A 57671-nucleotide genomic window follows, 5' to 3' on the forward strand; every position below is an offset into this window, starting at 1 on the left:
CATGATCATAATCGCCACGAGAGTCTTCATTAAACAATGTATTTAGCGCTACCGAAATGTTCTCGTGATCTAATATTCTATCTACGATCACCGTATAGCCATCCTTTGGCATCCCCTGATATTTATGATTAAAATAGTTATCATCATAATTAAAGCGCACAGGTAAACGCTTAAGTATTGAAGCCGGTAGCTCCGACGGCGACATTCCCCACTGTTTGATGGTGTAACCTTTAAAAAAGGCTTCATATAATTCTTTGCCAACAAAACGCAACGCCTGCTCTTCAAATGTTGCAGGTTCTTCAATTGTTTTGTCACTTTTCTCATCAATCAATTTACGCGCTTCCTCGGGAGAACAAGTGGTGTGGAAGAATTGATTAATTGTGTGCAAATTGATTGGCAGGGAAAAAACTTGTCCATTGACCGTTGTCTTAACACGGTTCACATAAGGCATCATTTCCGTGTATTGATTAATATACTCCCAGACCTCAGCATTGTCAGTGTGGAAAATATGTGGGCCATATGTATGAACCATAACACCGGTTTCATTATCCCGCTCACTATAGCAATTACCAGCGACATGTGGCCGGCTATCAATGATGGTTACCTTATGGCCTGACTCAGCCAATAAGCGACCAATAACCGCGCCCGAAAATCCTGCGCCGACAATAAGTACATTCTTCTGCATTATTTTTTCCATCAAGCCATCGAGGCTACATATTCATCAACAATTGAGCTTGCTTCACCAATAGCTTTCAACCGGTGATTTTCTACCCACACAACTTTATCGCAAATCTGCATAACATCTTTCATGCTGTGGCTAACAAACAGAATAGTTACCCCACGTTTTCGGAATTCATTAATTGTTTCAATACACTTACGCTGAAATGCAATATCTCCTACCGCGAGAACTTCATCGATGATCAATACATCGGGATCAACCTGGCTTATAACAGAAAAACCCAGTTTTGCCAGCATACCACTTGAATAGACGCGGATAGGCTCATCAATAAACTCACCTAACTCTGAGAACTCGATAATTTTCTCGAGCCGCTTGTTAACTTCTGCTCTTCGCAATCCTAACAACGTGGCATTTAATTTGATGTTTTCACGTCCAGTAAGTTCAGGATGAAAACCGCCCCCTAACTCAAGCATTGAAGCCACTCGGCCAACAACTTTCACCTCGCCCTTGCTTGGCTTTAACACGCCAGCAACGAGACCAAGGGTCGTACTTTTACCTGCCCCATTCCGGCCAATCAATGCAACAGACTCACCTTTGCTAACTGTGAATGAGACATTTTCTATCGCCAGATACTTTCGCCCTTTTAGTAAATTTAAGGCCCGACGCGGATGAAAAAACAAATCTTTAATGCCAGAGCCAATATGATGATATAGGGGATATTCTTTAGTAACATTGCAAAACTCAATAGCGACTGTCATCACAAAATCTCTGCAAATCGGTATTTCAATTTATTAAAGACCCATACCCCTACCAGCAAAACGACAATACCAGACGAGTATAGATAAGTGATATGCATGTAATCCAGATTGCCATTCATAAGCAGGTCCCGCCAGGCCATAATCATGCTTGCCAGTGGATTATAATCAATAATCCAGGTAAATTGCTGCGGGATCATGTCAGAATTATAGAGTATCGGAGTACAATAAAACATTAACATTATCCCCAAAGCAACAAAGCGCTCAAGATCCCGGAAAAACAAATTTAGTGTAGAGAAAATAAGTGCAAATCCAAATGTAAGTACAATTTGTCCGATCGCCAGCACCGGGATCCCCCAGACCCAACTGAGGGATGGCGACATTCCGTAAATATAAAGAAAAGCGGCGATTACAGGAATTGTACATAAGAAATGCAAACCCTCCATCATCACATTACTTAATGGGATAACCGAGCGCGGGAACACCGTTTTCTTAATAATCTGTGCATTGGATATAAAAGAGTACAATGAGTTTGTTGCTGAACTTGCAAACCATTGCCATGGGAACAGGCCAGTGATAAGAAAAACTGTATAATTGGGGATTTGAACCCTCATTACCATTTTAAAAATAAAATAGTAAATCATCGCAAATAACAAAGGGTTTGCAATAGACCATAAATAACCAAAAATGCTACTTTTATAACGCACTTTTAAATCTTTATTAGTAATTACAACAAGTAGATCAAATAAATATCCTAAATTAAACTTCATTATTTGCACTCATTATTTTGAAATTGACCAAGCAATCATAGTTTCACCTACCACCTCTAAGAATAATTGCATATCTCGCTAGCCATTTGCAGTTCAATATCCAGTTATACTATATACCTCACTTTAGGTATGTTACGGAGTAAACTATTTGGCTACAAAGCATTGGAGTTCTCATCATGAACTGCTATAGCCATCTAGTCGACCAACTGGAGACACGCTACCGCCATTGGCTATCGCAACCAAAACGCGCAGAACTAGCTTAGCATTTGATAAAACATCATAAACTTCATAGCGTTGCATACAAAATGCTGTAACAGAAGTTCATTGCATCCCTGTCTCAAGGAGAGCTTTTGACCCGCTTCGAAACCGGATACTCTCTATGTTTTAGAATCCACATTCCATCAGGTTTGTCTCATTTCAAGCCACAGAACGATCAGTTATGGTGAGAAGCTTCACTTATGTTGGTCCATGGGAATGATGCGTCACCGTCAGTTGCATACCGACCTATTATGGTAATAGAATCAGAAAGTTGCAATGTAAGCTTCTTAAGCAAATACCATATGAATAAAACAGCAGCATAGTATACTCCCGGCCTATGAGAATAAAAGAGGAAAAGCAGTATTTACAGGCCCAGGAGATGCTTATCACCGGTTTGTTCACCGCTATTTAAACATCCGACGACAGCTAAATCCCCCAAATCACGATGATAATAGTTTTCACTCTCATATAAAGCGTGGGTGGGTCACCTGACCAAAGTTTTCACTTTACACGTTTTCTTCCCAGCCATTTCCTGAGCAACCAGTAAACATGGTGATCCATACACCCACCCTGTGTAAAATAAGCAGCTATAAATAGTGGGGCATAACGTTCCTGGAGGATAAAATGAAATTTTTAGTTACTGGAGCCGCGGGCTTCATTGGTTTCCATGTTTGTCAACGCCTTCTTGAAGCTGGTCATACCGTTGTCGGTATCGACAATATAAATGACTACTATGATGTTAACCTTAAGCAAGCGCGTCTGGACCTTCTGGACTCACCTTTGTTCAGCTTTGTCAAGCTGGATGTTGCCGACCGGGAAGGTATGGCGAAACTTTTTTCTACTGAAAAGTTTGATCGCGTTGTTCACCTTGCCGCACAAGCGGGAGTTCGCTATTCACTAGAAAATCCCCATGCCTATGCGGATGCAAACCTGATGGGGTTTCTTAATATTCTGGAAGGTTGTCGCCATACTAAGGTTAAGCATTTGGTCTATGCCTCATCCAGTTCGGTTTATGGATTAAACCGTAAGATGCCGTTCTCAACCGATGATTCAGTGGATCACCCGGTATCACTTTACGCAGCGACTAAAAAAGCCAATGAACTGATGGCACATACTTATGCGCACCTGTATGGCATTCCAACAACCGGACTACGCTTCTTTACCGTCTATGGCCCCTGGGGACGTCCGGATATGGCATTATTTAAATTTACGAAAGCCATGCTCGAAGGTCAAAGCATCGACGTTTACAACTACGGAAAAATGAAACGAGACTTCACCTATATTGATGACATCGTTGAAGCCATCGTGCGTATTCAGGATGTCATTCCACAGCCGGACCCAAACTGGACGGTTGAAGCCGGTTCGCCAGCAGCCAGTTCCGCGCCGTATCGGGTATATAATATTGGCAATAGCTCACCCGTTGAACTAATGGACTACATCACTGCCCTTGAAGAAGCTATGGGGATGGAAGCGAAGAAAAACATGATGCCGATGCAGCCTGGCGATGTACTGGAGACAAGCGCTGAAACGCAGCCGCTGTATGACCTTGTTGGTTTCAGACCGCAAACTACGGTCAAACAAGGCGTGAAGAACTTTGTGGAGTGGTATAAAGAATACTATACCGGTTGTTAGTTTTGCTAACTTGGTCGCACCGCAATCGACAGATTGTGGTGCAACAGTACAATCTCGCAATAAGAGCGACTTTATTCTTCTACGAGCCATACCGATAGTCTTTTACATGCTTCTGTCAGGATACAAAGCATAAATATTATCTAATCAGCTCCAACAATAGCATTTAATTTTTTTTATTAAACTGCACAATAAATTTTGTGGGAATTTCCCTAAAAAAAAGATATGTTTATTTCTACATGCCCCCTTCATTAAGGGACGTCAAAGTGACTAAACTAATTTCATCACATTAAATTTGGTAGCTGTTATGGAAAATTTATTTTTCTTAGTTTTAACTGCCATAATACTCGCGATCGCTATATTGTCCTTGTTCTCATATATAAGAGACAGAAAAAAATTAAAATCAATGTTTACAAAAAAGAAATAATTTAAAATAAATTATATTTTCGTAGGACATATATGACAAAGGAGCCAGGACGTGCGAAGGTACTATAATGGCAGGCATTTCATAAAAAAACACCTGCCATCATTGAATTTTAATCACTACCAAATAGATCTCGTGTGTATACTTTATCCTTCACATCCGTCAACTCTTCAGCCATACGGTTAGAGATAATCACATCTGATTCTTTTTTAAACTCCTCTAAATCACGAATAACACGAGAGTTAAAAAACTCATCTTCCTTCATCACTGGCTCGTAAATGATTACAGGTATCCCCTTTGCCTTTATTCTTTTCATTATCCCTTGAATAGATGATGCCCGAAAATTATCTGAACCGCTTTTCATAATCAAACGATATACACCAACTACTTTTGGTTTCTTAGCCAATATGGAGTCAGCGATAAAATCTTTTCGGGTTCGATTTGCATCAACGATCGCAGAAATAATATTATTTGGCACTGATGCATAATTTGCTAACAACTGTTTCGTATCTTTCGGTAAACAATAGCCTCCATAGCCAAAAGATGGATTATTGTAATGATTACCAATACGAGGATCCAGACATACTCCTTCGATAATTTGTTTACTGTTTAATCCCTGACTTTCAGCGTAGCTGTCCAACTCATTAAAATAGGCGACACGTAGTGCTAAATAAGTATTAGCAAAGAGCTTTATAGCTTCGGCTTCGGTTGAATCAGTAAAAAGAAGCGGAATATCTTTTTTAATTGCCCCTTCTTTTAACAGCTCCGCGAAACGCTCAGCTCTTGCTGAACGCTCACCAATAACAATACGTGAAGGATACAAATTATCGTACAACGCTCGTCCCTCGCGGAGAAACTCCGGCGAAAAGATAACATTATCAATATCAAGACGTTCTTTTATATCACGAGTAAAACCAACTGGGACTGTTGATTTTATGATCATGACAGCATTCGGATTGATCTCTGTAACATCCTTGATTACCGCCTCGACAGAAGAAGTATTGAAGTAATTTGTCTTAGGATCATAATCAGTCGGCGTGGCGATTATAACGTAGTCTGCGTTACGGTAAGCGTCATACTTGTCTGTCGTAGCACGAAAATTAAGTTTTTTTTCCGTTAAATATTGTTGGATCTCATTATCTGCTATGGGTGATATTTTTTGGTTGAGCATATCTACTTTGGTCTGAATGATATCCAGCGCGACCACTTCATGATTCTGGGCAATCAGAACACCATTCGATAAACCAACATAGCCTGTACCAGAAATAGTAATTTTCATTGAGCAACACTTCTACAGTTAACGGGATGATGGCACATCGCCACAATAAATTAAATACTGCTGGCGTTTTACCCTTTGCGAATTGTGAAGTCAAGTCGCTGGCTGGTCGTAGTAAGTCCCCTTCGTATGGCGTAGTGCTAGAAACACAGTGTCATACCGGATTCAGGAGAGGTAAAGTCAAATTCTTTTACACTCTTTTCATAACACGCTCCCCCAAATCAAGAACGATGAAAGTACTCCGCAACTTGCATGATATCTTTTTCACTCAGGGTACCTGAGTCACCCAGCAACGAAATCCAGGCCTTAATATAAGTGTATTTGGCCTCGGCTAAATCTCGCTGTGCAGCGTAAAGTTGTTGCTCCGCGTTGAGGACATCAACGTTCACCCTCTGCCCTGCGAGCACACTTTGCCGTGTAGCCTCTACCTGCGTAGTTGCAGACTTTACGGCCAGTTCATAAGCCCTGAGCTTTGCCTGGCTGCTAATACATTGATTAAATTGTTTGCGAAGATCGTTCATGATTGAACCGACCTGAGCATCCAGTTCATACTTAGCCTGGCCATAACGTGCCGCGGCCTGTCTTGTTGAAGCTGCCACTCCACCACCAGAATAAATTGGCATTGATACCTGAACCCCAACGCTGTCGGTTCGATATTTCTGATTTACCGTATTGTCGCTACTGGAATCATTTTCCGAATGCGATGCATATAATTGAACTTGTGGCATAAAACCAGCCCGGTTGCGTTCAACATCATAACGTGCGGCATCCACGCCATGACGTGATGAAGCCAGTTGTGGATTGCGTTCCATGGCTAATTTTTGCCAATCATCAAAAGCTGTATAACGTAGCGGTGAGACATGGAATTTGCCCTGTCGTAACGTCTGCAATGCATCTAGCTGGTCGAGGGGAATTCCGATGATAACTTCTAGTTCCCTTTGAGCTGAATCTAAGACGTCCCTGGCCTCGATGACTTGAGCTTCAGCCAGGCTATACCTTGCTTGAGTTTCAGCAACATCCGTTACCGTACCTTCACCCGCAGCCATCAGGCGATCATTCAATGCAAGTTGTTCTTTATAGGCCGCCTTCTGGGCCTCAGCTAATGCAATTTGATCTTTTGCGTATGCAACACTGACATAAGCAGAAATTACCCGAACTGCAAGATCGAGGTATTTACTGCGATATTTTTCATCCGCCATTAAACTTTGTGCGACCCCGGTTTTATATTTTGCATAAGCCTCATAATCAAATAGAGGTTGCGTTAAGGTCACGGAACCAGCATAACTGCGGTATTGCTGTCGTTTGGTCACATCGCTTACATTACCAAAAATGTCACTCGTCTGATATTTTTGCGTCTGCCAGTTACGTGGCGCATTTTGATAATTAAGAGAAACTTTAGGCAACAGGCCTGCACGCCCAATATTTTTTGCTTCATCCCCGGCTTCCTTTTCTTTAATTGCGGCCTGAAACGTTGGATCCTTTTCCAGCGCGAGCGAATAGGCGTCCAAAATGCCTAATGCATACACTGGTGCAGATAAGACCCAAGCTATTGAACTAACGGCCAGACTAACTATCTTCCTTTTCATGAAACTCACGATTATTCCTCGGTCAATGAAGTACGCGCGCGATCCAAAATAGGTTTAAACAGATAACTCAATAACGAACGTGAACCCGTTTTAACGAACACCTCAACCGGCATCCCGGGTTTGATTTCCTCGCCCTGTAGCATTTTGGCGCCTTCCGGTGTAACCGTCACCTGCATCTGATAGTAGGCTTCTCCATTTGCTTTATCAATTAAACGGTCCGCCGAGACGAGCGTCACAGTACCGGGGATCTTTGGTGTTCTGTTTTGGTTAAAGGCGGTAAACATGAGGTCAACGGGTAGCCCGGTATAGACTTTATCGATAAGTTGTACTTTTAATTGAGCATCTACAACCAGTGCAGCTTCACTAGGTACGACATCCATAAGATGATCGCCAGCGCCGACCACGCCTCCCTGGGTAAAAATATTTAATCCAACAACAGTACCATCCACCGGAGAGATAATTTCTGTATTCCCCAGATCAAAGTTGGCCATATCAAGTTTGTTTTTGTAATCATTAACATCCATTTGCGTTTGCGCTAACTGAGTCCTCACTTCACGCTGATAATCCGCGTAACGTTGGTCTATGCGCTGCTGTGACTCTAGCAATTGTTTTTGCAACTGCCCGATTCTTCCTATAGTTTCATCAATACTGCTACTGATCTCTGCAAACTGACGTTGAGCTTCAAGATAGCGATTTCGTGGCAAATATCCTTCAGCAGAAAGCTGTTTCATACTTGTCATCTGTTCACGAATGCTGTTTAGCTGAATTTGTTTGTTCGCCCGGGAATCCTGTAAGCCCTTCAGCTGGAAACGTATACCATCAATTGACTGTCTGAAACCATCAACCTCACTACGTAATGCCTGTCTGCGAGAAATAAAAAGCTGTTGCTGCAATGCTAATATTTCCGCAGCGCGCGGTTTGTCTTTGACAGCATTGAAAACGTCAGAGAATTTAATGGAATCCAGGTTATCTCTTTCTGCCAACAAACGCCCTTCTGTTGCCAGAGTTGTATAATATTGGATCTTCAGAGAATCCACCTGCGCCTGCGCCTGAACCTGGCTCATTTGAACCAGTACTTGTCCGGCCTTGACCTTATCCCCTTCTTTAACCGCAATATTGCTGATAATACCGCTACCAGGAGATTGAATAGTTTTACGATTTCCGGAAACAGTTACTGACCCCGGAGACGCAACGCCTTTATCAAGAGGAGCAAAAGCCGCCCATAAAAGAAAACCGCAAAGACCAATACTAATCACAAACCATCCGAAACGCGTATATTTTCTCTCATCGGTAGAGTCTGACTGAAAATCATTATTAAGTGGCTGGTTAATTTGAGAAGACATATTCACCCCTTCAACAACAGATAGCGACAGCTATTGACTGGCACGACTTAATTTAGTTTATTTGTGTTTTAGGGATATCCCTATTGCCTTCATGCAATTCATTATTAACTGCATGTATTGCTTGCTGCTGCGCTGCTTGGGTTCTCTGAGCATTATTCAATGCCTGGAGAACTTGCTGGGTGGTACCAAATGCATTCACCTTACCATTGACCAATAGTAACAACTTACTGGTCATCGATAGCAAGTTGGTTCGATGCGTAATCAATATCACCGTTTTTTGGCGCTCTCTAAGTAAAGCAATCGCTTTATTGAGTGCCAATTCGCCGGCATCATCCAGATTAGAGTTAGGTTCATCAAGGACAATCAGAGACGGGTCGCCATATAGTGCCCTTGCCAGGCCAATACGCTGTTTTTGTCCTCCAGAAAGCCCGCTACCACCGTTACCAATCACGGAGTCATAGCCATGAGGGAAACGCAATATAAGTTCGTGTACCCCAGCAAGTTTCGCCGCAGCAATAACTTTCTCAGCATCGACGTCATTAAATCGAGCAATGTTTTCCGCGATGGTACCGGCAAACAATTCAATATCTTGCGGAAGGTAGCCTATGTAAGGACCAAGTTCATCTTTATTCCACTGATAGATATCAGCGCCATCCAGACGCACAATTCCTTCGCTTACAGGCCAGATTCCAACTAACAATCGTGCCAGCGTCGATTTTCCCGATGCGCTGGGCCCAATGATGCCCAGCACATCGCCAACCTGTAAGTTGAATGACACACCATGTAATACCGCTTCGCCTTGCGCGCCAGGCGGTATCGCAGAAACATTTTCCACACTCAGCGCCCCTTGAGGTTTCGGCAGAGACATACCTGTACCCCGAAGAGGATTGCGATCCAATAATTTCACTAATCGCTGATAAGATAGTTTAGCGGAACTCCAGCTTTTCCAGACGTTAATGACTTGTTCGATAGGCGCAAGCGTCCTGCCCATCAGAATAGAACCCGCGATCATCATCCCCGGAGTAATATGCCCATCAATAGCTAACCAGCCACCAAGTCCAAGAACCAGGGATTGCAAAGAAAGACGTACAAATTTAGTAATAGAACTGATTCGGGAAGCGCGTTCGCTCGCAATTCGCTGACTTTTCAGGAATCGCTGATGCAAGCTAAACCACCGACCTTTGATATTCGGTAACATGCCCAATGCTTCAATAACTTCCGCATTGCGCAGATTAGTGCTGGCAAGACTGCCGGATTGCAGCGCGAACTTACTCGCTTCAGCCAGTGGTTCTTTAGAAACCATTTCATTCACAATGGCCAAAGCTATCAGTATTAGAGAACCAATTAATGCGAACAACCCCAACCACGGATTGAACAGAAAAATAACCAGCAGATATATCGGGAACCAAGGAGCATCAAAAAAAGCAAAAAGCGCGCTGCCAGTCAAAAACTGACGCATGTTGGTAAGATCATTGAGCATCTGCCCTGCATCAGCAGATTTGTTTTTGAGATTATCCTCGTATGCCGCAGTATAAACACGCGTATTTAAGCGCATATCAAGCTGCGCACCAATGCGTATCACTACCATGCTACGAATATACTCTAACAATGCCATCATACCGAACATGGCCAGCATGATGAGAGTTAGCATCAGCAGAGTGATTTCATTACCAGAGGGCAGCACCCGGTCGTAAACCTGGAGCATATAAATCGAAGGTACCAACATTAAAATATTTATGAATGCGGTAAAAACACCAACGGTCCAGAATATTTTACTGCGTGTGCGTATAACATCCGCAATTTCATTGCGCGGTAAATAGTGCTCCACTGCTTTTTCCCTTAATTTTGTGTACCTTCAGCCACACCTCTACGACAGTAGAGCAATCAGATCCCAACAACTCAGGCTGGAGATATTTATAATATATAGATAGGAAAGCACTAAAATATCAAGCTACTAAAAAAATATTTTTCGTAAACCATGGAAAATACAATGTTAATTAAAATACGATAGAGATCACAATAGAAAGGGGAAAGTTCCCCCTTTCTATTTATAAAACATCTATCACATCACACTACTTAAGCATAGTGTAAAGTATCAACCAACTGCTGATGGGTTTGCCCGTTGAGATACACTACCGTATCGTTCGCATCCAGAGTATGGTCGTTGTTGTTATCAATGATCAAATAGTTACTGGCTTCATGGGAGTTATCAGTCCAGACCACCGACGCCACCCCAACTTTCGAGGTGAGATCACCAGTACCACCAATACCAAGGATTTGCCCTAACAGGCCGACAACGCCGCCAACCACACCACCAACCAGTGTACCCAACAACGCGTCAACAACATCCGTCGTACGTACACCATAATCAGCTACCTGGGTATGCGTAGCGTCATTATTAATAGTAAGGCCTGAAGTAGTGTCAAAAATGCTATCTTTACCGCTATTAAAATCCGAAATGGTGACACCCGAATTGATGGTACTCGCTTTCAGTTGATAGAGATTCGCCCCATTACCTCCTGAAACAACCGTGTTACCCAGGACCTTGAAGGTATCCGCAGCGCCAGTTCCCTGCACCGTTAAGTTGTGACCGCCATCCAATCCCAAAAGCGTAATAAGGGTTGTTGTCACAGCTGAGCCAGGAAGAATAGTCAGGAGTTGATAAAGAATCCCTTTACCTGTCCCCCCCACATTGGCATCCAGATTCAACCCTGCAGAATTTGCCGAGGCATTAATAGTCTCCAGGTTTCCGTAACCGGTGCCGACCGTTAGATTAAGCAAATGGTCTCCGGTAACATTGATTGTCTGTACTTGACTACTGGTTCCCGCCAGCGAAATGGAGTTAGCAAAATTGCCTGTACCACCAGAACCAATATTCAATGTTGTCAATGCGGTACCGAGTACTGAATTACTGCTGTTAAGAGCTAGCGACCCCGCATTAATATCGCTATTACTGGTTGCTGTGAAGTTAACATTGAAATGGTCAGTAGCATTTTGCAAGAACGTGATATCCACGCTGCTGGTAGATGTCGCATCCCCCGTTACTTCTAGCTGTGCAGAAGTACCACCCGCAGCATTGATGACATGGACCTGATCAGCATAACCTGAGAGGACAAAACCCTGTGAACCTATAGTTGAAGTTGCTGTTGGTTGAACTACGGTATTGATTATTCCTGTAACACTAGATTCAGAACTTGCTTTCCCAGTCAGGATACCAAAATCAAACGTATGGTTTGCTGCAGTTGAACCATTGTCCACGCTTGCTTTTCCAATATAACCAGCTAAGTCAAGCTTTTCAAAATTAGAAAATTGGTTTGTATTCGTGGTGACAGTAAAAGTTTTGTTGACCCCCCCCAAGCCACTAGACGTTACCGCAACATTTTTTGTTATGAGGTTAGCAGATATCGTGTCTACTCCAGCACCACCATCAGCTCTAATAGAAGTACTTACGGTATTAGCTCCAGTAGTTGCATTCCCAGTCCATTTCAGAGAATCATTACCATTGCCAAGATTGAATTGTCCATTTGCAACAGCAACATTAGTAGCAAGTGTTACTACATCAGCTCCTGAACTCGCGTTCAAAATTACACTACCGTTATTAACGGTAACATTAACACCAGGATTAACGCCATTATCAGATAAATTAATCGTAGACGCGCTATTACCGTTAATAACCAGATTTGCAAGATGGTCAGCAAACTTCAAATTTACTGTATCGGCTGAGTTGGCGTTTAGTTGTATATTGGTTAGTACTGCAGTCTCAGCATTGCTGATTTGATGGCTATTATCTGTATTAACTGTTCCAGTTGCGTTACCACCACCTGCAGTTGTCGTCAGTATTGCTCCGGTTTTGTATATCAGTCCCGTACCAATTTGATATTCAAATGCATGTTGAGCACTCACTGTTACAGCATCAGTTGCGGTAGAACTGCGGAGGTCATTGAGAATGGCCTTGGTGATCGCAACCTTGTCCGAGCCTAAAGCACTATAAGTAGCAAGTTGTTGTGCTGTAGGATCAACACTGTAAACCCCCTTGTATATATGCTTAATAAAAGCATCACCCGTTAACTGGGCTCCCTTGGAATTGAATTCAGCAGAACTAAGCATACCGCCCAACGCATTATCAAATGTTTTTCCTGAACTAGTAAGCGTCGAGGTCCACCCTCGTAACCCACTCATGTCAACAGAACGGCCAGCTATGGCCAAATAGGCTGAGACAACTTGCTCTTGTTGGGCTAAAGACTGACTCCATACATCCCAAGCCGCGGTCCCATAACCTTTATACATCATACCATCAAGAGTTTGATCCAGACTATGCTGCGAAGCAAGAGTTGAGCTATCAAACTCATTATAATTTAATAAGTTACTAATAGCCGTATAAATTGCCGTATTTAAATCAGTCGACTGGAGATATCCTTGCAGAACAGAATCAGCGGGAGGTGTTCCATAAAGTGTTGTATAGACGCCTTTCAGAATATCTAAACTACTTTTTCCTGCATAAAGAGCTTGTCCAGCACTGGAGGCTATCAAGTTACCAACATATTGCTGTTCGGTTAGAGTACCGTAGATGAACCCCTTAGATGCTGCATCAAATGCAGTATCACTAGTATAAGAATGATTACCCAGAACAACATATTGAATTGCTGCGACTATTTTTTGATTCAATAAGTATTGATAAGCCATTTTATAATCCTCAAGATTTCTGTGGCAATTGCTGCATGTTGCTGACACGCCGAACCGATAACAGAAAAAACATGTCTTAGCATTATAAGCAAAGTCTAAAAAATCATTTTTGTCAAAGCCACCAGAGAAATTATAATCATAATATATAACAATAAGTTACAACCCCACCCAAAGGTCGTTAAAACATTAATACGACTAAAAAACCCTCACGTTAATAATAAGCTTGTTCTTTTAAAAATTAATATGAGACACTGACTCGCAGTTTTTTAATTACCTTTTGTAAGTATCCCGCATAATTGATCTCCTCTTGTGATTGTTCTCCTCCCTGAAAACAGTGCCAGGCTAAACTGAAGTTTCCGGTCTTTCTTCCATCTTCCAAAGAAGCACATCGCCATGGAAAGGACCACTATGACGAAGAACAAATTTCGTTTGCGCTGAAACAGGCCGAAACCAGCACCCACGTCGGGGAAGTCTGCCGAAGGATGGGCATTTCTGAAGCCACTTTTTATAATTGGAAGAAGAGATTCGCCGGTCTGGGCGTAACGGAACTGCGGCGTCTGCGGCAGCTGGAGGATGAAAATCAGCGACTGAAGAAACTGGTGGCTGACCAGAGTCTGGACAAGAGATGCTGCAGGAGGTACTGAAACAAAAGTTCTGAGGCCGGCTCAGAAGCGTCACGAGGTGCGTTTTCTGCGGGAGGCTTACCATACCGGTGTCCGACAGGCGCTGACTGTAGTCGATAATTTTAGTCGGGAGTGTCTGGCGATCCATGCCGGAAAGTCGCTGAAAGGTGCGGATGTGGTCGGTGTGATGGAAGGGTTGCGGGTACTGGGCAAGCGCCTATCGGTACGTATTCAGACAAATAAAGGCAGCGAGTTTATTTCGGAAAGTCTGGATAAATGGGCGTATGAGCACGGTGTCACAATGGACTTCTCCCGCCCCGGAAAACCATCGGATAACCCGTTTATTAAATCATTTAACGGCAGGCTGCGGGATGAATGCCTGAACATGCACTGGTTCCCTCGCTGGAAGATGCGCAGGACAAACTCGACAACTGGTGTAGGGAATATAATCATGAGAGAACGCATTCATCATTAAATGACATGACTCCGGCTGAATTCATCCGAAGACGAAGATCTCTGATTTAGTGTAAGTATCCCGCATAATCATGCCATTCATAATTAGAGATCATCCGGCATAATCAATCTGCCTACGAACGAGATCGCTATGCGTAAAGCCCGCTTTACTGAGCATCAGATCATCGCTGTGATTAAGTCGGTTGAAGGCGCACGAAGCGTTAAAGATATCTACCGGGAGGCCGGTATATATGAAGCCACCAAACTACAACTGGAAGTCCAAATATGGCAGTATGGAATATTGGATATAAAAAAATCAAGGATCATGAGGATGAGAACCGCCGTCTCAAACAGATGTTTGCCGACCTGAGCCTGGAGAACCGGGCGCTGAAAGACGTTATCGAAAAAAAGCTTTAAAACCAGCCTGTAAGCGTGAGCTGGTCATTCATCTGATAATGACATTTGGACTCAGAATCCGTAAGGCCTGCCGGAGTCTGAACCTGAGCAGAACGGTTTAAAATTACCGTCCGGATATCTCGCGTGACGAACCCGTTATTGTCGCGTTGCAGGCAGTGGCCGAGCGATACTCACGATACGGTTTTCCGATACTTTTTCAGGTTCTGAGGCGGCAGGGACATCCGTGGAATCACAAAAGGATCCATCGTATTTAATGTCTGTTGAAACTGAATTTTCGCCGTAAGAGCAAACAGCGATTGCCAGTGCGTAATCCCTCGCCACTGGCCACGCTGGAAGCACTGAACCACAGCTGGTCTATCGACTTTATATATGATGCCCTGGTTTGTGGCCGCCGTTTTCGCACGTTCAATGTCGTTGATGACTTTAACCGTGAGGCGTTGTCGATTGAAATCGCTCTGAATCTGCCAGCTCTGCGCGTGGTCCGTGTACTCGACAGGATCGCGGCAAATTGCGGCTATCCTGTCATGCTACGCATGGATAATAGTCCGGGATTTATCTCACTGGCACTGCCTGAATGGGCAGAGAAACATGCAGTAAAACTGGAGGTTATCTAGCCGGGTAAGCCGACACAGAACGCTTTATTGATCACTTTAACCGAACATTCCGTACAGAAATACTCGATTTTTATCTATTCAGAACGCTGAATGAAGTGCGGGAAATCACTGAAAGATGGGTGTAAGAATATAACTGTGAACGCCAATAGGATTCACTAAACAATATGACACCGGAGGAATACCGACAGCACCATTATTTGGCTGGAATCTCAAAAAATGCATGAAACTAAAACGAGTCTATATATGCTTATAATTAAGTGTTTTTATTTTGAATGGAAAAGGGGGGGGTAATATTTGATTTTTACAGCTAATAAAAATGAAGATAATAATTCACAAATCAAATTTCCCATGCGAGTATATCGACAATTCAATAAAATAACCACAAGGTACAAATACTTTTAAACTGGCTATGTCGAAGCAAACAGTAGCTAAGTGATTAAGCAAACTATAATATATAAAGAAATTACTCAACCTGAATGTGATTTATTGATAATATTTTCAGAACATGATAAGGAATTGATGGCAGATATTGGATGTTGCTAAAGACCTGCCATCTGATACCAAATTATCAGTCGTTACCAAATAAATCCCTGGTATATACTTTGCTTTTTACGTTCATTAATTCCTCAGCCATACGATTCGAAATTATGACATCAGCTTTATTTTTGAACTCTTCTAAGTCTCGAACAACACGTGAGTTAAAGAATTCATCTTCTTTCATTACTGGTTCATAGATTATAACTGGTATCCCCTTAGCCTTAATCCGCTTCATTATTCCCTGAATCGAAGAAGCGCGGAAGTTATCTGAACCACTTTTCATTATCAAACGATAAACACCAACTACCTTCGGCTTACGAGCAAGGATTGAATCAGCAATAAAATCCTTGCGCGTACGATTTGCATCTACAATCGCAGAGATAATATTGTTTGGTACCGACTCATAATTCGCCAGAAGTTGTTTGGTATCTTTTGGCAAACAATATCCGCCGTAGCCAAACGAAGGATTATTATAATGGTCTCCAATTCTTGGATCCAAACAAACCCCTTCTATAATCTGTTTACTGTTTAACCCTTGGCACTCAGCATAGCTATCAAGTTCGTTAAAGTAAGCAACACGGAGTGCAAGGTATGTGTTGGCAAATAACTTAATTGCCTCTGCTTCTGTGGAATCAGTGAAGAGTATTGGAATATTATTTTTGAGAGCTCCTTCTTGCAATAGGCGAGAAAATCGCTCAGCTCGCTCAGAACTTTCGCCAATTACAATACGTGACGGGTACAAGTTATCATATAAAGCACGACCTTCACGCAAGAACTCAGGGGAAAATATAACATTATCTATTCCCATTCGTTCCTTAATTTCGCGAGTAAACCCAACTGGGATAGTAGATTTAATAATCATTACCGCATTTGGATTGATCTCAGTCACATCACGAATAACAGCCTCAACTGTAGATGTATTAAAATAATTCGTCTTCGGATCGTAATCGGTTGGTGTTGCAATAATAACATAGTCCGCATCACGATATGCATCGTGCTTATCGGTAGTCGCTCGAAAATTAAGTGGTTTATCTGATAGATATTCTTGAATTTCTTTATCAACAATTGGCGAAATCTTTTTATTAAGCATATCCACTTTGGATTGAATAATATCTAATGCAACAACTTCATGATTCTGAGCAATTAGTACGCCATTTGATAAACCAACATAACCTGTACCAGATATAGTAATTTTCATTCGATTGCACTTCAATTAGTTAATGAGATTACGGAATGTAAGCCGTATTATTAATCAACGCATTTAGTGTTCCCCTCCAGCATCCACGCATGCCAAGAAATCACTATAAGTAATTAAGTGATGCGAAAATTCTATTAAAACAAAGGCGTAGCGAGGAGCGGAATTTTAAAGCCCAGCAGTTGGCCTGCTGGGCTTAGAGTGAGAACTTTCCGAGATTAATCTAACCACTCGGTATGGAAGATACCCTCTTTATCAGTACGCTTATAAGTATGCGCCCCGAAGTAGTCTCGCTGTGCCTGAATCAGGTTTGCAGGCAAAACAGCAGAGCGATAGCTATCATAATAAGCAATAGCAGCGGAGAAAGTCGGGACTGGAATACCATTCTGTACAGCATAGGCCACAACATCGCGCAAGGCTTGTTGATACTCGTCAGCAATTTTTTTGAAATATGGTGCTAGCAGCAGGTTCGCAATATCCGCATTTTGTGCATAAGCATCGGTTATTTTTTGTAAGAATTGAGCACGAATGATACATCCCGCACGGAAGATCTTGGCAATTTCACCATAGTGAAGATTCCAATTATACTCATTAGATGCAGCACGCAACTGCGAAAACCCTTGGGCATATGATACAATTTTACCTAAGTAAAGAGCACGACGAACCTTCTCAATAAACTCAAGTTTGTCGCCTGCTGGTTGTGGTTGCGGACCACTAAGAACTTTCGATGCAGCTACACGCTGCTCTTTAATGGACGAGATATACCGAGCAAATACAGATTCTGTAATAAGAGACAGCGGTTCGCCAAGGTCGAGAGAACTCTGGCTCGTCCATTTTCCAGTACCTTTATTCGCAGCCTCATCCAGAATAACATCCACAAGATATTTACCATCCGCATCTTTTTTGGTAAAAATATCTTTAGTTATATCAATTAAATAGCTACTCAACTCGCCTTCATTCCATTTGGTGAAGGTTTCTGCAAGCTCATCATTAGAAAGTGCAAGACCGCCTTTCAGCAAAGCGTACGCTTCAGCTATCAGCTGCATATCACCATACTCAATGCCATTATGAACCATCTTAACATAGTGGCCTGCGCCATCTGCGCCAATATATGCAACGCACGGTTCGCCATCCTCTGCACGAGCAGCAATCTGCTCAAGAATTGGTGCAACTAACTCATAGGCTTCTTTCTGACCGCCAGGCATAATCGACGGCCCTTTTAATGCTCCTTCTTCGCCACCAGAAACACCAGTACCAATAAAATTAAACCCTTCGGCAGAAAGTTCACGGTTACGGCGGATGGTATCCTGGTAGAATGTGTTACCACCATCAATAATGATATCACCCTTATCAAGATATGGCTTCAAAGAGTCGATTGCGCTGTCAGTGCCAGAGCCTGCTTTCACCATCAATAGAATACGGCGAGGTGTTTCAAGAGATTCGACAAACTCTTTAACTGTATAATATGGAACCAATTTCTTGCCGGGATTCTCAGCGATAACCTCTTCGGTCTTTTCACGGGAGCGGTTGAATACGGAGACGGTATAACCACGGCTTTCGATGTTTAGTGCAAGATTGCGTCCCATCACTGCCATACCGACAACCCCAATCTGTTGCTTGGACATTACATACTCCTGTCTGATGTGATCACTGCGATACGTTCGCAGATAGAATTTAACGATTCTAACTCAAAGCGCGCAAGGAACATAGGTCATAAAAAGCAATGAGCACATTACATTAAATATACCTAAACTCAAAAAAACAGGTACAGAAGAGCAAAATATCTACAACCGACCATAGACATATTATCTCAATGATTTAATACTCTCTCTATCTGATGAAATTGAATTCAAGGCAGATTATTTTTTCAATACAAACCATAAGCCCAAGCATATAGAGTAGAGAATATACCACGCCTTCTAAATTGGCAGTAATCATGGTAATAATACACCCGATGTAACTAGAACAATACACCCCCATGAATACAGCATACTTAAATTGTTATTTAACGTTCGATGAGCAACCGTTTCAAATATTCCCCATATTCAGTCTTCTTCAGACACTCAGCTTGGGCAGCAACACCTTCAGCTGATAGCCATTTATTACGCCAAGCTATCTCTTCCAAGCACGCGACTTTCAGTCCTTGACGTTTTTCAATTGTATGGATAAATTGGGAGGCTTCTATCATACTATCGTGCGTTCCAGTATCTAACCACGCAAAACCTCGGCCTAACAATTCAACTTGTAGTTCCCCTCGTTTCAAATACATCTGATTTAAGGTAGTAATCTCCAATTCTCCGCGATCGGACGGCCGAACTTCTTTTGCCATGTCTACAACATTGTTATCGTAAAAATACAATCCTGTGACTGCCCAATCAGATTTAGGTTTCAAAGGTTTCTCTTCAAGAGATATCGCCTTAAAGTTTTTATCAAACTCCACCACTCCAAATCGCTCTGGATCAAGTACTTTATAGCCAAAAACTGTCGCCCCGGAAGTTTTGACAGCCAGCTCTTCTAGTTTTTTACTAAAACTCTGACCAAAAAATATGTTATCACCTAATATTAATGCACAAGTATCATTCCCAATAAACTTCTCACCAATAATAAATGCCTGGGCCAAACCATCTGGAGATGGTTGCACAGCATACGAGAAATTAACACCAAATTTTGAACCATCACCAAGTAAACGTTGAAAAGCAGGTAGGTCTTCTGGCGTAGAAATAATAAGAATATCACGTATTCCAGATAGCATCAGTACCGAAACAGGATAATAAATCATTGGTTTATCATAAATTGGTAATAGCTGTTTGGAAACACCTTGCGTAATTGGATAAAGACGCGTGCCAGAACCACCGGCTAGAACAATACCTTTCATTTTTTCACCTTATTATTTATTCAGACCAAGACGCTCACCTGCGTAAGAACCATCAAGCACACGTTGCCACCAGGTCTGATTGTTCAAATACCAATGCACCGTTTTTTCGATGCCGCTTTCAAATGTTTCTTGAGGTATCCATCCCAGCTCTCGCTGAATTTTTGAGGCATCAATAGCATAGCGTAAGTCATGACCTGGGCGGTCCGCAACAAAAGTAATTAACTCCGCGAAACTACTTATATTATTAGGCTTCTTCTCTAGAATACTGTCAAGAATAGAACAAATAGCTAGAACGACATCAATGTTCCTACGTTCATTATGCCCACCAATATTATAGGTTTCTCCACTCTTTCCTTTTGTCGCGACTGTATATAATGCTCGGGCGTGATCTTCAACATACAGCCAGTCGCGAATTTGCTCGCCATTACCATAAACAGGTAGAGGTTTACCAGCCAAAGCATTCAGGATCGTCAACGGAATTAGCTTTTCGGGAAAGTGATATGGCCCATAATTGTTGGAGCAATTAGTTATTACGACAGGCAAACCATAAGTTCTGTTCCAGGCACGCACTAAATGATCGCTACCAGCCTTAGAGGCAGAATATGGACTACTTGGCGCATACGATGTGTCCTCTGTAAAGAGGGCATCTGTACCATCAAGGTCACCATAAACTTCATCTGTAGATATATGATGAAACCGGAATATATTTTTCTTAGTAGTATCCAAGGAAGACCAGTAATTACGTGCAGCTTCTAATAAAATGAAAGTACCGACCAAGTTGGTTTGAATAAAAGCTGCCGGTCCATCAATAGAGCGGTCTACATGACTCTCAGCGGCAAGATGCATCACTATATCTGGCTGGAATTCACTGAATTGCGTTGCAACGGCTATTGCATCAGTAATATCTGTGCAAGAAAAAGAGTAGCGCTCATTATCAACGACAGAAGATAAGGATTCTAGGTTCCCTGCATAAGTCAGACTGTCTAAGACCCGCACCTCGTCCTGAGTATTATCAATGATATTACGTACAACAGCAGACCCAATAAAACCGGCGCCACCAGTAACAAGAATTTTCATATTTACTTACCTAGATTATCTATATCAAATGTAAACAAAAATAGAGCATAACATCGTAGACACTATAAAATCGAATACGTATCTATAAATCTTATAAAGATATTGTACTTCATGTTTGATGGTCAAATAAGTTGTTCATTATAACGCCTTCCTTTTCATCAAATTCACCAACAAGTCTCTCTTTTTAAAGAAAAATAGCATCAATACTACTACCCAGTAATATTTTAAATACATGCTGTAATTTCGCCCCCAGAGAGCCTCTACCATAGAACCAAAAACACACAGAAAGGTAAAAAAATATAAGTCTAAGCGCGGCATTTTTTTCCAGCTGAGTATTGAAAATTCAGTTCGAAAAACAAGAAAAAACCAAAAAGTTAAGCAAGTACTGACTGCCGCACCAGCGGCTCCAAACTTGGGAACCATTACATAGTTTAATACAAGGTTAATACCCAATGCTAACACTGATGCCAGCATAGAATAAGACGTTTTTTTACTAATACCAATTCCAACTACCGTAGTTTCCGATAGTGTATATAGCAAAGGATATCCCAAGCATGCTAACAGAATAAACTTAACATCAGCATAAGTAGTAGGTATGAAAAAATCTACAAGCCAAGAAAATAATCCTGCGATACAAAATACAGTTACAACAACCAATAATATATATTGCGATGCTTTATTAACTAGTTTAATACTTTCTTCATCGTCATTAGATATTTTATACACCATTGGTGCCCAAAGCGTGGAGAAAATATTCTGTATTATACTTGCAGCATTAGCAAAACTTATAGCTACAGAAAATATAGCCAACTGTTCGAATGTTGACAAACTGCGTAAAAAAACGCGATCCATGGCAGTTACGCCCCAAAAGGCTATCCCCCCCCATATTAATGGAAAACCGAAAAAAAACATATCCTTCAATTTTTGATAGTCAATCTTTGAAGATATTGCTGCTATCCAGTCTTTTTTTGTAATTAATAAAATCACAAGTAAAGTAGATAAAAAGCCGAAAAGGTTAGCCCATAACAATTGGGGAAAATCATGTTTCTCCCAAAAAAAATAAAAAAACAGAAAACAACCAATAACGACAAGCTTTGGAATCAGCTGACTTAATGAAAAATAACCACCACGTCCTTCCATTCTAAGAACAAGTGATAAAAACCTCAAACTAAAGCTGATAATAATAATAAAAATTGATAAAAAACCAATCTCGGCAGAATCAACCCCAAATAGCAATGAGGATAAATAGCCTGGCTTTATAAAGAATACTGCAGCTGTAAGCAGTATTAATAACAACCCTGGAATCACTGATATCTTGAGTAACTTGGCTTTATCTTCACTTTCATGATACTGGCGAACGTACGCCTGATCTAACCCCAAACAATAAATTAAAACAGAGAAAGATATAGCTACATTCAACATTCCAAAACGGCCAATATCTTCAGGAGAATATAACCAAGTCATCAACGGCAAAGTAACGAACCCTAAAAAAGCTGCCCCTACTGGCCCAATTGCGAATGATAAAACAACTTTAAGTTTCAATCCCTCCCCCTTACTTACTCATCAGAGTGTATATGAGTTTTTTTGTTTTTTCCAATAACGCTGAATTTGACCACAAATTCTCAATTATAGCCCTATTATTCAAAACCTCTAATGGCAATAAGGGAGAAAATAAAAGCTTAGGATTACGCTCAAGTTCTTGAACAGAGAAAACTGTTATCCCGTTCCTTTTAAGATAAATAAAAGTTGGATTCTCCTCGCGAATAAAGACTTTCGCCCCCATATAAAGCATGCTTATAATATTTCCAACCCCCTGCTGTCTAACATGATTCATAATAACAAAACCACATGAACTAATTTTTTCCATGTAATCATCAATCGGCATGAATTTGACCAGAACATCAGCATCTGAACCAAGCAATTCATGGGCGATCCGACTAATTTTTTCTCCATATAGTTTATCGCCATAATTAAGTGGAATGATAAATTTCCTACCCTGTAAGTTTATATGCTTTAGCGTACGAAAAATCTCCAGGTGGTTATTCGTATTAGTTGCACTGTTCCCTACTAATACATTATTTCCAATAACACCGACATCGTCGAAGCTAGATACATAGTAAGACAAATCTTTTTCAGCAGGGCTATAATTCCAGTCGACTTGTTCTGGAAAAGATTTCCACGCGCGACTATTTCTTATAGCCTGATATTCATCTTGTAATACAGGCGAGAAATACTGTATTTTTTCAATAACCCGAGACTGCCTCCATCTCGGGTAGAGAATTGTATCCTTGAGGAATTGTGTAAACTTTCTTTTTTGGGACTCCTCTTTATAAAAAGAATAGGTATCTTGAAGCAACCATTTCTCATCGCCACCAATTAAATCATAATAATCATAACCCCATCCCAACCATACAATGGGGATATTTTTATCTAATTTCTCGATTGTTCTATACCAAATTTTGGCCAATGCATGAACAACGACTATATCAAAGTGACCAATATCTGAAAAATTGACTCCTAAAAGTGACTCTTTGGCTCCGACACAGATATCAACTGGTCTTTTAATATGTACAATAGGTTTCCCTTTATTGTATACACAAAGTGAATTCTGTTCAGGGAAGGCTATTTCGAAAATATTAACCGCTCGGTCTATAAACTTCTCATCTGTACAAAGATGTAATATATTTATCTTTTCCATCATTAAATTTTTGCGTTTTTTAGCATCTCTTCAAGATGCAATAAATCTTTTTTTCGCTCTTTTAGAGGACGTGCCGGTGTCCCTCCATATATGTGAAAAGCCTGGCAATTAGTGTTAACTAAACTTAGTGCTCCTATAGCAACACCGTCCTCAATGTTTACGCCAGGTAGCACGACACTACCGCAACCGATTATGACATGTTTCCCTATGAAAACATCTGCATGCAATACACGAGTATACTCTTCACTAACTGTTGGATTAGTCATAAACTCGCCACTATAATCATCATTGCTGCTATAAATCGCAACTCTAGATGATACATTAGCAAAATCAGAAATGGTAACCTTCCCTGCACCAATAATTGAACTATTAATCGCTAAATGAATATTGTTTCCAATAAGAATGCCGCCTTCTCCTGCTGATAGAACGCAAAAGTCGTCGATCCTCACATTATTACCTATTGAAATTTTCTTGCAATTATATAAAGATGCTTTTTTAGAAATTTTAACATTATTGCCAATTTCACAAAACCCTAAACCTTCTAATTCAGCATTGGTGTAGTATGCCATTATGCCCCCCATACCAGTGAAATTACTCGTTCTTGATCTTCTTTTGTCAACGTAGGATATATTGGCAGACAAAGAACCTTACGTGCTATTTCATTGGCAACAGGAAGATTTTCCTTAGATGCTGACTTCATTCCTTTATACATTGAAAAATCGCTAATCAAAGGATAGAAATAACGGCGGGAATACACGTTATTTTCCTTCAAAAAATCATAGAGTTCCTCTCTATTCATGCGGAAATCATCCTCTACTAAAATAGGGAAGTATGCATAGTTAGCATTCACTTGTCCTGATTGAGGTACTACAGTAATTCCTTTTAATTCAGAGAAAGCCTCGCGATATCTTTCATCAATTTCTTTTCGACGTAAGATGGTATCATCAACATATTTAAGTTGTAGCAAACCAAATGCTGCATTAATTTCGCTCATCTTACCATTGATGCCGGGTGCTACAACAGTTGTCTCATCGACAATTCCGAAGTTTTTGAGGTTATTAATTCTTGTCTTTGTTTTCTGATCTGGACAAATAATTGCACCACCTTCAAAAGTATTAAAAACTTTTGTCGCATGAAAACTGATGGCACTTAAATCACCATGTCTAAGTATACTCCCCCCCTTATCAGTCACACCAAATGCATGAGCTGCATCATAAATAACCTTTAAATTATAGTTGTCGGCGATTTCCTGAATACGCTCTACATCACAAGGATTACCATAACAATGCACCGGCATGATTGCTGTCGTTTGAGGTGTAATTGCAGCTTCTATTTTCTCAGGATCAATATTTAGTGTAATCGGATCGATATCGACAAAAATAGGTTTAATTCCATGCCATAATAAAGAATGTGCAGTTGCGACAAATGAATATGGAGTAGTTATTACTTCTCCCGTAATCCTAAGCGCCTGCAGAGCGGTAAGAAGCGCGATAGTTCCATTATTAAACAAGGCAATTTCATTTACTCCCAAATGATGACAAAGCTCTTTTTCTAGCTCTTGGTGCATAGGGCCACCATTCGTCAGAACTTTATTCTCCCAAATATTCTCCAAATACGGAATAAATTCATTCAGTTCTGGAAGATAAGGTTGTGTTACATATATATTCTTGTTTTTCATATGGCTCTCGTCTTTATATTAATTTTTAAGTTAATGACCAGCAAGTACTTAGATAAAAGTAACTTGCTGAGTTTGTTTTTTACTTAATTTAACTAGAAATCACTCAAGGTAACCAAGTATTTCTTTGGTTTTGTTTTCCATAAGTACTTTATCCGCTTTCGACTCCACGTTCAGACGAACGACTGGTTCTGTATTAGATGTACGCAAGTTAAATCGCCATTCAGGGTATTGGATACTTATACCATCTATAGTATTTACTTCCACCGCTCCTGGTTCATATCGAGCTCGAATACGTGAAATAGAATCCTCAGCATTGATCAATTTACGGTTAATTTCTCCGGAAGCAGGGAAAGCTGCTTGTCGATCGGAAACTAGCGACTTCAGGGAACTTTTTTTCAAGCATAATAACTCCGCCACCAACAACCACGGGATCATACCACTGTCGCAATACGAAAAATCACGGAAGTAATGATGTGCACTCATTTCTCCCCCATAAATCGCATCCTCCTGACGCATTCTCTCCTTAATAAATGCATGCCCCGTCTTAGACATGACTGGTGTTCCACCACAGCGATTCACTATATCGACCGTATTCCATGTCAAGCGGGGATCATGGATAATTTTCGCGCCGGGTTGTTTCTGTAGAAATGCTTCTGCTAGCAGGCCAACAATATAATACCCCTCAATAAATTCCGCCTCGTTATCGAAAAGAAAGCAACGATCAAAATCACCGTCAAAAGCGATACCCATATCTGCTCGATGCTCACGAACCGCGTCAGCTGTATCTTTCCGGCATTCGGGGAGCAACGGGTTGGGAATACCATTCGGGAAATTACCATCCGCTTGATGATGTACCTTTACAAAAGTCACAGGGGAACCAGCTGATAAGAAGCGTTTTTCAATTTCATCAATAACGTGACCGGCAGCACCATTACCGGAATTAACAATCAATTTAAGAGGACGGGTAAAATTAGCTAAGTCAATGTAGCCCATCAAGTGATCAACATATTCTTTTAAGATAGAAATATGACGCAAGGTACCGCGACAATCCTTATCTACAGGCCCAAACCGATTCTCTTCTGCAAGACGCTGAATGTCACGCAGTCCCGTATCACCACTGATTGGCTTAGCATCTTCACGTACCAACTTCATCCCATTATAATTCATTGGATTGTGGCTGGCTGTCACCTCGATGCCCCCATCGACACCAAGATGAAAAGTAGCAAAATAAATCTCCTCAGTCCCGCTTACGCCAATATCAAGCACATCAGTACCCGCATCCATCAAGCCATGGGCTAAAGCTAATTTTAGAGCTTCACTGGTTAAGCGTACGTCACCACCAACTACAACCTGCTTGGGCTTGAGTAACTCGCCATAAGCGCGGCCAATACGATAGGCGATATCTTCATTGAGTTCTTCGCCCAACTCCCCACGAATATCATAGGCCTTAAAGCATGTTAACTGTTTCATTTTTCCATTTGTCCCTAAGAATTAACAACGACCATACTGATCTTTAATCCGGATAATATCATCCTCACCAAGATAAGAACCCGACTGAATTTCGAGCACTTCCAGGGGAATACGACCAGGGTTTTCCAAACAGTGCTCTGCTCCAATAGGTATAAATGTTGACTGATTTTCTGTCAGGAGAAACTGTTTCCCATTTACGGTCACTTGGCCCGTGCCGGCTAGAATAACCCAATGCTCTGCTCGATGATGATGCATCTGCATAGATAAAGCTCCGCCAGGTTTGACAGTTATACGGTTCACGTTAAAACGAGGAGTCTGTACAACTACATCACTTCTCCCCCATGGCCGATATATTTCTCGATGCCGTTTGTATTCGCTACGCTGGTTCTGCTTGAGGTATTCCACCGCCTTCTTCACGTCCTGAGAGCGATCTTTGTCCATAACTAACACAGCATCTTTAGTACTGACTATCACCAAATTGTCTACACCGATTGCTGCAACCAACCGTTCATCACTATTTATGTAACAATTTTCACTATCATGAATCCATGTATCGCCATTAAGCACATTCCCCTGTTCATCTTTAGGACTGACATCCCATAAAGCCGACCAGGAACCTACATCGTTCCATTCAGCATCTAAACCTATAACTACTGCATCGGCAGTCTTTTCCATCACTGCATAGTCAACTGATTCATCAGGACATTCGCAAAATATATCATACGGTACACTAATGAAATCATTACTTATATCAGCAGCGTTGACCGCGGATGTGCAAGCCGCAAGAATATCAGGTCGGAACTTCTCTAATTCTGATAAATATTTTTTTGCGCGGAACATAAACATACCACTATTCCAGTAGTACTCACCTGAGGCTAAATAGGCTTCAGCGCGTTCCTGATCGGGTTTCTCAACGAAGCGAGCGACCTGATAAGGCGTATGTTCGCTATCCGTAAGTGCATTACCTCGCTGAATGTAACCATAACCAGTCTCGGCCATATTCGGAACAATACCGAAGGTAACCAGGTGTCCTTCTTCTGCGTATTTCTCAGCCACATTGACAGCGTTATGGAACAAAGGTGCATTATTAATGACATGGTCTGCTGCTAATACCAGCATTAATGGATCTTCACCGTGTCTGGTCGCCTGTAGTGCAGCTAATGCAATAGCAGGAGCAGTGTTACGTCCCACGGGCTCAAGAATAATATTACTTGATAACTTATTCAGCTGACGCAATTGCTCAGCAACCAAAAAACGATGTTCATCATTGCAAATGACCATTGGTTCATGAATGTCCAGCCCAGATAAACGAGTTATAGTTTCCTGCAGCATTGATTTCTTTCCATACAAACGCAGAAACTGTTTTGGGTATAGTTCACGAGACATTGGCCAAAGACGACTACCTGTTCCACCGGCCATAATTACAGGAAGTAACATGTTAATATTCCTTAATAAGTATTGAGCTCTATGCGCAATGGCAAATTAGATTGAGTATAATTTCATATTTTCAAAATTCATCCCCACCTCTTGGAGTACGAAATCAACTATGTATTACAAATCGAAACTTGCAGGTTAGTATTTAAAAAACATCATCATATACGTTTAAGCAATAGCAAATTGCCAAAGCTAATCTTTATAGACCTTCACATTCTAAACCTTAAATTTAAGCTCGATTTATTACTTAAATGAAGTATGCCGTATTAAGTTTATAAATGCTTCTTGAAAAAATTGTACCCAGGGGAAACTTATCGTTCAATCACCGCATCAATAAACTTACTTGTTATATTTTCCACTGAATAACGACGAGCATTTATTCTCGCTTTCGTCCTGTAATCATATAATTTTGCATCATCAAGTAGAATAACCTGCTTCATTATCTTGACCCATGATTCTATAAGATGCGGTTGCGGAACATAAATTGCACTATCACCCATAGTTTCTCTCAAAACAGGGATATCTGATGCTATAACTAGTTTACCATGATACTGAGCCTCTATAGGCGTTCTTCCAAATCCTTCATGCAGCGACGGCATGATAAAAAAATCACAAGATGAAAGATAAAACTCAAGGTTCTGGTTATCAGCAAAATCAATGATTTTATATTCCAATGCGGAATTGGAAAGTATTGCCAATAATTCCTCTCGATTCTCTTCAACAATAGGCTTACCTATTTTAGTAAATCTTATATTATTATCGCGACCTAACTCAGCTAGAGCACTAACAGCTACATTAAGATTCTTACGAGCTTCTTCACTACCCACATACAAAAATGAAATGATATGCTCTTTAGTTGCAGCATTATTTCCCGACATTCCAGAATCAATTACATTTGAAAAATCGAAGGAGTTTGGAATAACTACACGAACTTTTCCCTTTGCCTTTCCTGATGATTGAAAAGTTGTTAGGTATGCTTGCCTGCTGAATTCACTTGGGAAAACAATAGTTCTGGAGAAAGTAGTGAACAGCATAACTATCTTCATATAGAAATACTTCAACTTTTCTATGAGCGAATCGGCTGAATTTTCTTCAGGTACATGATGAAATATTAGCACGGCTCTTTTTTTGAACAAATCACAAAATGGAATCAAAAAAGAGTAGGCTTCTTCATATAGAATCACATGTTTATATTTATACGAGAACAACATTAAATAAATAGGTAAGTATATAAACTGATATAAATACCTCATGACAGAGCGGGATTTAAAAGGGATATATAAAACATCATCAATATATCCTTTGCTTGATAGCCCTTTAATTAAGTTAGTACTGTAAAGACCAATGCCTGATAATTTTTTGTCGCGGGGTCCCAACACCCAAAGATTTTTTTTATTACGCATTGTGCCCCCGCAAAAACTCAAGAAAATTATCGCTTACAATATCCTCAGAATAAATTTTATCAATTACTTCATAAGCAGCTGAACTTATGTTTCTAATCAAAGGGTCATCAGAATCAATTTGGTTTATTTTCAAAATACTCTGAACATAATCTTCATCGCTTTCACAGAGAAGATAATGAATATTCTCTGTGATTGGAATACCTTCAGCCCCAATACTATTTGTCATTACAAGAGTTCTACACTGCATAGCCTCGATTATTTTAATTTTTATTCCTGTGCCAAAGGAAAAAGGCGATATAAGACATTTAGCCTGAAATAACTTCTCATGCAAATCCTCTACCCTCCCGCATAATTTGACATTGCCGATACTATTACATATAACCTTTGCCCGCTGGTCATAGTCACCATAAACGTTAATACTTATGTTCTTAACTCTATCATCTGAAAAAATTCTTACAATGTTTTTTAGACAAGACAAATTATGGTTAGATTTTAAATTCCCAACAAATATAAAATCGTCCAACTTTCTATCTAACGCTCTATGAGTCAAACCATTTGGTAGACAAGGCGGATTGTCATAAATCTTACCAGGGTATCTAATTCTACTCTTAAAATCATTAGCTTCAAGTTTAGAAGTAAAGGAAAATCGATGAAACTTTGTTGAAAGAAAATTCTCCCTTTCAAAAATCTTTCTTTCTTCATATTTTAATAAAAAATCCTTAAGCAAAATTGCGATTTTAGAAAACACGACGGGATATTTACTAGCATAAGTACCAAGGAGATTAAAGTTATCGCTATGGATATCCCTCATTCGTTTATATCTAGTACTTAGTAAGTCATCATACTCTAACAACTTCACAGGGAAATTAATGTTTTCCACTAAATGTGCCATTCTCACCATATCGACCAAGACGAGATCGAAGTTCCCAGACGCTAATTCTTTCTCTATAGCTTTGCTTTGCTTTTCAGAATAAAAAAGACATTCCTGTATGGAAAGTTGTCTTCTTGACAGCAAATTAAAGAGAAAAGTTTTTGTATCTACTTTCTTTAACGGAAATAACTCAACATTGCTTAATAATGAATCTCTTTTTATTTCACTTTCTTTGATTTTGCCATCATCATAGTATGCCAATTTCACTTTAAAACCATTATTAAGCATGATCTTTATATTTTGCTTAAGAATATACTCTCTTCCAGAGTAACCAATTGGTAGTCTCGATACCAAATAAAAAATATTATTCAAAATATCCTCTCACGTCAAACTTAATACTTGGAATATAGCAAACCTAAATCTGTTAGCGTACCGTCAGAATTTATCAAAACATCATATCTCAAATCGCAACTCTCTGATGTATTATTCTTGGGAGAAAACCAACTATATTTTTCAACATACTGTTGGCTATTAAGGAACTCCAGGGCGTTCCGGAGAAAATCAGACACCTTCCTTTGATTCTCAAGAGAGTTATCTGAACATGGAATACGAATACCAAATTCAGTAATCCATAGATTGCTTTTATACTTATTATGGATATATAAAACATCTCTTTTGAATTTACTTATATCAGGCAAGCCGTACCAATGCATAGCAATAGCATTCATTGGTTTAGAATTGAAAGACATTGAATTAAAATTTGTAAGCCAGTTATTCCATGGATTTTGCGGAGCTGGACTAATAACCTTAATATTCTGCAACTTATTCATTACATTTTTGAATAAGCTAGCCGCCTCCTCCGGGCTGATAGATTTAGTCAGCGCTCCCGACACATCAGGCTCATTAAAAAGTAATACATAAGGATATGAGGTTACCGCATTGATATTTTTCAGTGTTTTCTTATTACCAAGCATTGGCACATATAATATCCCATGAGGCATACCCCGCTCTGGATAGATCCCCCAATTATAGTACCACTGCACATTAAGTTTTTTAAAACCTGTTGTGTATCCCTTATTCAAACTATTTCCCGGTATAACGCCAAGGCCTTTTTTTTCACTATATGCAAAAGCTTTTGATGAATTAACAGCACATATAAAACTTAATAAACACCACAAAAATATAGTTTTACGTCGCATAATTATTAATCCAACTCAAGTAATAGAAAAGTTGATCACTGTACCAAGGGTAATACATCCAAATATTAAAATCCTCAGCAATCCCACCATTCAAACGCCCAGGAACAAGCAAGCTAAATAAAATAAAGAATATCAACAAAAGATGAACATATCCGATCTGTTTCTTGAATGCCCCATATATGCACAATGGGAAAAGAAAACCGGGTATAACTAGAAAGAATCTACTCGCATTTGGTAATAGCAATAGAGGAATTGTATACACACTACCCCAAAAACAAAACTTAGCCATTTTAAACAGCCAATCATTATCACCAATAACTTGACTATTACTTTTAATTAAATTCCACCTAACCAGTACGACCAAAAGTATTATATAAAAAAACTTACCATTCTTTACCGCGTCTACAATTGAATTTTTCGCAGCAGTTTCATAATAGACCAATTTACTACCAAAAAAAGATAAATGTAGTGCATCAAATAAAGATATTAATATTGAAGGTTTAAATGTCAAAATTGATACCATTATCATAAAAGTCATAGCACCAATTAAGATGTATAGCGTTCGCCCCCTAGAGAACATTAAATAGAAAACAAAAATAAAAAGTGAACTAGTGTGGAAGGTTATCGATAACAATAAAAGAAATATGGCTTTCTTCTTGCTATTATCCTCCCACAAAAAAATGGCCATCAACATTAAGGGTGTTGCTATTTCTTGCCTTAAAAACTGTGATAGAAACCCCACTTGCAAAAATGACAATGATATTGCCAGTATTAACCCCTTGTGCTTTGAAGGGATTTTAGGTAGTAAAAAGTGCAATATCCAAATGAGATACAAAGATGTTGATAATATTACGGAGAATAGCAAAACTATTCTCGGTTTTAAATCAGGAATGAACTGTAGGAGAAAGTGCATATATGCACCATAGCCAATCTCAACACCCATCCAAGTACCAAAAATACCGTACCCTTCTTTTTGTGATGCGACTATAGTCATATATATACCTGTCAAGTCATCACTTGCTGAGATTCCAATCTCTCTGGAAGTTACTGTAAATATAATCATTAAAATAGCAATGATAGAAAGTAAATTCCGAAAAAGCTTAACATCCGAAAATTTAGTCGCTAATAAAGCAATTGCCATCCAAAAAGCTATATGAGGACTTATGCAGACACCTACAGCCAGAAATAATAATAATATTGCAGGACAAATAAGATGCGTAAACCTATTAAAGTTTTCATAGCCTGATTTATATGTTATCATAATGTTAAATTTATTCTATTTATTCAGTGGATAATAACATTTTCAATTTGTTCACTTTATATGACCAACTATGTTCCTGTAGGTCAATTTGATAGTTGGTCCCATTACTTTCTTTTGCAAGATTGTATTTTTGAATAAGATCCTCATTATCATTATACTTAAACAGTGGCCCTGATTTTTTATATTTTTCTTCAACATCGACTGCACCATATACAACAACCAAGCCACATGATATGTACTCCCATAGCTTCATTGGACTTCTTCCCCTATTCAGATCATTATTTTTAAGGAGTAATAAACCGATACAATGTTTTTTCAACAATGAAGGTGTATGCTGATAATCAACTGCCCCGAAAAAAGTAACATTGCTTCGATTTTTAGATATTAACTGAACTTGTTGTTGATACTCTTGCGCTATCGGCCCATAGATATCAAACTTATCGTCAGGGTACTCATTTGCTAAATAATCGAGAGAATCAAAATCAAAGCGCTTATCTAGGGCTCCAATATAGATAGCATCCCGTCTGTTATCGGGAGTATTTTCATTATTAAATATGCTATCGTCATAGCCGTTGCTCAGAACTTCCAATATTTTTTTATCTTTTATCAACATTTCATAGTTAGTCTTTAAATAGTGCATCACTACTTCTGATGTTGCAATAACCCCATCACACTTTGTAAGAATATCTTTTTCATAATAATTAATCTTATCACCATCCATCAACTCATAAATATCTGTTGGACGATAAATCAGACTGCTATGTGGAATGACATTAACGTACGGTGAGAAGTATGGTGAATCACATATAATCACGTCATACTTTTTTTCATTATTATGCAAACTCAACTTTAAAAAAAATCTATTAATTGCGATTATGAATTTATTATTTTTAAGCGTTATCGGGAATAGAAAAAACGATTTGAAATCTAATACATTTTTTTTTAGTTGTTCAACACCATCTGTCGACTTTCCTGATAATTTATGAAGCAGTGTATATGGGAAGCCAAGATACTCAACTTCACAATCATTACTTAGTCCATTCGCATAGTGGTGGCTTCCAATTTTGAAATTGGAAATTCTGCGAGTATGGCTTAATATTAAAATTCTCATTTTAATCCTTTTAGTAGTTTAATATGCACCATCTTTTTTGAGAACAACACCAATAGTTTTAAATAATATAGCTATATCGTTCCACATCGACCAATTCTTTACATACCATGCATCAAGATAAACACGAGTATCATAGTCAACATCACTGCGTCCACTTACCTGCCAAAGTCCAGTCATTCCTGGTTTACTCAGCAAATAGTAATCTACCTCATCATTATATCTTTCCAGCTCTGCAGTAATGATTGGTCTTGGCCCCACCAGACTCATTTCACCTTTGAGTACATTAAATAATTGTGGAAGTTCATCCAGACTTGTTCTACGCAGGAAATGTCCAATCTTGGTTATGCGTGGGTCGTTTTTTAATTTAAATGTTGCATCCCATTCTAATTTTGCAACCGGGTCAGTTTCCAGCAAATTCTCTAATACCTCCTTCGAGTTTACAACCATAGAGCGAAACTTGAGACATTTAAATGGTTTTCCATCTTTACCAACTCGTACATGTCCGTAAATAGCTGCACCGCCATCCTGTCGAACCTTTTTACTGATATAAATAAGTAAAGGAGAAAGTAAAATAATAATACCTAAGGAACCGACAATATCAAATGATCGTTTAACAATACGAGAAGACCATTTGGCCAAATTTTGCTGTACTCGAAAGATCATAACTTCATGGCTAAATATAAATGACATATCCGTGCTGTCTAATGGCATCCCACGTAAAGTTGGAATTACAGAGACATATCGAAAACCACGAATCATAAATTGACGCAACCAGTTATTACGCATTTCACCTTCATGAGCTTCGACAGCGACGATGAATTGAGTTCGTTTATCAATAGTTGCAAGCCACATATCGTCAGGTTTAATTACTGGGATACCATCAATAGCATTGATAGCTTCTTCTCTACTAGAAATAAACCCAACAATCTTTAGCCCTAAATTATTTTCGCTCTTGATTGCTTTATATGCATCCTGTGCATTTTTTTCATCACCAATAATCCATGTATCCCGCATCCACAATCCGCATGCGTTAAGTACATATTTAACTGACATTCGAGCCAAAGGGCAAAGAGCTGCGGCAAAAATCCAAGTAACTAGCCATACATAACGTGAAAAATACCATTTTGCAAATGCAATTACCGCTATTTCAATGACGGCAAAAATTATTAATGTTCGTAAAATTTCTTTTAATTCAAACCAAAAAGTTTTACGATAAAAATAGTGACGAAGTCGTACTCCATACCAAAGCACACAGCATACACCTAACAACCAATGTAGGCCGATCCATCCTTCAATCTGGTCTTCGGGAACCCTCAAGTTATAATGTTCAAGGGTGATTGATAATACCCCTAATGCTAAATATAGTGATAACGTAAAGCTGGCAAAATCAGCCAGCGCCAATGCGACGCTACAACCTAAATTTCTTGAAAAATAAGACATAATTCCCTCATCTACGGCTCGGGTCAATAAAAAGGCAGGTTACTTTGAGAGATATTAAAGGACTCTGTATATTACAGAGTCCAATAAAAGTTAGTCATTTTTCTTATCGGAATAGGAATAGCCGTAGTGACTATATCCATACCCATAATAACTACTAGCTTTTTTCATGACCCCATTGAGAATACAACCTTTTATTTGAACACCGCTCTGTTCAAAACGCCGCATACTAACTTCAATTTCTTTAGTGGTATTCGCCTCAAACCTAGCAACAAGTAAACAAGTCCCCACATATCTCCCAATTATCGCAGCATCTGTAACCGCAAGAATTGGAGGTGTATCGATGATGACTAGATCATATTGTTGCTCCGCCCATTTCAATAACCCTTCAAAACGAGGATGCATCAATAACTCTGCTGGGTTTGGCGGGATTTGACCACGGCCAATATAATCAAATTCTCCAGCAGCAACTTTTTCAATGACAGCTTCGACTGGTGCTTGTCCAGACAGGATATCTGAAAGCCCTTTATCTAATTTACGGCCAAAAATCTTATGAACGTATCCTTTCCGCAAGTCTGCATCTATGAATAGTACTCTCTTACCAGTTAAAGCAATTGTCGCAGCCAAGTTACTACTAATAAAGGTTTTTCCGGCATTTGGACTAGCACCTGAAATCATTAGAATGTTATTTTTTGCTTCCATCATGGCGAAGTGTAAGCTGGTTCGTAAGCTACGAATTGCCTCTACGGCCAAGTCTGCAGGGTTTTCTACTGCAAGCAATGTGTCAGACTGATTTTTACGTAACTGAGCGGATTTACGATTATTCTTCGAATGCCATTCGGAAATAGGAACACTCGCATAAACGTTAATGCCGATTTCTTCCAATTGTTCAGGCGACTCAATCCCACGGCGTAGAAAAACACGCAGCAATACCAAGCCCACCGCGATAAATAATCCCAATACCAGCCCAACTGCAATTATCATCAATTTTTGTGGCTTAACCGGTTTTGGTTCAGTTACTGCATTATCAATAATTCGAACGTTGCCGATTGCACTTGATTTAGCAATACTTAATTCCTGCTGTCGATTAAGTAATTGCATGTATACTGCGCGACCAGACTCAACATCACGACTTAAGCGGAGTACTTCTTGCTGAGTCGATGGCATACCACTTACTCTCTTATTTAACTTGCCCTTTTCCTGCTGCAAGATATTCCTTTTCTCCATCAAGGCTTTATAAGTGGGGTGCTCTTTCGTATATAACTGAGAGATTTCGGCTTCACGGAAAGTTAGCTCGTTAAGTTGATTATCAACATTTACTATCTGATCCAGCACAGATTTTGCTTCCATATTCAAATCTACTGAATCTTTTTGTCTACGGTAAGCATTCAATTTGTCTTCAGCAATATCCAAATCGTTGCGCACTACTGGCAACTGCTGATTCAGAAAATCAAGACTCTTCGCATCTTGTGCCGCTTGTCGAGCAATGTTTTGTGCTAAGTAATTCTGACTTATGCTATCAAGAATTTGAGAAATTAAATCAGGATTATCTCCAGTTAACGTTAGCGTCAACATCCCTGTGTCTTTACCTTGATCAGAGACATTGAATATTCTCTGAAGATCAGCAATAGCCTTTAGCTTTGTAAATTGTCGAATGATAAACTGATCTCCTGGTTCTGCATCAATTGCATTAACCTGAAGGGATATACCATGTTCATTTAGCAGTGTTCCTACAGTACCATTAGCGGTGAAGTCTTTTCCATCTACCTGATAGTGTTGTTTATCTTTCACCGTGATCATGATATTTGGCACTTCGTCATCATCAGTATTACTTGGTAAGTAAAGACGGCTAACAGTGACCGTCTTTGGTTTCTCACCCATTATTCTTGCAATACCACGGCCAACCAGTGGAAAATACTTTTGTGTCACTTGGGCTTGTAGGTTCAGATCGTCAACGGTCTTGCCAAGAATCATTCGTGATTGTAAAAGAGCAATTTCTGGCGCCGATTGCGGTTGGCTATCTGGCAACATTTGACTAATATTGCTCAAAATTGCATTACCCTGCTTCTGTTCTACCTGGATTAATGCGTCCGACTGGTAGATTGGAGTAGCTAGCAATGCATAGAGAATCGCCAATAGTGTGAATACGGCGGTTACAGAAATGATTAATTTACGATGATCGATTAATTCACCTAGAAGGCGCCCCAAGTCAATTTCATCGGAGTCCGGCGTTGCCGGTTTATTAGTTGTGGCTGAAGTCATGCAATATTTCCCTGAAAATTATCCACCTAGCTTGGCAGCCCAAGACTGGCTTGCTAGCTCAATTAGCTGGTACACCGAATTAAACGCTTCGTCACTTTTGCGGTAAGGGTCAGGAATCTCTTTACCATTAAGCCAATGACCAAAAAGCATCGTTTTACCCCGCACTTCTGGAGCAATTCGGCTCACCTGTTCCAAATGACTAACCTCCATTACCAACAACAGATCATACTGTCGTCCAAGTGCAGAGGTAAATTGAGTTCCTTTGTGACCAGCCAGAGAAACACCGTGTTTCTCTGCAACCCGGATAGCAGAAGCATCTGCTTCATGGTTGACTAAAGCCCCAACCCCAGCAGAATCAATTCTTTTTTCTGGCAATGCCCTTCGTAGCAGGCGTTCACCGATTGGTGAGCGGCAAATATTGCCAGTACAAATAACCAGTATTGAATCAAACATTAGTTATGGCCACGTTTTGATATAGCGAGTAGTTTCGGTTAGATCATGTACCCCTGTGATTGTGGGCACAAGTTGGGAAATAACTCTATTCCAGCGAACCAATGGCGCAGTAGTAACATAGACGATATCATATGGCTGTAACTGGAATTCAGTACCCAATACCATGGCTGACGCATCCTTGGCATTAAGTTGGTAAATATTAGCTATCTTCCCCTGCTTATCCCCTTTCACTTGGCGAATCACGAAGACCCCTGACGCATCACTCATTGATTGAGAAATACCTTCAGCATTACCCAATGCTTCCGCTAACGTCATACCGCTACGATCCATTTTCAGAGTACTTTGTTTGCCAACTTCGCCCATCACAAAGACTTTTAGATCATCGTTACGTGGAACAAATAAAATATCCCCGGGATAGAGCAATTGGTTTTGAGACAGATCACCTTTCTGCATCAGTGCGTACAATGAAATTTTTGTGTCTTTGCCATTGTGCGTGAGCACAACATTACGCCAGTCCGCATCAGGCGCCAAGCCACCAGCCGCATTAATTGCGTCCATAACCGTCAAAGGGATGTTAGTTATTGGTTGCTGACCGGACTTCGCAACTTCACCGGTCACATATACTTTTTGCGAACGGAATGCTGCAACACTGACATCAACTTGCGGGCTTTCAATATAGGTTGCCAGACGTCCCATGATAATTTGACGTACTTCACTTAAAGTTTTACCAGCAACCTGAACTTTACCTATGTAAGGATAGAAAATACTACCATCAGAGTTAACCCAGTTCCCCGTATCGCTCGCACTGCGATACTGCCCCGCAGGTGTCGTTAATTCTGGATGATCCCATACTGTAACCATTAGTACATCGCCTACACCTATATGGTATTCATAACTTTTCAGCAAACTATCTAGTTGTGGGTTCGAACGCGCTATAACCTGTGCTGGGCGAAGTTTATCGATAAGACCTGGAGTCATAGGATAAACATTGACCAGTTTATCAATATCATAATCACTATCAGGTAATTCCACCACATTCTTGCGCAGATCATTTAACCCCTGGCCTGGAATGATTGTGCAGCCGGATAACAAACCAACGACTAAGGCCACAGCCGAAAATTTAACAATTTTATTCTTCATAATGTCATATCATCAATAAACCAAAATTTGCCCAATTGCCGAATGCAGCTCAAATCACTCTGTACAGTACTTACACATGCGTTCGTCACCATACGTCTTTTAGCAGCATTCAGTTATAAATTAAATGGAATTTCTATCCCTGCGCTGGCACCGACATCGTCGCTATCGCTACTATCGGCATTGGTGTACCAAAGATTAGTGTTCAAGCGAACAGATTTATAAACATCACCACTCCAGCCCAACTGTATTCCTTTTAATGTATCTGAGTTCGGAAAAGCTTTATTAATACTCTGGTTTTCCGGGTTAACTTTCGCGTAAACCAGGCGGGTACTCCAGCGCTGATTATCTTCAGTAACCAATTCAACCTTACCCGCAAACAGCTGCCCATCACCTCCCATGGCATCGCCTAACGGATAGCCTTGCTGGTAATAGCCATCTTTATATATATGATGCTGGTAACTGTAGTTTGTACGACTCATATTAGTACGTGTGTCATGTACTTCCACATACCAGTTAACCGCATCTTTACCCCAACCATGATGACCTTCGATACCGCCAAGATACATATTCGCGGAAGGTAAGAATCCTGATTCATCTTCGCCAATCATTTGGCCGTAGAAACTGATCGGCCATCCCAGAGTGGGCTCAAGTTTGAATTTGAAATCAAAACCTGCAAGCTGGTTGCCTGGTTCATTTGGATCATTTGATGAAGTATTGTCTTTACCCGTAAACCCATCCCAGAAACTGCTAAACGATTCTGGCCGCCCTTCCCCACCCCACTGCATAATACGTGAAGCGCCAAGCTCAAGTGACTGAAAAGGGGTGAAAGTAAGACGACCACCGAGGATCTTAGCATGAGGCACAGCCGTATACTGGTTCATCTGGCTGGCGGAAATTTGATACTGCCACGGACCAATCCAGCGTAGCCACCATGTCTCCGGAGCAGCTTGCTCTGCGCGCTGCATTAAAAAACCGGTCATCGGTCTGGCTGCATCTCCGCGGATCAGGCTGCCTTCATAACCAGGCCCCCACCATTGCGGCACCTGACCAAATGATAACCACTGGTTCCAGAATTTGATGGCACCATATGCGCCATTGGCATTAAAACGTGAACCGTTGCTAATACGTTCGCCGCCTTCAACATTGCCCTGCAGATGCACATCCCACCACTCACCGCTGTTATTAAAAGCAAGAGATAGCGAGTTATCTGCCGGCTGGCTTTGGCCAAAGCCCTGTGGCGTGCCTGGTTGGTCAGTCGACGTATAGCCGCTAACGCGAAAATCCGCCTTCAGATTAGAAAGCCGCTGATTGATGCGCGCCAGTACGACTTGTTCAGAGGAATATGAAGGTTTTGCTTTTTTCAACGCTCGAGTGATTTCTTCCTGACTGAGCGGCCAGGTGGAAAGACTGAGATGAATGACCCCACGATCGGAAAGCCATGCCAGATCGTTACGGAGTTCATTATCATTTTGCACCAATCCAGCTGCATATACCTGTGAGCTAACTGATGCAACCAGACCCAAAGCAAGTGCGATACGAGCAATTTTCATCATTGTTCAAGTTCCATTTACGAGTCCCTTCCCACCAGGTGGGTACGGCAATGGGGATTTTTAAGAATCAGGAGCTTATGAGTTCGACAAGCCTATTTTTTACAACAGCGATCCATTGCCTCGATAGACAACATCCTCAAAGTACGAGCGGTTTGCTGTAAACGGATGTGAACTTAACGCATTCATAATGTAAGCGATATTGGTTGCCAAGGCTACTTTCACGGCCTCAATAATGTGCACATGATCAGAACTTGATGACGTAGCTCGGCGCAGGGCTGATTGACTCAGGCCTTTTCAATACGAGAAGGACCGGGGAACTGGATACGCTACCGCCCTTGGCTTAACAGCTACCAAAGCACTGTACCTCTTATCCAGCAATTTTCTTTACGTCCTGCTGTTGCTTAATTAACCACAACTATTATTTTTACCGTCCCGAGTTTACGAGATTCTTCCTGCAAATGGCAGTATAAATTTAACCACACAGACCTGTTAAGATGTTATTTTTCATTTTCCCCGGCAGGATTTCATCCGTTAATAAGATTATTTGATGGATTCTTTACCCATCCGGCATGATATTACCATTGCAACAGTATGGATACGTAACTGCATGATTATAAATGAAATAAAATAATCCGTATGTTTAATGCAAAAAAACAACTATAGAGCAGTCAACTACAAAATATGATAGCCATCATTACCCACTTCGTTTATGGGTTCCAGAAAGATAACTCTGATTTCCGAAATTCCGTTTTGATTTAAGAATCATCCTAATCGCAATATCATGATAGTTCGTGCTTTCAAGTATTCTGTTAACATTATTATGTTTCATCTTTATGAAAGCCACGATTCTATTATCCCTTAATTGTCCGCAGTCTGGCATTTTATCATACCAATCACTCCAGGCTGATAATGTACAGCTTTATCGAATTGCATGATTAATATATATGCTTATGCAGATCGGCTCTGGTGAACGGTTTGTCAAATGGGCCGATCATGGTTGCAACTTTCCCCAGCAGCGATTGTGTTGGCGCTTTAGCCCCGGTGTTTAACAGCACCAGGGGGATGATTACCATGCTCAGCGCTCCTGCCCATGAGATCTGCGCAGCACGCGATGAATGCACACGCCATTGCAACAGCAGAAAAATCAAACTCCCGCAGGCTCCGAGGATAAATCCACTCACCACTTCCGATACCGAATGTGCATGAATCATCAAACGGGAATAGCCAACTATGACAGCAAGGGCATAACCTACAAATACAGCGCTACAGCGGACGGAAAAAGGCGCCCGTGAGGTTAACAGCCATAAAAGGATTGGCCAAAAAGCGGTAGAAAGTGCGGTATGTCCGCTGAAACCGGTAAAATCGATTTCCCGTATGCCAATACCCCAGCCCATAAAAGCCAGCTTTGAAATACACACGACAGTACCCGTAATGCCAAAAAGCAACGCCCATTGCCAGGCCAGCGTCCGGGATGTTTTACGCAGCGCCAGCACCGCAAACAGCACCACTGCGCTAGGCAGCAGCACGGTACTATCGCCAAAAAAAGAGACTAATTGCCAGTTCATTTACGCTTCATCCTCTGACGATACATCCCTTTTCCCTGTATCTTTTCCATGATCTCCCTATGGGCATATTCATCCATTAACATTACGTTTTTAAGCATGTATCACCGTTGTTTAATGGGTAAACATGATCTCAGTCAAGTTTTATTTCGCATCGCTAGCTTTTGTTGCGTACATTTCGTTAAGAAAGCTCACACTAAGCAACTATCAGCTAAGCATTATTTCAACTCATCTGACCAAATGCCTGGCTCACGCCCTGCCAATCATCGATAAGCCATCAAATCCACATACTTAATAAGATTCAACTGAGATGAAAATCTCATTGCATTTACTGCATCGAATGCTAATAACCTCGGTCTCATTTCAGTTGGATCGTGTTACGCTGGCGCGACACCAAACATCTTATGTTATATGCACGCCAGCTCTCGCTCGTATTATGCGCTCAGTTTCACGCCAGCAACTTCTTGATGCTCTCGCGGAATTTAGTCCCTTCTTTATGGTTACGTAAGCCGTAACTCACAAAAGCCTGCATGTAACCCATTTTTTTGCCGCAGTCGTAGCTCTCACCGGTCATCAACATGGCATCGACAGACTGTTTCTTTGCCAGTGCCGCAATAGCGTCCGTTAATTGAATACGACCCCAGGCGCCAGGTTCAGTACGCTCAAGCTCTTCCCAGATATCAGCAGACAGCACATAACGTCCTACGGCCATCAGGTCAGAGTCGAGCGTTTGTGGTTCGTCTGGTTTTTCAATAAATTCAACAATACGGCCAATCTCTCCTTCCACTTTCAAGCCATCTTTGGTTTGAATGACGGAATATTCTGAGAGATCGCCAGGCATTCGTTTGGCCAGAACCTGACTGCGACCGGTTTCATTGAAACGCGCAACCATTGCCGCCAGGTTATAACGCAGCGGATCGGCGCTTGCGCCATCAAGAATGATATCCGGTAACACCACAACAAACGGATTATTGCCAACCGCCGGGCGCGCACAGAGGATAGAATGCCCCAGGCCCAGTTGCTGGCCCTGACGAACGTTCATTATCGTTACGCCTGGTGGACAAATCGCCTGAACTTCGGCTAATAGTTGGCGCTTAACACGCTGCTCGAGTAGCGCTTCCAGCTCATAGGAGGTATCAAAATGGTTTTCTACAGCATTCTTAGATGAATGGGTGACCAGCACAATTTCTTTGATTCCGGCGGCGACAATCTCATCGACGATATACTGAACCATCGGCTTATCAACGATCGGCAGCATCTCTTTCGGTATCGCTTTGGTTGCAGGCAACATATGCATCCCTAACCCTGCTACCGGAATAATTGCTTTCAAACTCACCATTATTTCATCCACCTATATGGTTATAAACTTTCGAATTTTTGTCAGAACGTTGATGTCACTGGCATTTGTTTGTGATGGTACAGCATCGTGTCGCGCACGACTTTAACCAAAATCCTAAATTACTCTCTTAGTCCAAGAATACACGCAAAAAATGCTAGCTGACAGGTCGCTTTAAGAAAATTCTCACGTGTTTATCCTGATCAATCGGCCTTCGAATAAACAGAGCAAGAAAAACGCTTAATCCATTGTTATTAAACAATAATAATTGACCAATGTTCCTGTCGATAAGCTACTTACTTTGCAGATTTAACACCTTCTTTCTTAAAAATCACCGTGGTAAGCCACTACAAAAAAAGTCAAATCCCATGCGAACGAGCAATTTGGCGATAGCAATCAGCAAAATCGTCTAAACTTTGGACAAAAGCTTCGCTAACTAACCTTCTTACCCGTGGATTAACCCCTTGACCATCGCTGATACTGCTGATTTTATGCAACATTGAGCCATGTTAAGGGTCTTATTAAACGCAGGTCCTGACAAGCTACGGAATTCAGTAGGAATATTCCCCTTAATAACATTTTGGTGAAAAATACGGCAATATTTTGACTTTACCCGCTGTTAATAACCCCTTCTTATCCCTGCTATTACCGCACAGTAATTGCAGGGATTTCTAATTAATTCCAAATCAGCCCAGATCGATCTTAAACACCCGATATTTAACGGTGGTTAATTACGTTACCGCTTTCGTTTGATATGCCAGATGGTGCGCGTTGCCGCGATAAATCGTTGCATTTTACCTGGCGCTTATCCATGATCGATAGATCATACGATTATGTTGTAAAGGTTCTAAGTGATTATGGAATGGATTGCCGATCCCTCGATCTGGGCTGGTCTCATTACACTGGTGGTTATCGAACTGGTTCTGGGGATAGATAACCTGGTATTTATTGCGATCCTTGCTGAAAAGCTTCCCCCGGCACAGCGCGATCGCGCTCGCGTTACCGGCCTGCTATTGGCAATGGTGATGCGTCTGGTACTGCTGGCGTCAATTTCCTGGTTAGTCACCCTCACGACACCGCTCTTCAACTGGCATGACTTAAGCTTCAGCGCCCGCGATTTGATCATGTTATTCGGTGGATTGTTCCTGTTATTTAAAGCAACCGTTGAGCTTAATGAGCGGCTGGAAGGAAAAGACAGTAATAACCCCACGCAGCGTAAAGGCGCGAAGTTCTGGGGCGTGGTGGCGCAAATAGTCGTACTTGATGCTATTTTCTCGCTGGATTCGGTCATTACCGCCGTGGGTATGGTTGATCACCTGGCGGTGATGATGGCAGCGGTCATCATTGCCATTACGCTGATGCTGATGGCCAGCAAAGCTCTCACACGCTTTGTCAACAGCCACCCTACGATCGTCATTCTGTGCCTGAGTTTCCTGCTGATGATCGGTTTTAGCCTGATTGCCGAAGGATTTGGCTTCCCAATCCCGAAAGGCTATCTGTATGCCGCCATCGGTTTCTCGGTGATGATCGAATCGTTCAACCAGTTAGCCATCTTCAATCGCCGCCGTTTCCTCTCGGCCAATCTGACCATGCGACAGCGGACGACTGAAGCCGTGATGAATCTGCTAAGCGGGCGCAAAGAGAATGCTGAGCTTGATACCGAGACGGCAACCATGGTCGCCGACCAGGGCGAAAGTCCGTTGTTTAATCCGCAGGAACGCTTAATGATTGAGCGCGTACTGAATCTGAATCAACGTACCGTCAGCAGCATTATGACTTCACGTCATGATATTGAGCACATCGACTTAAGCGCGCCTGAAGAGGAAGTTCGCGCGCTGCTGGAGAAAAACCAGCATACCCGTATTGTCGTCACCGGCGGCAACGATAACGAAGATCTGTTGGGGGTTGTTCATGTTATCGACCTACTACAGCAGTCGTTACGCAATGAGCCGCTGGATTTACACGTTCTGCTACGCCAACCGCTTATTTTTCCGGAAACCTTGCCGTTGCTCCCGGCGCTGGAGCAGTTTCGCCAGGCGCGGACGCACTTTGCTTTTGTGGTTGACGAATTTGGCTCCGTTGAAGGCCTGGTAACCATCAGCGATGTTATGGAAACCATTGCGGGTAATCTGCCTAATGAAGTCGAGGAGATCGATGCTCGTCATGACATTCACAAAAACGCCGATGGCAGCTGGACCGCTAACGGCCATATGCCGCTGGAAGATCTGGTTCAGTACGTTCCGCTGCCGTTGGATGATAAACGTGAATATCACACAATAGCCGGATTATTGATGGAATATTTGCAGCACATTCCTGCCGCTGGCGAAGAAGTGAAAATCGGCGGTTATACGCTGCGTACTCTGGAAGTGGAAAGCCACAGGGTGCAGAAAGTACAGATTATCCCGCCGGTTGAAGTAGAAGATGAATTAGATTATGAAGTGTGAATGAAGTTGAGGGTTAAGCCGCCGCGAGTTGCTCGCGGCGGTTTAATGATTACAGCTTATCAAGCAGTTTCTTCACATCTTTGCCGTTCTGGCTATTACTGTTGCGTTCCGCCCACTCATTCAAACGCTGTCTGGCTTCGTCCTGCAACTGCTTACGCAGGATCTGATCTACCTGTAGGCTATAGCTTAGCGACTGCCACTTGCCATAGATACGTAGCGGGATTGCCGTCTGCTTGAGACGATCAATAAGCTTGCTTTCGCCTTTCCAACCACCTAACACCCGCACGTTGAAATGCATGTCGCAATCCTCTGCTTGCAGATTCAGATTACCTTGCCCGGTCAACGCCATCATTGCCGACTGTCCCTGCAAGCCGTTAAGCGTGATTTGGCCATTATTCAGGGTCAAATCACTGCTTAATGCGTCAAGCTGGGTCGCGTTATCAAAGTTTTCCTGCGCCTGTACATTAGTGCTCCTCGCCACGGCCTGCTGTACTAGCTGCTGGAAGTTGAGCCCTTCGGTACGCGTATCCTTCATCTGCAGCTGTGCCTGTCCCTGCCAGTTGCGACGGAAGTCTTCTGCATCAATGCGCGGCCCCGAGAAATCACCTTTCAGGGATAATTTCCCCGTCAGGTTAATCGGGTAGTTAAACGCCTGCAAAATGGTACCGATTTCCACATTATCCAGTTGTGGCTGGAAAGCGGCATGCGAAGTGTTGCCTCTGACATCCAGCATCCCTGGTAACGAGAGACGTCCCTCTCCCAGACTACCCTCCAGCTGTTTCACCGTCAGCAGCCCCTGCTGGTTAGTGATATTACTCTTCACCTGGCTGAATCGCATGCCACGCCACTGCACCTGGTCCGCCGACAGCGCCAGTTGGCCGTTAAAGCCAAGCAAACTATGATAATCCTGCTGAATATCGCTATCAGCAATCACAGGGCGTAGCTGTCTCGGCTGGCTTTGTCCACGCTGATCGACATTCCCTTCATTGGCCGTCGCGCTTTGCGCAAGCAAACTATCCAGATTCAGGGTGGTCGCCTGCAGGTCTAGCGCCCAGTCAGGTTTCTCCCCCAGTACAACACTACCGCTGCCGGTAATTGCGCTGCCATTAGCAGTGAGATTGAGATTGTTGAAATCGAGTTTTTTCGCTTCTTCAATCCAGCTGGCTTGCAGACTTCCCTGCCCGCTCAGGCCGTCCGGCGGCAACTCCGCCCCACGGACCTGCCAGTTGAGCTGCGAAAAATCCGCTTTCAAAGAGTGAGGGTAATCGCCGCCCTGAACCTGGGCGGTAAAGGACAACGTTAAGTCACGTTGATCGCGATTGACCCTGCCGGAGAAATCTACCGTCGCCAGATGGTTGTCATCCTGCTCCATCTGTAAGCGTATATCGCGCACGGTAACCTGTTCGCCATTTTCATGCTGGAAGAACAGGACGCTATCGGCCACCTGCAGTTTACGGACATCGTAGGACCATCCGCGATCTTGCGGCGCCTGCGGCAACGTATTGTCATGTGGCACCACCGGCGCATTCTGGTTACGCACCGCTTCCGTTTTCGCGGTAAGCTGAATGACCGCGCCTTTCAACATCACCTGCTTCACCTGCAGTTGGTGAGAAAGTAGCGGCATCAGCGCAACATCCAGCCGCATGTTATCGGCACGCACCACCGGTTCGGAAGCGCCTGGTGCCGTCAGCGCCATACGACCGGAGAGAATACTCAGCTGCGGCCAAACATGCCAACGCAGCGGCCCGTCAAGCTTCAGTTGATAGCCGCTACGCTCCGCCACTTCCTGCACCATATAGTTGCGGAAGTCATTAGGGTTGACCAGCAGCACCAGCGCAGCGAGCCCCGCAACAATGACGGTCAACAAGATCATCAGCGTGGTCAGAATTCGTCTCATGGCATCCTCGATAAGCCGCTAACTTTATCAATCCTTGTCGATTCGACTCGCTACCGCGCCCTGCTGGTCGCGATATTTGGCATCTTCACGGCGGTTATATGGCCGCGCCGCCGGGCCCGAAAGCGGCTCAAAGCTCAGCGCGCCAATGGGCATTCCCGGGCGCAACGCCAATGGCAGCTTGCCGGAATTATAGAATTCCAGCACGATGCAGCCAGACCAGCCCGGATCAATACGGTGCGCAGTGACGTGTACCATCAGCCCAAGGCGCGCCAGTGACGAACGGCCATCAAGCCAGCCGACGAGGTCAGCCGGAAGCGTTACTGACTCATAAGTCACAGCCAGCGCTAATTCTCCAGGATGAAGATAGAAAGCCTCGCCTTCCGGCAGTACGATCTCTTCGCTCATTACCCGGTCCAGCGCCGCGCTCACTTCCGCCTTCGGGCCGCTCAGGTCAATAAACGGCGCCGTATGACCGCGGAAGGTACGGAATTTATTGCCTAAGCGAACGTCAACGGTGGCGCCGTTAATTCGATCCACCGGCGGGCGCGGGCTGATTGCCAGGCGCCCTTCATCCAACCAGGCTTCTATATCTCGGTCACACAGACGCATGAGCTTTCTCCTTTAAGGCATCTAGCCCTTACGCTTTCCGGGAATAAGGGCAATTGGGATTCTCTTTGCACGTTACACAATTAGTACGTGTTATTCAAAGAACTGACTGATTTTGGCCTTCAGAATATCGATGGCAATACGGTTTTTACCGCCGCGCGGGACAATGATGTCAGCATATTGCTTGGAAGGTTCAATAAATTGCAGGAACATTGGCCGCACCGTCTTCTGATACTGCGCCATCACCGAGTCCATGGAACGGCCACGCTCGTTAACATCACGCTTGATGCGGCGCATCAGACAGATATCCAGCGGGGTATCGACGAAAATAGAGAAGTTTAATTCATTGCGCAGTCTGGCATCCGTCAACAGCAGGATCCCTTCGAGAATGATCACTTTCTTCGGTTGAATATGAATAGTTTCCGGCATACGCGTATGCTCAACGTAGCTATACACGGGCAATTCAATTGGCTGGCCGCTTTTCAGCGTCTGTAAATGCTGAAACAGCAAGCTATGATCCATTGAGCTTGGATGGTCATAGTTGGTTTTTACACGCTCTTCCATCGACAGATGGCTTTGATCTTTGTAATAGCTGTCTTCTGGAATAACGCCAATATGCTCATCGCCAACTTGTTCACGTAATTCACGATAAAGTGTGCTGGCGATAAGGCTTTTGCCCGAAGCCGATGCGCCGGCGATGCCTACAATGACGCACTGATGAGACGTATCAGTCATAAATTTTTGCGACCTGATTAACCTGGATGTAGATGGAGGGTGACGGTTGACCGTCAAACGCGGCAATTATAGGGATTTCAGGGCGGCGATACCAGTGATATGCGCCCTGTACGCCTATTCCTCGTCCGGCGCCCAGCCTTCGGTGTACCAGATATGCAACAAAGCATAGGAGCGCCAGGGTTGCCAGCGGCTGGCATAGCGCGCGATACGCGCAGGCGTCATTCCGGGAAAACGCTGTTTAATCAGATAGTCATCGGGCAGAAAAATATCTTTTGCCTGCCAACCGCGCAGCGCATAGTAATTCGCCGTCCAGCGACCGATGCCCGGCAGACTCTGCAATTGTTTCATGCCGGTTGCCATATCAGCAGGCGCCGTCAACGGCAATTCTCCGCTCAATGCCGCTTTGCCAAGGTGAATTAACGCTTCCGCGCGGCGAAGCGGCATCCCTAACGCCTTAAGCGCCAAAGGGTCGGCTTGCGCCAGTTTCTGCGGTTCGGGAAAAATAACATAACCAGGCGCTTCGCTTAACGCTTCCCCATAGACCGCGGCCACTTTCGCCGTCAGCTTCGCCGCCATCGCTACGCTCACCAGTTGCCCCAATACCGCGCGCACCGCCTGTTCAAACGCATCCAGCGCCCCCGGCAAGCGAAGTCCTGGTCGCGGCTGCGCCAGTTTGCCTAAGGTTTGTGTGACCTCAAATGGATCGCATGCTAAATCAAACAGTTGCGCTACACGCGCCAGGCACTGGTCTGCTACCGGTAACAGCCCATGAGAAAGCGTAACCTGGAACCCCTGGCGGCGTTCATCCGGTTTAACGGTAATCAACCCACGATGCCCATCTAAACTGAAGCTGCGGGTATATTGATCTTCCTGGAAGGTTTCAATTCCCGCCACCGCACGCGCGCTGAGAAACGCGAACATCCATTGCCAGTCATAGGGCGCTCGCCAGGATAATAATGTCATGCTCTCTCCTTATTAATCGCAACAAGCATAGATGCTCTAAGCCTGCTGCGCCTTGCTTTTAAATTCCAGTTGTCGGCATGGCGGCAATCCGCTAAAGTCGCCCCCCTTCTTCACTGGCATGGGGATTTTTCAGGTCATGTTTATTGGTTTTGACTATGGTACCGCCAACTGTTCGGTCGCCGTCATGCAGGATAATGCGCCACGGCTTTTAACGCTGGAAAACGGTAGCCCGCTGCTGCCATCAATGCTTTGCGCCCCGACGCGCGAAGCGGTCAGCGAATGGCTATACCGCCATCATAATGTCCCGGCCGACGGCGCAGAAAATCAGGCGCTACTACGACGCGCCATTAATTATAACCGTGATGAAGATATCGAAGTCCTGGGCAACAGCGTCCAGTTCGGCCTCGCCTCACTGCATCAATACGTTGACGATCCGGAAGAGGTCTATTTCGTTAAGTCGCCAAAATCGTTTCTTGGCGCCAATGGCCTGAAACCCCAGCAGGTCGCGTTATTTGAAGATCTGGTCTGCGCGATGATGCTACATATCAAACAGCAGGCGCAGTCTCAGCTTAGTGAACAGATTACCCAGGCGGTTATTGGTCGACCAATTAACTTCCAGGGTCTTGGCGGCGATGACGCTAACGCTCAGGCACAGGGTATTCTCGAACGCGCGGCGAGGCGAGCAGGATTCAACGATGTCGTGTTTCAGTTTGAACCCGTTGCGGCGGGGTTAGATTTTGAAGCCACGCTCAATGATGAAAAACGCGTGCTTGTCGTCGATATCGGCGGCGGCACCACCGACTGCTCACTGCTGTTGATGGGGCCGCAATGGCGGCAGAAAGCCGACCGTCAGGATAGCCTGCTGGGCCACAGCGGCTGCCGTATCGGCGGTAACGATTTGGATATCGCCCTGGCCTTCAAATGCCTGATGCCGTTACTCGGCATGGGCGGTGAAACGGAAAAAGGCATTGCGCTGCCGGTACTGCCCTGGTGGAATGCGGTGGCGATTAACGACGTCCCGGCGCAGAGCGATTTTTACAGCGCCGCCAACGGACGTATGCTCAATGACCTGCTGCGCGACGCTCGCGATGCCGACAAGGTCGCACTGCTGCTTAAAGTCTGGCGTCAGCGCCTGAGCTATCGCCTGGTACGCAGCGCGGAAGAGAGCAAAATCGCCCTTTCCGCTCAGCCGGATTTCAACGCCGAACTGCCGTTTATTAGCGATGAGCTGGCTACCGCAATCAGCCAGGAGGGGCTGGAAGAGGCGCTCAATCAACCGCTGGCTCGCATCATGGAGCAGGTAAAGTTAGCGCTGGAAAGCAGCCATGAAACCCCGGACGTTATCTATCTCACCGGCGGTAGCGCACGATCGCCGTTAATTAAAAAGGCGCTGGCCGCACAGCTGCCGGGAATACCGATCGCCGGCGGCGATGATTTTGGTTCCGTTACCGCCGGGCTTGCCCGCTGGGCGCAGGTGGTTTTCGCCTGAAACGCGAGCGCCATTCGGTAACCTGAGTTGACTTTGCCGCTTTTTCGTCCTAACTTGCAGGATGAAGGGTAAGGGAGGATTTCTCCTCCCCCTGGCGTCTTAGTAAGCCGGTAAGCTAATCACTAAGAGTATCACCAGTATGATGACCAGGTTCATCATAACCCTTTCCTTATTTAAGGCCCCTTCCTCAGGAGGGGCTTTCCTGTATTTAGCCTCCGCTAAATCAAGCTGACGTTACCATGCCGCGTCTGACGCATTTCTTTTCAGCGTTCGGCTTTGCGAGCCTCCTCGTGAAAGCCCGCCAATTCAGACCTTTCCATACGCGCTTTTCATAATTCCTCCATTTTTGCGGGGCGTTCCGTTACTAAACTAGTATCATTCGGCGAAAGCTTCTGGATGAGATAGTAAAATAATGAAAAGCAGTAACACACTTCGTTGGGGAATGGTCCTGACGGTAATTTTGGCGGCGGGAGCCGCCTATTGGTTCTGGCACGATCGTTCCGAAGAGACAACCGCAGGCGCTGCTGGCGCAAGTCAACAAGGAGCAAAAGCGCCTGCCGGGGCGCGCCATGGCCGCTTCGGCGCGGCGCTGGCCCCGGTGCAGGCGGCCACTGCCACCAGCGAATCCGTCCCCCGCTATCTTACTGGCCTGGGGACTATCGCCGCGGCGAACACCGTGACCGTACGCAGTCGGGTTGACGGCCAGTTACTGAGTATCCATTTCCAGGAAGGTCAGCAGGTAAAAGCCGGCGATCTGCTGGCGCAAATCGATCCCAGCCAGTTCAAGGTCGCGCTGGCCCAGGCGCAGGGGCAGCTTGCCAAAGATAACGCCACCCTCGCAAACGCGCGCCGCGATCTCGCTCGCTATCAACAACTGGTCAAAACCAACCTTATCTCCCGTCAGGAGCTGGATACCCAGCAGTCGCTGGTGGTCGAATCCGCCGGTACGGTTAAAGCCGATCAGGCCGCCGTCGCCAGTGCGCAGCTGCAGCTGGACTGGACCCGCATCACCGCGCCGATTGACGGCCGCGTGGGCCTGAAACAGGTCGACATCGGCAACCAAATCTCCAGTGGCGACACCACCGGCATTGTCGTTCTCACGCAAACCCACCCTATCGATTTGGTCTTTACCCTACCGGAAAGCGATATCGCCACCGTGGTACAGGCGCAGAAAGCCGGTAAAACGCTGAGCGTCGAGGCCTGGGATCGAACCAATAAACAGAAGATCAGTACAGGCAGCCTGCTGAGCCTCGATAACCAAATCGATGCCACCACCGGCACCATTAAACTTAAAGCGCGCTTTAATAACCTCGATGACGCGCTGTTCCCGAATCAGTTCGTCAATGCCAGAATGCTGGTGGATACCGAGCAGGATGCAGTAGTGATCCCCACCGCCGCGCTACAAATGGGCAACGAGGGGCACTTCGTGTGGGTGCTGAACAGTGAGAATAAAGTCAGTAAACATACGGTCACGCCGGGTATTCAGGATAGCCAAAAAGTGGTGATTAACGCCGGGCTGTCAGCGGGCGACCGGGTGGTGACCGATGGTATCGATCGCCTGACCGAAGGCGCTAAGGTCGAAGTTGTCGAAGCTCACAGCGCCGTGCAGGAACAACCTACCACCCGCCCGAGTGGTAAAAACGGAGCGGGCGCCTGATGCAAGTATTACCCCCAAGCAGTACGGGCGGCCCTTCCCGGCTGTTTATTATGCGTCCGGTGGCGACAACGCTATTGATGGTCGCCATTCTGCTGGCCGGTATCATCGGCTATCGCTTCCTGCCGGTCTCCGCGCTGCCGGAAGTTGACTACCCGACCATTCAGGTAGTAACGCTCTACCCCGGCGCCAGCCCGGATGTGGTGACGTCATCGATTACCGCGCCGCTGGAACGCCAGTTTGGCCAGATGTCCGGCCTTAAGCAGATGTCCTCACAAAGCTCGGGCGGCGCGTCGGTCATTACTCTGCAGTTCCAACTGACCCTGGCGCTGGATGTCGCCGAACAGGAAGTGCAGGCGGCCATCAACGCCGCGACCAACCTGCTGCCGTCTGATTTACCCAACCCGCCGGTTTACAGCAAAGTTAACCCGGCGGATCCGCCGATCATGACCCTGGCCGTGACCTCCAGCGCGATGCCGATGACGCAGGTTGAAGATATGGTGGAAACTCGGGTAGCGCAGAAGATATCTCAGGTTTCCGGGGTCGGCCTGGTGACGCTGGCCGGCGGCCAACGTCCTGCGGTGCGCGTTAAGCTCAATGCCCAGGCGATCGCCGCGTTAGGTTTGACCAGCGAAACCGTGCGTACCGCCATTACCAGCGCCAACGTGAATTCAGCGAAAGGTAGCCTTGACGGCCCGGCCCGCGCGGTCACCCTTTCCGCCAACGATCAGATGCAGTCGGCGGAAGATTACCGTCGGCTGATTATCGCCTATCAGAACGGCGCGCCGATCCGTCTTGGCGATATCGCGACCATCGAACAGGGCGCCGAGAACGCCTGGCTGGGGGCGTGGGCCAATAAGCAGCGGGCGATCGTGATGAACGTCCAACGCCAGCCGGGAGCGAACATCATCGCCACCGCCGACAGCATCCGCCAGATGCTGCCGCAACTGACCGAGAGCCTGCCTAAATCCGTTAAGGTACAGGTGCTTTCTGACCGCACCACCAATATTCGCGCGTCGGTCAGCGATACCCAGTTCGAATTGCTGCTGGCCATCGCGCTGGTGGTGATGATCATTTATCTCTTTTTACGCAATGTCCCGGCGACTATCATTCCCGGCGTCGCCGTGCCGCTATCGCTGGTCGGCACCTTCGCGGTCATGGTGTTCCTCGATTTTTCGATTAACAACCTGACGCTAATGGCATTGACCATCGCCACCGGTTTCGTCGTCGATGACGCCATCGTGGTCATTGAAAATATCTCTCGCTACATTGAAAAGGGCGAAAAACCGCTGGCCGCCGCGCTGAAAGGCGCGGGGGAAATCGGCTTCACGATTATTTCATTAACCTTCTCGCTGATTGCCGTACTGATTCCGCTGCTGTTTATGGGTGATATCGTTGGGCGATTGTTCCGTGAATTCGCCATTACCCTGGCGGTGGCGATTCTGATTTCGGCGGTGGTCTCGCTGACCCTGACGCCGATGATGTGCGCGCGGATGTTAAGCCACGAATCGCTGCGCAAACAAAACCGCTTTTCGCGGGCCAGCGAGCGTTTCTTCGAGCGGGTGATTGCCGTCTATGGCCGCTGGCTGAGCCGGGTACTAAACCACCCATGGCTAACGTTGAGCGTGGCGTTAAGCACCCTGGCGTTATCGATTCTGCTGTGGGTCTTTATCCCGAAAGGCTTCTTCCCAATCCAGGATAACGGCATTATTCAGGGCACGTTACAGGCCCCGCAGTCGGTGTCGTTCGCCAGTATGGCGCAACGCCAGCAGCAGGTATCCGATCTGATTCTGAAAGATCCGGCGGTTGAAAGCCTGACGTCGTTCGTCGGCGTTGATGGCACCAATCCGGCGCTGAACAGCGCGCGTCTGCAGATTAACCTCAAACCACTGGATGAACGCGACGATCGCGTGCAAACGGTCATCAGCCGTCTGCAGCAATCGGTGGCAAGCGTACCGGGTATTGAGCTCTATCTCCAGCCAACGCAGGATCTGACTATCGATACCACCGTCAGTCGCACTCAGTATCAGTTTACCCTGCAGGCTAACTCGCTTGATGCACTGAGCAACTGGGTGTCGCAATTGCTGTCGCGCCTGCAATCCTTACCCCAGCTTGCCGACGTTAGCAGCGACTGGCAGGATAAAGGGCTCGCGGCTTATATTAATGTCGATCGCGATAGCGCCAGCCGGCTGGGTATTTCCATGGCGGATGTCGATAACGCGCTGTATAACGCCTTTGGCCAACGGCTGATCTCGACAATTTATACCCAGGCCAACCAATATCGTGTGGTACTGGAGCACGACACCCAGGCGACGCCGGGGCTAGCGGCGCTGGATAATATCCGCCTCACCAGCAGCGATGGCGGTATCGTGCCGCTGAAATCCATCGCCAGCGTCGAGCAGCGTTTTACCCCGCTGTCGGTGAACCATCTCGATCAGTTCCCGGTGACCACCATTTCATTCAACGTGCCGGATAACTACTCCCTCGGCGAAGCGGTAGAGGCTATTTTGTCAGCCGAGCAGTCGCTGGATTTCCCAAGCGACATCCGCACCCAGTTCCAGGGCAGTTCCCTCGCATTCCAGTCGGCGCTCGGTAGCACCGTCTGGCTGGTCGTCGCGGCGGTCGTCGCCATGTATATCGTCCTCGGCGTGCTGTACGAAAGCTTCATTCATCCCATCACCATTCTTTCTACCCTGCCGACCGCTGGCGTCGGGGCGCTGCTGGCGCTATGGCTGGCCGGTAGCGAGCTGGATGTGATTGCCATCATCGGCATCATTCTGCTGATTGGTATCGTGAAGAAAAACGCCATCATGATGATTGACTTTGCCCTCGCCGCCGAGCGCGAGCAGGGAATGCCGCCGCGCGAAGCCATTTATCAGGCCTGCCTGCTGCGCTTCCGTCCGATTCTGATGACCACCCTCGCCGCCCTGCTTGGTGCGCTGCCCTTGATGCTCAGTACCGGCGTCGGCGCCGAGCTGCGCCGCCCGCTGGGCATCGGTATGGTCGGCGGATTGATGCTCAGCCAGGTACTGACGTTATTCACCACGCCGGTGATTTATCTGCTGTTCGACCGGCTATCGCTGTATATGAAGAGCCGCTTCCCGCGTCGTGAAGAGGAGGCGTAAGTGAAGTTCTTCGCTCTCTTCATTTATCGGCCGGTGGCGACGATTCTTATCTCGCTGGCGATTACCCTGTGCGGGATCCTCGGATTCCGCCTGCTGCCGGTCGCGCCGCTGCCGCAGGTGGATTTCCCGGTGATCATGATTAGCGCCTCGCTGCCCGGCGCCTCGCCGGAAACCATGGCCTCGTCGGTGGCAACACCGCTGGAACGCTCGCTGGGGCGCATTGCCGGGGTCAATGAAATGACCTCGTCGAGCTCGCTTGGCAGTACCCGCATCATCATGGAGTTTAATTTCGATCGCGATATTAACGGCGCCGCCCGCGACGTGCAGGCGGCGATTAATGCCGCGCAAAGCCTGCTGCCGAGCGGGATGCCCAGCCGCCCCACGTATCGCAAAGCTAACCCGTCCGATGCGCCGATCATGATCCTGACGCTCACCTCGGATACCTATTCGCAAGGCGAGTTGTACGATTTCGCGTCAACCCAGCTGGCGCAAACCATCGCGCAGATTGACGGCGTCGGCGATGTCGACGTCGGCGGCAGCTCACTGCCGGCGGTGCGTGTCGACCTTAACCCGCAGGCGCTATTTAACCAAGGCGTCTCACTGGACGCCGTGCGCAGCGCCATTGATAACGCTAACGTGCGTCGCCCGCAGGGCGCGCTGGAAGATAAGACCCACCGCTGGCAGGTGCAGACCAACGAT

The 57671-nt window shown here is 44.0% G+C and carries 41 protein-coding genes and 2 pseudogenes (2 of these 43 running past the window's edge); 9 read left to right on the forward strand and 34 right to left on the reverse strand.

The features are described from left to right. The 3 genes in view from glf to ABLU80_RS14700 are tightly spaced (at most 8 nt apart) and all read right to left on the reverse strand, a layout consistent with a single transcriptional unit that may run on beyond the window. Positions 1-688, reverse strand: the 5' portion of a protein-coding gene (gene glf / locus ABLU80_RS14690) for a UDP-galactopyranose mutase (protein ID WP_045412992.1). The gene continues 467 nt to the left of window position 1, outside the view; 688 of the gene's 1155 nt are visible here — the first part of the coding sequence; the start codon lies at positions 686-688; its stop codon lies off the left edge, out of view. Positions 689-696: 8 nt separating this feature from the next. Then, positions 697-1437 carry an ABC transporter ATP-binding protein gene (locus ABLU80_RS14695; protein ID WP_045412934.1) on the reverse strand — a complete coding sequence of 247 codons (741 nt, stop codon included), beginning with the start codon at positions 1435-1437 and terminating at the stop codon, positions 697-699. Then, on the reverse strand, positions 1437-2204 hold the full coding sequence (locus ABLU80_RS14700) for an ABC transporter permease (protein ID WP_045412931.1): 768 nt from the start codon (positions 2202-2204) through the stop codon (positions 1437-1439). Before ABLU80_RS14700 ends, ABLU80_RS14695 begins: the two co-directional genes overlap by 1 nt. Before the next feature lie 882 nt (positions 2205-3086). Here ABLU80_RS14700 and ABLU80_RS14705 point away from each other — a divergent pair. Next, positions 3087-4094, forward strand: coding sequence for an NAD-dependent epimerase (locus ABLU80_RS14705; protein WP_101706086.1), 1008 nt, complete (start codon positions 3087-3089; stop codon positions 4092-4094). Positions 4095-4398: 304 nt separating this feature from the next. After that, on the forward strand, positions 4399-4518 hold the full coding sequence (locus ABLU80_RS14710) for a small membrane protein (RefSeq protein ID WP_142368453.1): 120 nt from the start codon (positions 4399-4401) through the stop codon (positions 4516-4518). A 109-nt stretch (positions 4519-4627) separates the two neighbouring features. Here ABLU80_RS14710 and ugd (ABLU80_RS14715) read toward each other — a convergent pair whose 3' ends face one another. The 5 genes from ugd (ABLU80_RS14715) to ABLU80_RS14735 form a co-directional block, all read right to left on the reverse strand. After that, positions 4628-5794 carry a UDP-glucose 6-dehydrogenase gene (gene ugd / locus ABLU80_RS14715; protein ID WP_101706087.1) on the reverse strand — a complete coding sequence of 389 codons (1167 nt, stop codon included), beginning with the start codon at positions 5792-5794 and terminating at the stop codon, positions 4628-4630. 218 nt (positions 5795-6012) lie between these two features. Beyond that, positions 6013-7389: a TolC family outer membrane protein gene (locus tag ABLU80_RS14720; RefSeq protein ID WP_042896038.1), complete on the reverse strand. Its 1377-nt coding sequence runs from the start codon at positions 7387-7389 to the stop codon at positions 6013-6015. Then, positions 7389-8720 carry an HlyD family type I secretion periplasmic adaptor subunit gene (locus ABLU80_RS14725; RefSeq protein WP_042896036.1) on the reverse strand — a complete coding sequence of 444 codons (1332 nt, stop codon included), beginning with the start codon at positions 8718-8720 and terminating at the stop codon, positions 7389-7391. The genes ABLU80_RS14720 and ABLU80_RS14725 overlap by 1 nt, the downstream gene beginning before the upstream one ends. 52 nt (positions 8721-8772) lie before the next feature. After that, a complete protein-coding gene (locus tag ABLU80_RS14730; protein ID WP_348850117.1) occupies positions 8773-10548 on the reverse strand; it encodes a type I secretion system permease/ATPase in 1776 nt (591 codons plus the stop codon). A 248-nt stretch (positions 10549-10796) separates the two neighbouring features. Further along, positions 10797-13403: a DUF4214 domain-containing protein gene (locus tag ABLU80_RS14735; protein ID WP_227393904.1), complete on the reverse strand. Its 2607-nt coding sequence runs from the start codon at positions 13401-13403 to the stop codon at positions 10797-10799. A 422-nt stretch (positions 13404-13825) separates the two neighbouring features. On the opposite strand from ABLU80_RS14735, the pseudogene ABLU80_RS14740 reads away from it, so the two are divergent. Together ABLU80_RS14740 and ABLU80_RS14745 are read left to right on the forward strand one after the other, a co-directional pair. Beyond that, positions 13826-14551: pseudogene (locus tag ABLU80_RS14740) on the forward strand (integrase core domain-containing protein). 79 nt (positions 14552-14630) lie between these two features. Next, positions 14631-15734 (forward strand): annotated as a pseudogene (locus ABLU80_RS14745) (IS3 family transposase). A gap of 344 nt (positions 15735-16078) precedes the next feature. Here ABLU80_RS14745 and ugd (ABLU80_RS14750) read toward each other — a convergent pair. From ugd (ABLU80_RS14750) to galF, 22 genes are all read right to left on the reverse strand, one after another. Then, entirely contained in the window at positions 16079-17245 is a 1167-nt protein-coding gene (gene ugd / locus ABLU80_RS14750; protein ID WP_260841236.1) for a UDP-glucose 6-dehydrogenase, read from the reverse strand. A 215-nt stretch (positions 17246-17460) separates the two neighbouring features. Beyond that, the gene (gndA, locus tag ABLU80_RS14755; protein ID WP_348850118.1) at positions 17461-18867 is read right to left on the reverse strand and encodes an NADP-dependent phosphogluconate dehydrogenase; all 1407 of its coding nucleotides are present in this window, start codon (positions 18865-18867) and stop codon (positions 17461-17463) included. Positions 18868-19247: 380 nt separating this feature from the next. Continuing rightward, positions 19248-20117 carry a glucose-1-phosphate thymidylyltransferase RfbA gene (gene rfbA / locus ABLU80_RS14760; protein WP_126027216.1) on the reverse strand — a complete coding sequence of 290 codons (870 nt, stop codon included), beginning with the start codon at positions 20115-20117 and terminating at the stop codon, positions 19248-19250. 12 nt (positions 20118-20129) lie between these two features. Continuing rightward, positions 20130-21194 carry a dTDP-glucose 4,6-dehydratase gene (gene rfbB / locus ABLU80_RS14765; protein WP_260841234.1) on the reverse strand — a complete coding sequence of 355 codons (1065 nt, stop codon included), beginning with the start codon at positions 21192-21194 and terminating at the stop codon, positions 20130-20132. A 138-nt stretch (positions 21195-21332) separates the two neighbouring features. Next, the gene (locus ABLU80_RS14770; protein ID WP_260841233.1) at positions 21333-22736 is read right to left on the reverse strand and encodes an oligosaccharide flippase family protein; all 1404 of its coding nucleotides are present in this window, start codon (positions 22734-22736) and stop codon (positions 21333-21335) included. A 10-nt stretch (positions 22737-22746) separates the two neighbouring features. Beyond that, the gene (locus ABLU80_RS14775) at positions 22747-23895 is read right to left on the reverse strand and encodes a TDP-N-acetylfucosamine:lipid II N-acetylfucosaminyltransferase (protein ID WP_260841232.1); all 1149 of its coding nucleotides are present in this window, start codon (positions 23893-23895) and stop codon (positions 22747-22749) included. Further along, entirely contained in the window at positions 23895-24461 is a 567-nt protein-coding gene (locus tag ABLU80_RS14780) for an acyltransferase (protein WP_260841231.1), read from the reverse strand. Before ABLU80_RS14780 ends, ABLU80_RS14775 begins: the two co-directional genes overlap by 1 nt. Further along, on the reverse strand, positions 24461-25570 hold the full coding sequence (locus tag ABLU80_RS14785) for a DegT/DnrJ/EryC1/StrS family aminotransferase (protein WP_260841230.1): 1110 nt from the start codon (positions 25568-25570) through the stop codon (positions 24461-24463). The genes ABLU80_RS14780 and ABLU80_RS14785 overlap by 1 nt, the downstream gene beginning before the upstream one ends. 99 nt (positions 25571-25669) lie before the next feature. After that, on the reverse strand, positions 25670-27040 hold the full coding sequence (rfbK, locus tag ABLU80_RS14790) for an O9 family phosphomannomutase RfbK (protein WP_260841229.1): 1371 nt from the start codon (positions 27038-27040) through the stop codon (positions 25670-25672). Between the two features lie 21 nt (positions 27041-27061). Continuing rightward, positions 27062-28477, reverse strand: a complete 1416-nt coding sequence (locus ABLU80_RS14795) for a mannose-1-phosphate guanylyltransferase/mannose-6-phosphate isomerase (RefSeq protein ID WP_260841228.1) — start codon at positions 28475-28477, stop codon at positions 27062-27064. Between the two features lie 308 nt (positions 28478-28785). Next, positions 28786-29877: a glycosyltransferase gene (locus tag ABLU80_RS14800; protein WP_348850120.1), complete on the reverse strand. Its 1092-nt coding sequence runs from the start codon at positions 29875-29877 to the stop codon at positions 28786-28788. Next, positions 29870-31120 (reverse strand): glycosyltransferase, encoded by a 1251-nt coding sequence (locus tag ABLU80_RS14805; RefSeq protein WP_260841226.1) that lies wholly within the window; start codon positions 31118-31120, stop codon positions 29870-29872. Before ABLU80_RS14805 ends, ABLU80_RS14800 begins: the two co-directional genes overlap by 8 nt. A gap of 20 nt (positions 31121-31140) precedes the next feature. Continuing rightward, positions 31141-31947, reverse strand: coding sequence for a glycoside hydrolase family protein (locus ABLU80_RS14810; RefSeq protein WP_260841225.1), 807 nt, complete (start codon positions 31945-31947; stop codon positions 31141-31143). Continuing rightward, positions 31937-33208, reverse strand: a complete 1272-nt coding sequence (locus ABLU80_RS14815) for an EpsG family protein (protein WP_260841224.1) — start codon at positions 33206-33208, stop codon at positions 31937-31939. Before ABLU80_RS14815 ends, ABLU80_RS14810 begins: the two co-directional genes overlap by 11 nt. Positions 33209-33227: 19 nt before the next feature. Beyond that, on the reverse strand, positions 33228-34319 hold the full coding sequence (locus ABLU80_RS14820; protein ID WP_348850121.1) for a glycosyltransferase: 1092 nt from the start codon (positions 34317-34319) through the stop codon (positions 33228-33230). 18 nt (positions 34320-34337) lie between these two features. Then, on the reverse strand, positions 34338-35759 hold the full coding sequence (wbaP, locus tag ABLU80_RS14825) for an undecaprenyl-phosphate galactose phosphotransferase WbaP (protein ID WP_213199927.1): 1422 nt from the start codon (positions 35757-35759) through the stop codon (positions 34338-34340). 90 nt (positions 35760-35849) lie between these two features. Next, positions 35850-38018: a polysaccharide biosynthesis tyrosine autokinase gene (locus tag ABLU80_RS14830; protein WP_126027645.1), complete on the reverse strand. Its 2169-nt coding sequence runs from the start codon at positions 38016-38018 to the stop codon at positions 35850-35852. Positions 38019-38036: 18 nt separating this feature from the next. Next, positions 38037-38471 carry a protein tyrosine phosphatase gene (locus ABLU80_RS14835; RefSeq protein WP_126027646.1) on the reverse strand — a complete coding sequence of 145 codons (435 nt, stop codon included), beginning with the start codon at positions 38469-38471 and terminating at the stop codon, positions 38037-38039. Positions 38472-38474: 3 nt separating this feature from the next. Further along, a complete protein-coding gene (locus tag ABLU80_RS14840; RefSeq protein ID WP_213199926.1) occupies positions 38475-39611 on the reverse strand; it encodes a polysaccharide export protein in 1137 nt (378 codons plus the stop codon). Between the two features lie 113 nt (positions 39612-39724). Continuing rightward, entirely contained in the window at positions 39725-41164 is a 1440-nt protein-coding gene (locus tag ABLU80_RS14845; RefSeq protein WP_348850122.1) for a capsule assembly Wzi family protein, read from the reverse strand. A gap of 932 nt (positions 41165-42096) precedes the next feature. Then, positions 42097-42726 (reverse strand): phosphatase PAP2 family protein, encoded by a 630-nt coding sequence (locus ABLU80_RS14850; RefSeq protein ID WP_348850123.1) that lies wholly within the window; start codon positions 42724-42726, stop codon positions 42097-42099. A gap of 445 nt (positions 42727-43171) precedes the next feature. After that, on the reverse strand, positions 43172-44062 hold the full coding sequence (gene galF / locus ABLU80_RS14855; RefSeq protein WP_015706060.1) for a UTP--glucose-1-phosphate uridylyltransferase GalF: 891 nt from the start codon (positions 44060-44062) through the stop codon (positions 43172-43174). Positions 44063-44916: 854 nt separating this feature from the next. Between galF and ABLU80_RS14860 the strand changes: the two genes are divergently transcribed. Then, entirely contained in the window at positions 44917-46503 is a 1587-nt protein-coding gene (locus ABLU80_RS14860; RefSeq protein WP_015706061.1) for a TerC family protein, read from the forward strand. A 49-nt stretch (positions 46504-46552) separates the two neighbouring features. Here the strand turns inward: ABLU80_RS14860 and asmA are convergent, their stop codons facing one another. The 4 genes from asmA to alkA form a co-directional block, all read right to left on the reverse strand. Further along, positions 46553-48400, reverse strand: a complete 1848-nt coding sequence (asmA, locus tag ABLU80_RS14865) for an outer membrane assembly protein AsmA (protein ID WP_086630397.1) — start codon at positions 48398-48400, stop codon at positions 46553-46555. 27 nt (positions 48401-48427) lie between these two features. Further along, a complete protein-coding gene (gene dcd, locus ABLU80_RS14870; RefSeq protein WP_015365790.1) occupies positions 48428-49009 on the reverse strand; it encodes a dCTP deaminase in 582 nt (193 codons plus the stop codon). Positions 49010-49099: 90 nt separating this feature from the next. Beyond that, positions 49100-49741 carry a uridine kinase gene (udk, locus tag ABLU80_RS14875; RefSeq protein WP_015365789.1) on the reverse strand — a complete coding sequence of 214 codons (642 nt, stop codon included), beginning with the start codon at positions 49739-49741 and terminating at the stop codon, positions 49100-49102. Positions 49742-49855: 114 nt separating this feature from the next. Continuing rightward, entirely contained in the window at positions 49856-50704 is an 849-nt protein-coding gene (gene alkA, locus ABLU80_RS14880) for a DNA-3-methyladenine glycosylase 2 (protein ID WP_063445739.1), read from the reverse strand. Between the two features lie 136 nt (positions 50705-50840). On the opposite strand from alkA, the gene yegD reads away from it, so the two are divergent. The 4 genes from yegD to mdtC all read left to right on the forward strand — a co-directional run. Then, positions 50841-52193: a molecular chaperone gene (yegD, locus tag ABLU80_RS14885; RefSeq protein WP_348850124.1), complete on the forward strand. Its 1353-nt coding sequence runs from the start codon at positions 50841-50843 to the stop codon at positions 52191-52193. Between the two features lie 412 nt (positions 52194-52605). After that, positions 52606-53850, forward strand: a complete 1245-nt coding sequence (locus ABLU80_RS14890; protein WP_348850125.1) for an MdtA/MuxA family multidrug efflux RND transporter periplasmic adaptor subunit — start codon at positions 52606-52608, stop codon at positions 53848-53850. Continuing rightward, on the forward strand, positions 53850-56972 hold the full coding sequence (locus ABLU80_RS14895; protein WP_348850126.1) for an MdtB/MuxB family multidrug efflux RND transporter permease subunit: 3123 nt from the start codon (positions 53850-53852) through the stop codon (positions 56970-56972). The genes ABLU80_RS14890 and ABLU80_RS14895 overlap by 1 nt, the downstream gene beginning before the upstream one ends. Beyond that, positions 56973-57671: the 5' end (the start) of a multidrug efflux RND transporter permease subunit MdtC gene (gene mdtC, locus ABLU80_RS14900; protein ID WP_101705960.1), read on the forward strand. 2379 nt of this gene lie beyond the right edge of the window; only the first 699 of its 3078 coding nucleotides appear in the window; it begins with the start codon at positions 56973-56975; the stop codon falls past the right edge of the window.

The sequence above is a fragment of the Klebsiella sp. CN_Kp104 genome (assembly GCF_040064515.1).
GTDB classification, from domain to species: domain Bacteria; phylum Pseudomonadota; class Gammaproteobacteria; order Enterobacterales; family Enterobacteriaceae; genus Klebsiella; species Klebsiella aerogenes.

Coding starts and splice junctions, on each gene's coding strand:
- ABLU80_RS14705 (WP_101706086.1), top strand. CDS start 3,087: ATGAAATTTTTAGTTACTGGAGCCGCGGGCTTCATTGGTTTCCATGTT.
- dcd (WP_015365790.1), bottom strand. CDS start 49,009: ATGCGTCTGTGTGACCGAGATATAGAAGCCTGGTTGGATGAAGGGCGC.
- ugd (WP_260841236.1), bottom strand. CDS start 17,245: ATGAAAATTACTATATCTGGTACAGGTTATGTTGGTTTATCAAATGGC.
- ABLU80_RS14895 (WP_348850126.1), top strand. CDS start 53,850: ATGCAAGTATTACCCCCAAGCAGTACGGGCGGCCCTTCCCGGCTGTTT.
- ugd (WP_101706087.1), bottom strand. CDS start 5,794: ATGAAAATTACTATTTCTGGTACAGGCTATGTTGGTTTATCGAATGGT.
- ABLU80_RS14815 (WP_260841224.1), bottom strand. CDS start 33,208: ATGATAACATATAAATCAGGCTATGAAAACTTTAATAGGTTTACGCAT.
- rfbB (WP_260841234.1), bottom strand. CDS start 21,194: ATGAAAATTCTTGTTACTGGTGGCGCCGGTTTTATTGGGTCTGCTGTT.
- rfbA (WP_126027216.1), bottom strand. CDS start 20,117: ATGAAAGGTATTGTTCTAGCCGGTGGTTCTGGCACGCGTCTTTATCCA.
- asmA (WP_086630397.1), bottom strand. CDS start 48,400: ATGAGACGAATTCTGACCACGCTGATGATCTTGTTGACCGTCATTGTT.
- ABLU80_RS14725 (WP_042896036.1), bottom strand. CDS start 8,720: ATGTCTTCTCAAATTAACCAGCCACTTAATAATGATTTTCAGTCAGAC.
- ABLU80_RS14695 (WP_045412934.1), bottom strand. CDS start 1,437: ATGACAGTCGCTATTGAGTTTTGCAATGTTACTAAAGAATATCCCCTA.
- ABLU80_RS14785 (WP_260841230.1), bottom strand. CDS start 25,570: ATGAAAAACAAGAATATATATGTAACACAACCTTATCTTCCAGAACTG.
- ABLU80_RS14835 (WP_126027646.1), bottom strand. CDS start 38,471: ATGTTTGATTCAATACTGGTTATTTGTACTGGCAATATTTGCCGCTCA.
- rfbK (WP_260841229.1), bottom strand. CDS start 27,040: ATGAAACAGTTAACATGCTTTAAGGCCTATGATATTCGTGGGGAGTTG.
- ABLU80_RS14830 (WP_126027645.1), bottom strand. CDS start 38,018: ATGACTTCAGCCACAACTAATAAACCGGCAACGCCGGACTCCGATGAA.
- ABLU80_RS14735 (WP_227393904.1), bottom strand. CDS start 13,403: ATGGCTTATCAATACTTATTGAATCAAAAAATAGTCGCAGCAATTCAA.
- gndA (WP_348850118.1), bottom strand. CDS start 18,867: ATGTCCAAGCAACAGATTGGGGTTGTCGGTATGGCAGTGATGGGACGC.
- alkA (WP_063445739.1), bottom strand. CDS start 50,704: ATGACATTATTATCCTGGCGAGCGCCCTATGACTGGCAATGGATGTTC.
- galF (WP_015706060.1), bottom strand. CDS start 44,062: ATGGTGAGTTTGAAAGCAATTATTCCGGTAGCAGGGTTAGGGATGCAT.
- ABLU80_RS14850 (WP_348850123.1), bottom strand. CDS start 42,726: ATGAACTGGCAATTAGTCTCTTTTTTTGGCGATAGTACCGTGCTGCTG.
- ABLU80_RS14845 (WP_348850122.1), bottom strand. CDS start 41,164: ATGATGAAAATTGCTCGTATCGCACTTGCTTTGGGTCTGGTTGCATCA.
- ABLU80_RS14700 (WP_045412931.1), bottom strand. CDS start 2,204: ATGAAGTTTAATTTAGGATATTTATTTGATCTACTTGTTGTAATTACT.
- udk (WP_015365789.1), bottom strand. CDS start 49,741: ATGACTGATACGTCTCATCAGTGCGTCATTGTAGGCATCGCCGGCGCA.
- ABLU80_RS14810 (WP_260841225.1), bottom strand. CDS start 31,947: ATGCGACGTAAAACTATATTTTTGTGGTGTTTATTAAGTTTTATATGT.
- ABLU80_RS14840 (WP_213199926.1), bottom strand. CDS start 39,611: ATGAAGAATAAAATTGTTAAATTTTCGGCTGTGGCCTTAGTCGTTGGT.
- ABLU80_RS14795 (WP_260841228.1), bottom strand. CDS start 28,477: ATGTTACTTCCTGTAATTATGGCCGGTGGAACAGGTAGTCGTCTTTGG.
- ABLU80_RS14780 (WP_260841231.1), bottom strand. CDS start 24,461: ATGGCATACTACACCAATGCTGAATTAGAAGGTTTAGGGTTTTGTGAA.
- ABLU80_RS14775 (WP_260841232.1), bottom strand. CDS start 23,895: ATGATGGAAAAGATAAATATATTACATCTTTGTACAGATGAGAAGTTT.
- ABLU80_RS14800 (WP_348850120.1), bottom strand. CDS start 29,877: ATGCGTAATAAAAAAAATCTTTGGGTGTTGGGACCCCGCGACAAAAAA.
- ABLU80_RS14820 (WP_348850121.1), bottom strand. CDS start 34,319: ATGAGAATTTTAATATTAAGCCATACTCGCAGAATTTCCAATTTCAAA.
- wbaP (WP_213199927.1), bottom strand. CDS start 35,759: ATGTCTTATTTTTCAAGAAATTTAGGTTGTAGCGTCGCATTGGCGCTG.
- yegD (WP_348850124.1), top strand. CDS start 50,841: ATGTTTATTGGTTTTGACTATGGTACCGCCAACTGTTCGGTCGCCGTC.
- ABLU80_RS14860 (WP_015706061.1), top strand. CDS start 44,917: ATGGAATGGATTGCCGATCCCTCGATCTGGGCTGGTCTCATTACACTG.
- ABLU80_RS14890 (WP_348850125.1), top strand. CDS start 52,606: ATGAAAAGCAGTAACACACTTCGTTGGGGAATGGTCCTGACGGTAATT.
- ABLU80_RS14710 (WP_142368453.1), top strand. CDS start 4,399: ATGGAAAATTTATTTTTCTTAGTTTTAACTGCCATAATACTCGCGATC.